The following is a 57,510-nucleotide window of genomic DNA, read 5'->3' on the forward strand; positions in this document are numbered from 1 at the left end:
AGGCCTCCTTTGGTTCCATTGTTAGAACCAGATTCCATTGATTTTTGGGAACCAGATGAAGACCAGCTTTCCCGTCGACGGCATTGCCCTGGATCGCGACAGTCCCGCCAATCTGCACCGGCAGCTCTATGTCCAGTTGCGCGGCCTGATCGAACGGCGCGTGCTGCCGAGCGGGCACGCACTGCCCTCGACACGGGTCATGGCGCGGGATCTGAATGTCGGACGCAACACGGTGATTGCCGCTTGCGACCAGCTGGCGCTGGAGGGTTATCTGGCGATACGTCCGCGCCGACCCTCGGTGGTGATGGATCTGCCGACGCGTTCGGCAGTTGCCGAACAAATGTCGGTCGAGGACGCCAATCCGCTATCGCGGCGCGGCCAGACCATGCTTGCCCAACCCTATCATCATGGCCGGCCGGGTATGCTTGCCTTCCATCCCGGCATGCCGGACCCGGACAATTTTCCGTTCAACACCTGGTCGAAACTGCTCAGCCGCCGCGCGAAGTTCGCCCATATCGATCTTTTCGGCACCTATCACGTCAAGGGCTATCCGCCGCTCTGCGAGGCCATAGCGCGCTATCTCACCGCCTCGCGCGGGGTGAAGTGCACCGCCGAGCAGATCGTCGTGACCAATGGCGCGCAGTCGGCGTTCGATCTCCTGGCCCGGCTGCTGATCGATGACGGCGACACGGTGTGGATGGAGGAGCCGGGCTATTACGGCGCCGGCTCGGCCTTCGTCTCGGCCGGCGCGAAACTGGCACCGCTGCGCGTCAGCAACGCGGGCTGGGATCTCGATCCGCCCGATGTCGTGCCCCGCATGATCTTCGTGACGCCCTCCTGCCATCACCCGCTCGGCATAACCATGCCGATGGAACAGCGGCTCAACCTGCTGCACATGGCCGAGACCTGGCGTTCGTGGATCATCGAGGACGACTATGACGGCGAATACCGGTTCCAGGGCCAGCCTATTCCGGCACTGCAGGGCATCGGCGCGTCGAACCGTGTGGTCTATGTCGGCACTTTCGCCAAGATCCTTTTCCCGGCCATGCGGCTGGGCTTCATGGTGGCGCCCAAGGCGATCGACCATACGATCGTGTCGGCGCTGAGCGTGAGCGGCCAGTTCGCCCCCTTGCTGACCCAGGCCGCGCTGGCGGACTTCATGAACGAGGGGCATTTCACCCGCCATCTCAGGCGCATGCGGCGGCTCTACGCGGAGAGACGGCAGTTCTTCCTGGAAAGCGCTCAACGGCACCTCGGGGAATGGCTGGATTTCCATGCGACCGAATCCGGCATCCAGGTCGTCGGCATTTTCCGCGACAGATGCAGCGACAGGACAGTTGCCGAGGCGGCGCTCCAGCAAGGCATCAACGTGTCGGCCCTGTCGATCCAGTACCGCTACGGCACGCAGCAGAACGGCCTTGTCATGGGCTTCGCGGCCGCCGATGCGCAGACGACCGAAAGGACGATGCAGAAGTTTCGCACCGTGATGCAAAGCCATTTTTCGCGAATGAATGATCCCGGGTAAGCAACTGGGATTATTCGTTTAAGCCTGGCTCGTGCTGGTGGGTGGTGCTAGCCCAGATCGGCCATCCGTGCCCGACAGCGCACCTCGTCGATCGGCCTGCCAAGCGCGGCGAAGTGTGTGGCTGCTTTCTTGAACGCCGCCACGGCCCGGGTTTTGTTACGCTCGGCGCGGCGCTGCACGCCGCGCGCTTCCCACACGGCAAGGAACCCGGGCTTCGACGAAGGCGGGCGCCGATGGGTTATCACCAGCGCCCGTCTCCGCTTCAGGCCATCTGCAACTGCCTGCGCGGCAGCGGCGGGAAGGCGATCGCTATGCCGGCGGCGCCCAGGCCGATAAGGGCCGAGCCGATGAACAGCCAGTGGTAGCTGGCATAGGCATCGAACACCATGCCGCCCGCGAGCGGACCGAGCGCCATGCCGAGGCTGGACAGCATGGTGGCGGCGCCGAACACGGTACCGAGGATGCGCTGGCCGAAATATTCGCGCGCCAGCACCGCGTAGAGCGGCATGACGCCGCCATAGGTGGCGCCGAAGATGACGGCCAGCACATAGAACTGGTCGAGCTGGCTGACCGAGAGATAGCCGGCAATGACGATCGCCTGGATCACCAGACCCGCGATCAGCACCGGCTTGACGCCGAGCCGGTCGGCCAGCACGCCGTAGAGAAGCCGGCCGCCCAAGCCGGCGAGGCCCTCGACGCTGTAGATCGTCACCGCTGCCATGGGGGCGACGCCGCACAGCATGGCGTAGCTGACCATATGGAAGATCGGCCCGGAATGGGCGGCACAACAGGCGAAAACGGTCAGCCCGAGCACGATGAATTGCGGCGAGCGCAGCGCTTGGCCCACGCTCATGCCAGCCCCTTCGGCGACAGGCGCGGAACCGACATCCGCCACAGCGGGCTTTGGCGGCTGGCGCACCAGAAGCACCGCCGGCAGCAGCAGCACCCAGGCCATGATGCCGATGTCGAACATGGCGGTGCGCCATTCATAGGCCGAGATCAGCCAGCGGGCGAAAGGCGAGATCGTCATCGGGGCGACGCCCATGCCGGCCGAGACCAGTGAAACCGCAAGGCCGCGGTTGGTGTCGAACCAGGCCGTGGTCAGCGCGATCATCGGCGCGAAGAAGGCGCTGGCGGCAAGCCCGACGAGGACACCATAGCTGATCTGGAAGGTCAGCAGCGAGCCGGCGCGGCTCGCCACCACAAGTGCCAGGCCGAGCAGCACGGCACCGATCGCCACGACGATGCGGGCGCCGAAGCGGTCGGACAGCGCGCCCCAGGCGAAGCCGCCAAGGCCCATGACCAGGAAGTTGAGCGTCATGGCGCTCGAAATGCCGGCGCGCGACCACTGCGTGTCGATCGCCATCGGTTCGAGGAAAATCGCCAGCGAAAACATCGTCCCGATGGCGACACAGGACATCAGCGCACCAGCGGCGACGATGACCCAACGATAGGAAAGGTTCATGCAAATCTCCCATGCCAGAGGGCAGCGCCCAGCGCTGCTTGCGTCCGAAGGACGATGGCACCGAAACCGATCCTACAATCCGGTTGCATTTTTTATCCAGTCTGAAACGCTGCTCCAGGCATCCTGGCCGCTCTGTGGCACCAGTCAGATCGGCAGTTCCGACGTGTACTTGATCGTCCAGCTCGGCACGTCGGTCTTGACGTTCTGGACGCCCTTGATGCGGCTCAGATGCTCCGACTGGAAGCGGCGATAGTCGTTGACGTCGGCCGCCACCACGCGCACCAGGGCATCGCAGTCGCCGAGCATCAGGTAGCATTCCATGACCTGGGGCAGCTTGGCCACTTCGCTGGCGAAATGCTGGACCGTGTCCTCGTCCTGCGTCTTCAGCCAGATGCGGGTGAAGAAGGTGAGGCCCTTGCCGATGCTGGCCGGGTTGAGCACGGCGACATAGCGGTCGATGACGCCGGCCTCCTCCAGAAGCTTGACGCGCCGCAGGCAAGGCGAGGGCGACAGGCCGACCTCGTTGGCCAAATCGTTGTTGGCCATGCGGCCGTTGCGTTGCAGTGCCCGCAGGATGCGCTTGTCGATGTCGTCGAGCGTCATGGCTCTGGATTCCATTTTATCGGATATTTGTGACAATCAGTGCCAAAAATGGAGAGAATGCAACAATCTTCGCAACCAAATTGCCGAGAAGTGTGGGTATGTTTGCCGCCGGTATCATGAGAGTTCAAAACCGAGGGAAGCGCTGGCCGCGAGGCCGGCCGACGGCAGAGCATGAGCATTTCACAGGCAGTCGAAGCGGCGGGCTACGGCTCGCGATCCGAGTTCCGCCGGGGCGTGGCGTCCTGCGCGCCGGTGCTGTTGGGCACCATCCCCTATGCGCTGGTGCTTGGCGCCCAGGCGGCCCAGAAAGGGTTGAGCACGCTCGAACTGTCCATGATGACGGGGCTGAACTTCGCCGGCGGCTCGGAATTCGCGGCGACAGCCCTTGCGCCATTCCTGCGCGATCTGCCGCGGCGCAAGGCGTTTCCAGCACTTTTCTTCCTGTGCGACGAAAGCTGGGCGCTGGGCCTGGCCGACGCCAAACAGCGTGCCGCGGCTGATATCACGCCGGTCTTCAGCCCGCGCTACTATATGGGCGCGGCACTGGTGATGTACCTGACCTGGGCTTCCTTCACCACGCTCGGCGCCTTGCTCGGCCCGATGCTCGGTCATGTCGAGACCTATGGTTTCGACATGGCGTTTCCGGCTGTTTTCCTGGTGCTGATGCGCGGCATGTGGAAAAGCGTGGCGGCGGCACGGCCCTGGCTGGTCAGCCTGGTCGTCGCGGCCCTTGTCCATCTCTTCATTCCCGGCGCCTGGTATGTCGCGGCGGGCGCGGTGTCGGGGCCGCTTGCTGGCTGGCTGATGGCAGGTGACGCGTGATCGACATGGCAACCCTTGTCACCATCGTGCTGATGGCCGGCGTCACCTATCTCACGCGGATCGGCGGCTATGTGATGCTGCGCAACCGCGTGCTCAGCGCGCGGGCGACCGCGACGATGGAGGCGGCGCCCGGTTGCGTGCTGATCTCGGTCATCGCGCCGGCCTTCGTGTCGCGCAATCCCGCCGACCTTCTGGCGCTGGCCATCACCTTCATCGCGGCGACGCGGCTTTCCATGCTCCCGACCGTGCTGATCGGCGTCGCTGCGGCGGGGCTGCTGAGGCATTTCATGGGCTAAAATGAAAAAGGCAGGCGCGAACGCCTGCCTTTCGAGTTCCGATGATCGAGGCGCCCTACGCGGCAGCGGCGGCCTGCTGGCTGGCGACCACGGCGTCGACCTTGGCGGTCGCCTTGGCGAGCGCCGCGGTGACCGCGTCGGGGCCCATGCCGACGCCTTCGATGCGGATGACGTCGACGTCGGTCATGCCGAGGAAGCCGAGCACGCCGCGCAGATAGGGAATGGCGTGATCGAACTGCACGGCCGCACCCTCGGAATAGATGCCGCCCGAAGCCAGCACGATATAGACCTTCTTACCGGTGACGAGCCCCTTGGGGCCGTTCTCGCCATAGGCAAAGCTGCGGCCGGAGCGGGCGATGTGGTCGACCCAGGACTTCAGCGTCGAGGAGATGTTGAAGTTGATGAAGCCGGTGGCGAGGATCACCGTGTCGGCGGCGAACAGCTCGTCGAGCACGACGTCGGAGACACCGACGACTTCAGCCTGGCGCGGGGTGCGCGCTTCAGCCGGCGTGTAGATGCCGGTCGAATAGTCGGCATCGATATGCGGCAGCGGATTGGCCACGAGGTCGCGCACGACAAGCGTGTTCGACGGATCGGCGGCGAGGAGCTTTTCGGCGAATTCGATGGCGATGCGGGTCGAGTGCGAGGCAGCGCCGCGCGGGCTTGAGGTAACGAGAAGAATGGACATGGCGGGTCTCTCCAGTGGAATGAATTGTCCCGCTAGATATGGGATATCTATCCATCAGATAAACTGGTATATTTTATATACGATCCATCCACAAAATAGATACAACGATGCAGCCCAATCCAACACTCGACCAGCTTCAGATATTCGTTGCCGTCGCCGATAGCGGGAGTTTCTCGGCCGCCGGCCGCAAGCTCAACCGGGCGCAATCCGTCATCAGTTATGGCATCGCCAATCTCGAGGCACAGCTGGGGCTGAAGCTGTTCGAACGCGAGGGCACGCGCGAGCCGCAACTGACCGAGATCGGCCGGGCGATGCTGGAGGATGCAAGGCGCATGATCGGCGTGCTGCAGCGTATGCGTTCGCGCGTCGATGGCCATCATCATGGGCTGGAGGCCGAAGTGGCGCTGTCGGTCGATGCGACGTTGCCTTCGCCCGTGCTGGTGCGGGTGCTGAAGGCGTTCGAGGCACAGTTTCCGACCGTGATGCTGCGCCTGCATATAGGCTCGCTTGGATTGATCCCCGACCATGTCGTCAATGGACAGGCGGATCTCGGCATTGGCGGCCTGCTGGGCAAGGTCGACGTCCATCTCGTGCGCATCGGCTTCATGTCGATGATGCCGGCGGCGGCACCCAGCCATCCCCTGGCGCTGCTGCCGAAGCCGGTGAAGATCGAGGATGTGCGCGAGCACACGCAACTTGTCGTCACCGATCAGTCCGAACGCACCAAGGGGCGCGACTACGGCGTCTTTGCCTACCGCACCTGGCGGCTTTCGGACATGCGCACCAAGCATACGCTGATGCGCGAGGGGCTGGGCTGGGGTGGGCTGCCGCGCTGGCTGATCGCCGACGACCTGGCCACCGGCCGCCTGGTGGAACTTGATCTCGAACCCTACGAGGAAATCAGTTCGCCATTGTTTGCCATGCACCGCAACGATCGCAGCCCGAAGCCGGCCGCCGCCTGGCTGATCGAACGGTTCAAAAGCGAACTCGGCTGCTTCAACGAGTTCGAGCCGGGCGAGGTGCCTGACGAGGAAGCGCCGGAGACAATCCATCAATCAGCGCCATGAGCACGGCGCGGTAATCCTGCGCCGAAGCGCCGGCCTCGATGGCCAGCGCGGCGCGGTCGAAGGCGGAGGCGAGCAGCGCGGTTAGTGCATCCACCGGCAATCTCGTCATCGTGTTGGCCCGCATCGCCGCGACCAGGCCCTCGCGCAGCGAGCGGTTGCCGTGGCGGTTGTCGATCGCATCCATGGCGGCGCGGCCAAGCACGGCGGGGCCATCAAGCAGCAGCAGCCGCGTGCGGCCGGGCGCGCGCATGGCGTCGAGATAGGCGTCGGATCCAGCGATGAGCGCATCGCGGGCTTCGAGCGAGGATGGCGACGCGCGCTCGATCTCCTGCGCCACCGCCTGTGCCTCCTGATCGACCACGGCGGCGAACAGCGCCTGTTTATCGGCGAAGTGATGGTAGAGCGCGCCGCGCGTCACGCCGGCCGCGGTGACGATCTCCGGCGTGCCGGTCTCGGCATAGGATTTTTCCGTGAACAGTTTTCGCGCCGCCGCGATCAAATCGGCGCGCGTCGCCTCGGTGCGGTCGCGATTGGAACGGCGCGTGGATTCCTGTTGCATACATGCAGCCTGTATGTTAATTCGATTTACATGCAGACTGTATGTTATGTCCACGGAGAAGGAAAGATGAAGACCACGAGCTGTTATCCGGTGCTGATGACCGGCGACGTCGCCGGGACGGCGGCCTTCTATGTCGAGCATTTCGGCTTCCGGCCGCTGTTCGAAAGCGACTGGTATGTGCACCTGCAATCGGTGGACAGCAAACGCGTCAATCTCGGCATCGTCCAGGGCGACCACGAGACGATCCCGCAAGAGGGGCGGGGGCGCACCTGCGGCCTGCTGATCAATTTCGAGGTACGCGACCCCGATGCGGTCTATGAGCGGATCCTCGCCGCCGGCCTGTCGATCCTGCGAACGCTGCGCGACGAGCCCTTCGGCCAGCGCCATTTCATCGCCAGGGACCCCAACGGCGTGCTGATCGATGTCATCAAGCCGATCCCGCCCAGCGAGGCGTTCCTGGCGCAGTACGCGCAGGGCGCGGCGGGGGTTTGAGCCTCAGCCCGCCCTTGCCACAGGCGTTACCGCCACCTGGCTGACGCCGGTGCGGCGTACCACCGTGCACAGCGTCTCGCGGCCGATGCGCTCGGCGTCGAGCATGCGCACGAGGTCGTCGACGCCGGTGACCGGGCGGCCGTCGATCGCGGCGATGATGTCGCCTTCCTTCAGCCCTGCCTTGGCCGCCGGGCCGTTCTTTTCGACGCTGCGCAGCCGCACGGCCGTGCTGGTCGACACTTGCGACAACAGCGCCGCGCGGCGCGGCAGATTGGTGGTGTCGGCGGAGACGCCGATGAAGGCGCGCCGCACGCGGCCGAAGCGGATGATCTCCGAAATGACGAAATTGGCGGTGTTGGAGGCGACCGCGAAGGCAATGCCTTGCGCGCCGTGGATCATGGCGGTGTTGACGCCGATGACCTCGCCGGCCGACGACACCAGCGGGCCGCCGGAATTGCCGGGATTGAGCGCGGCATCGGTCTGGATGACGTCGTCGATCAGCCGGCCGGTCGAAGCGCGCATCGAGCGGCCGAGCGCCGAGACGACACCCGAGGTGACCGTCCATTCGAAGCCGAGCGGATTGCCGATGGCGATGGCGATCTGGCCGCGACGCAGCCGCTTGGAATCGCCGAGCGGCGCGACGTCAGTGAAGCTGCCATCGGCGCGCACCAGCGCGATATCGGTGTCGGGATCGCGGCCGAGCACGCGACCCTCGCGTGAGGCGCCGTCGGGCATCGACACGCGCACCGTCCTGGCGTCGCCGACGACATGGAAATTGGTGACGACCAGCCCGTCCGGCGCGATGACGAAGCCGGAACCATGGCCGCCCTGGCCGCCAATGCGCTCGATGCGGCAGACGGCCGGGCCGATGCGGTCGACCGCGTCCGCGACCGTCATGGAATAGGCGTCGAGCAGCGTGTCATCGGTTTGGAAATTGGCGATGGCGAGGGCCATGGATGGGCTCCGTGTTTTCAGGCTTGATCGTGACTATATGTGCGGAGCGGCTGGAACGGCCGCGACCTGACCAGATGGCCAGTCAAACCGCCAACTAGCCGTCAGGCGAGTACCTCCAGGGGCGCCGTCGGGCGATATCTGGGACATGACGAACCCCAGGAGACATCCATGAGCGATTTCAATTTGAATGCATTTTCGCAAGCCGTTGCCGACCTCGCCGCCAAGGCGGCGCCAGCAATGGCGAGCTTCGCCACCCACCACCATCGCACGGCAAGCGCCTTCCACTGGAGCGACGGCTATTTCGTCACCGCCGAGGAGGCTGTCGAGGCCGGCGAGGAGATCGAGCTGACGCTGGCCTCTGGCGGGACGGTGAAGGCCGAACTGGTCGGCCGCGACCCGTCGACGGGCGTTGCCCTGTTGAAGCCCGCGGATGCGGCCGGCGTGCCTATCCTTGCCAGGGCCGATGCCGTTCGGCCGGGCAACATTGCCATCGCCATCGGCAACAGCCAGGGCTCGGCGCTGGCGGTGTCGGGCTCGGTCGGTGAAGTCGGGCCGGCCTGGCGCTCGATGCGCGGCGGCACGATCGACAGGCGCATCCATCTGGCTGTCGGCGCCGGCGGCCGCTTCGAGGGCGGCCCGGTGCTGGACGCCAAGGGCGCGCTGATCGGCATGCTGTTGTTCGGGCCGCGCGGGCGTGCGCTGGTCATGCCCTATGAGACGATCGAGCGGGCAGTGGCGACATTGCGTGAAAAGGGCCATGTCGCGCGCGGCTATCTCGGCGCGGGCCTCCATCCGGTGCGCGACCGCGACGCCCATGGCGCGATGGTGATGAGCCTCGACGACGCCGGTCCGGCCAAGGCCGCCGGCCTGTCGCTGGGCGACATCGTCGTGGCGTGGAACGGCGAGGCCGTGCACGGCCCGCGCGACCTGATCCGTCGGCTCGGCCCTGACAGCGCCGGTGCTTCCGTGACGCTTGGCGTGGTGCGTGGCGGTGAACAGCGCGACGTGACATTGACCATCGGCGAAAAGCCGCTGAGCTGAGAGGATTGATGGAAACGCTCGCCGGCGACCGGATCGTGAGCAACAGGGCCGCTTCGCGGCAACTGGTGGTGCTGATTGCGCTTGGCGATGCCGCGCGCGCGGAGCGCCTGGCCGCCACGCTTGCCGCCAGCGACGACCTGCTGCCGGTGGCGGCCGGCGGCGGCAGGGCCGATGTCGCCATCATCGATGACAGGAGCGGAGATGCCGTGCCGGCCTCCACACCGCGCGTATTGCTGTCAGGACGCACCGGCGGCGGGCGGCCCGCCGGTGAGGTGTTTGCGGTCATTCCGGCGGGCGCCGACGATCTGCTGATCGCCGCGGCGGCGCGGCTGGCGGCGGCCGGCTATCGCGTCACGGGCGAGGGCAGAAGCGGACACCATGAGGATTTCCATACGGGCGAAAGCGAGCCGTTCGAGGATGACGTCCTGGACGAGCATGCCACCCGGCCAGCGCTGTCGCCGCGCGAGGCCGAAGTGCTGGCGCTGCTCGCCGAAGGCGCGCCCAACAAGGTGATCGCGCGGCGGCTCAACATTTCCGTGCACACGGCGAAATTCCACGTCGCGGCGATCCTGATCAAGCTGGGGGCGGCCAACCGCACCGATGCCATTGCGATTGCGATGCGGCAGGGGCTGGTGCTGGTTTAGCTGCAGATCAAACCGCCGCCTCGATATCTGTCAGGCGGAAATCATTGCTTTTGAACAGTAGCGGCATGGCCTCGAGCCGGGCTACGGCATAAGCGATGCAATCGCCGAAATTGAGCGCGGCCGGATGCCGACCCTTCCCGTAGCGCAGGAAGGCCTGACGGGCCACGGCTGCATGGTCGGCCGTGAACGAGATTGTCTCGATCGAGGCAACGCGAAGGAAAGCATCGAGAAGATCGGCAATCTCGTCCTGCCAACCTCCAACAAGCACCATCGTTGTCTCCAACAGGGTTGGAGAGGCAATAAGCCTTCTCTGGGCACTGGTGATAGCCTGGACAAATTGGTCGTGACCTGGTTCGGCGCGCAGAACAGCGACAAGCGCGGATGAATCGATAATCATCGCGTCGGGATTCCGAGCTCATCGTAACCGAGAATCTCGTCCTCAGTCATAGCGTTTTCGCGTTTTGGGATCTGGCCGGCGCTGTCAGAGATCGCCATCAAGCGCCGGAAAAGATCATCGCCCTTGTCGCGTGGCACCAGCCGCTCGCGCGCCACCTCACGCTCGAGGCTCTGGCGGATCGCTTCCGTCACCGAGATCCGACGGCGGCGGGCAAGCTCGCGCGCCAGTTGCTCGACTTCCATGTTCTTGATCGATAGAGCCATTATATATTCCACCTCTCTGTATAGAAGATATAGGGACCGATCGCGAAAGTCCAACAGGCCGGCAGCGAACGAAGCCTCCCCAACGTCACCATCCGACGGCACCCCAGGCCCTTGTATCCGGCAGCGGCACGGGCAAGGATCGCGCGGACGAAGAGATATCAGGGAAGCGGAGGATAAATGTCGCTCAAGGGAAAGACGCTGTTCATCTCCGGCGGGTCGCGCGGCATCGGGCTGGCGATCGCGCTGCGGGCGGCGCGCGACGGCGCCAATGTGACGATCGCCGCCAAGACCGCCGAACCGCATCCCAAGCTGCCGGGCACGATCTACAGCGCGGCGCAGGAGATCGAGCACGCCGGCGGCAAGGCGCTGCCTGTGCTGTGCGACATCCGCGAGGAGGCGCAGGTGGCCGAGGCTGTTGCAAAGACGGTGGAGAAATTCGGCGGCATCGATATCTGCGTCAACAATGCCAGCGCCATCCAGCTCACCGGCACGCTGGAGACCGACATGAAGCGCTACGACCTGATGCATCAGATCAACACGCGCGGCACCTTCCTGGTCTCCAAAATGTGCATTCCACACCTGAAGTTAGCCGATAATCCTCACATCCTGAATCTGGCGCCGCCGCTCGACATGAAGGCCAAGTGGTTCAAGAACCATGTCGCCTACACCATGGCCAAGTTCGGCATGTCGATGTGCACGCTGGGGATGAGCGCGGAGTTCGCCAAGGACGGCATCGCGGTCAATTCGCTGTGGCCGATCTCGACCATCGACACGGCGGCGGTGCGCAACCTGCTCGGCGGTGCGACGGTCGCGGCGATGAGCCGTTCGCCCGACATCATGGCCGACGCCGCGCACGCCATCTTCATGCGGCCGTCGCGCGAGGCATCCGGCAATTTCTACATCGACGAAGAAGTGCTGCGCGCCGAGGGCGTCGGCGACTTTTCGATCTATGCGCCCGGCGCGGCCGGACCGCTGGCAGGCGATTTTTTCGTGCCCGACGAGGTGTTCGCCCGCACGGACAGCAAGATCAAGAGCATCTACTAGCTCGTCAACGCAGGACACATCACTTCGAGATTGGCTCCAACAGTTTCGTCATTCTGGGGCGAAGCAAGGAGCGAAGCGACGCGGCGCAGGCCCCAGAATCCATGCCGGGACTCTGGCGTGTCGCCACGGTGCAGAATTCTGCGCCGCCGCACTCTACGGCCGAGAGCACGGAATGGATCCTAGGGTCTTCGCGACGCCGCTACGCGGCTGCTCCGCCCTAGGATGACGAAGTCGGGGCCACCTTGGCCAGTCTGTGACGAGGGTCAGCCTGCCTTGCCCTTCTTGCCTTTGCTCAGACCCATAAGCCGATCGATATAGGCCAGCATCAGCGCCGAGACGACGAAGGCGAGGTGGATGATGGTCAGACCAGGCCGTCGCTCTTTGCAAGATGGATCCAAAGCAAAAAACCCCGCCGGAGAGGGCCGGCGGGGCTCAATACGTCCCGCTGGAGTCGGGACGGGGCAGGGAACGCCCAGCCCTGAATCTGGGGTCAGCAAGCCTGTGATTCAATGAGCGGCTTCCGATGCCGGTACAAATCTTCTTGAGCCCGGGGGCTGGACCCGAGCCTTTCCCATCCCCGATCGAGCCGGGGATGGGTGCTTTTCGCATTGAGTCCGCAAGCCAGGTCATGGTTTTGAAATCATGACCTAATTGTTGCTGGCGACCGGTGCCACCAGCGAGGTGATGCGGCGGATGGCGACACGCCGGTTCTCGCGGTTGGGCGCCGAGGTGTTGACCTTCAGATACTGCTCGCCATAGCCTTGCGTCGTCAGGTTCTCCGGCGGGATGCCAAAGGCATTGGTCAGCGCTTCGGCAACCGCTTCGGCGCGGCGGTCCGACAGAGCAAGGTTCGCTTCCGGCGTGCCGACGGCGTCGGTGTGGCCCTCGATCAGGAAGGTCTCGGCCGGGTTCTTCTTCAGCAGTTTCTCCATGGCGCTAGCGACGCCCTCGAGCTTTTGCACCTCGGTGTCGGAGATCGAGGAGGAGCCGAATTCGAAGTTCAGCGTGTCGAGGTCGACGCGGCGTGCAATGTCGCGCACGCGGGCCGAACGCTTGACCTCGTCGATCGAATAGAGACGCTGGACCCTCTCCACCGGCGGCTGGTCGAGGAAGGTGTAGTAGTCGTCGGGACTCTCGACATCCTCCGAATCCAGGATGTAATCGCGGCGCGGGATGGTCAGCCGCATCGGCGGCAGGTCGTCGCCGGGATCGCGCCAGTCGCCCTCATCCTGATAGTCCCGCTCGTCGACATAGCTCAGCACATATTCGCGCCCATCCGGCGTGATGCGCGAACGCTGGATGACATCGCCGTAACGGTTGCGGATGGTGACGATCTGGACGCCATTGTCGCGCTGGACCGTCTCGCGTGTACGGCCCTGCGACAGATCCTCGTAATAGACGTCCTTGGCGCCGCGGTTCATCCGCGAGCCCTCATTGCTCTGCACGATCGTCTGGCCGCCGAGCTGGATGATGACGCGGTCGCCGATCTCCTTGAGCACGTCGACGCCCTTGGGACGACGGCGGTCGCGGATGTTCTCGTCGGGGGCCCGGTCGAGGCGCTTGCCCTTCTCTTCCGTTACCGGGACGAGCGTTTCAGGCTTGATCGCTTGCTGGGCTGACTTGTCGTCGGTTGGAGGCGGGCCCTGGTCGACAGGAGCGACCGCCGGCTTCTGGCCCTGGTCGCCGCCTTGCTGGGCGTTCTGGCCACCATTCTGCTGTTCGCCATTCTGCTGGCCGTTCTGGTCGCCATGCTTGCGGCCGCCGCCCTTGCGCTGGGCATCCTTCTGGCTGTCGAGGATGGGCGCAGCGTTCTTGTCGGCGGGCGCTTCGCCCTGCACGGGGTTTTCGCCCTGGGCAGGCGCGGCCGCGTTGCCATTGGCGGGCTGTTCACCGGTTGCCGGCTTCACGCCATTGGCCGGTTGCTCGCCCGTCGCGGGCTGCTTGCCGGTCTGCGGCTGTTCGCCTGTCGCCGGCTGCTCGCCATTCGCGGGCTGTTCGCCCGCCGGCTTCCTGCCGTGCTTCTTTGTCTTGTCCTGGGGCTGCTCGCCCTGGACCGGCTGTTCGCCGGCAGGCGCGGGTTCAACCTTCGGCGTCACTGCTTCGCCGGCCGGAGCTTCTTTCGGCGCAGGGGCGGCTTCCGGCGTCACTGCAGGGGCAGCAGGCGCCTCCTTCTGCTGATCCTGCTTGTGTTTCCTGCCGGGCTTGATTGGCTGGTTGTCGTTGGCGGGCTGTGTCTCACCAGCCGGAGCCTGTTCGGCCGGCGCCTGCTCGGTCTGCTGTTGGTCGCGCTTCTTCTTGCGCGGCTGCTGATCTTCGGCGGGTGCCGCCTGTTCGGCCGGTGCCTGTTCGGTCTGCTGCTGCTGGTCGCGCTTCTTCCTGCGCGGCTGCTGCTCTTCGGCGGGGGCCGCCTGTTCAGCCGGCGCCTGTTCGGTCTGCTGCTGCTGGTCGCGCTTCTTCCTGCGCGGCTGCTGCTCTTCGACGGGTGCCGCCTGTTCGGCCGGCGCCTGCTCGGTCTGCTGCTGCTGGTCGCGCTTCTTCCTGCGCGGCTGCTGCTCTTCGACGGGTGCCGCCTGTTCGGCCGGCGCCTGCTCGGCCTGTTGCTGCTGATCGCGCTTCTTCCTGCGCGGCTGTTGCTCTTCGGCGGGTGCCGCCTGCTCGGCCGGCGCCTGCTCGGTCTGCTGCTGCTGTTCGTGCTTCTTCTTGCGGGGCTGCTGCTCCTCGGCGGGTGGAGCAGGCTGTTCGGCGGCCGGGGCTGCCTGCTCGGCCGGCGCCTGTCGGGCCTGCTGATCGCGCTTCTTCTTGCGCGGCTGCTCCTGGTCGGCCGGCTGCGCCTCGTCGGTCGGTGCGTCCTGTGCCAGGATCAGCGGCGTTCCACCACCTTGCATGGGGCCGAACGAGGCACTTCCCTGAAGCGGGAACGCGCCCAACGGCGCGGATGCCATCAACAGGCCAAGTGCGGTGCCTGCCAGAATCCATGGTTGGCGTTTCATCGAAAACTCTCCTTGTGGGGTCCCATCCTTGCCGAAACCGATCTTAGCCCGATTGGTTCCGGTTTGGCGGGGATAGACACCGTACAGGGCGATTGGCCGGCCTTTTGAAGGCAACTTCATGTCATTCGGGCGGGTTGCGGCCGCATTTCAACCGTCGTCGCGCTTGACCTCGGCGGCGGCTGGGGCCACATCCCCAAAATGAAAACGCCGTTCTGGAAAACAAAGACGCTGGAGCAGATGAGCCCGGCCGAGTGGGAATCGCTGTGCGATGGCTGCGGTAAATGCTGCCTGTCGAAGCTCGAGGACGAGGATACCGGCGAGATCTACTGGACCAGTGTCGGCTGCCGGCTGTTCGACGCGCAGACCTGCCGCTGTTCAGACTACGCCAACCGGCTGGCGCGCGTCCCCGATTGCGTCGGGCTGACGCCGCAGAATGTGCGTACCATCAGCTGGCTGCCAAGCACCTGCGCCTACCGGCTGGTGGCCGAGGGTCGCGACCTCTATTGGTGGCACCGGCTGGTGTCGGGCAGTGCGGAGACCGTGCATGAGGCCGGCATCTCGATGCGCGGCCGGGTCAAGGCGAGCGAAACCGATCTAGCCGAGCCCGAAGATTATTTTGACTATATGCTCGACGACGAGCCTTGAGGTCCGCCTCAATACGGCTCCCGACAAGGAACACGAGCAGGAATTTTTGGGCGCGCATTGTCCGAAACCTGGCGACGATTTCCTTTTCCCGCCACATGAACCGCAGATGAACGCCGGGTTCGTAAACAGTTCAGCCAGGCTGGCGCATTCTCCCATCATCGCTTTCAAGAGGACGGGCACAAGCCCGCAACAAGGAGAGAAGACCATGTTCAACACGGTGAAAACGGCAGCCCTCTCGGCCCTGGTCGGCCTCGGCGCGCTGACGGCCATTCCTGCCCATGCCGACAGCCTCTATCTCGGCTTCGGCAACAACCAGGATCCGCGCTTCGGCGTCTACACCGGCGACGACGGCTATCGGCATCGCCGCGATGAGCGCCGCGACGACTGGCGGGGTGACGATTGGCGCCGCGACGGCTGGCGCCGCGGCTGTTCGCCGGATCGCGCCCTCGACAAGGCGGAGCGCATGGGCCTCTACCGAGCCCGCATCGTCGACGTCAACCGCCGCGTGGTCAAGGTCATGGGCCGCCAGGACGGCGACCGCGTCGTCATCGTGTTCGCCAACCAACGCGGTTGCCCGGTTATCTATCGCTGAGGCTGCAAATCGGAGCGGCATCCTCTTCTTCGAAGATGAGCCTGGAGACATGACCCCTAGGGGGGGCAGTCTGGAGACACGACCTTCTGCGAAGGTCGGTCTGGAGGCATCATCTTCTTCGAAGATGAGCCTGGACTAGCGGAGCCCCTGTCCCATCGGGCGGGCGCGGCTCGAAAAAGCCCCGCGGGAACGATCCCGCGGGGTTTTTCATGCGCGCCGGCGGACAATCCATGGCTGGGCGAAGAGCCCCGCCATGGATTGTCGAAGCTGGTTAGTTCAGTTCGAAGGTGACGGTCACCTGGACGTTATAGGCGTTCTCGCCGGCCTGCACCGGCGTCGCGCCTGCCGCGGCGTCGAAAGCCTTGGCGTTGATCGGCATCGGTGCCGGCCTGATGTTCTGATCCGTGATCTCGAGCACCTTGCCGAGGCTGACGCCGGCCGCCGCGGCAAGCGTCTTGGCCTTGGCCATGGCGTCGGCCACCGCTTTCTTGCGCGCTTCGGTGACGGTGGCCGCCGGATCGTCATTGGTGAAGGCGATGCCGCCGCCCTGGTTGACGCCGAGCGAAACAGCCTTGTCGAGGATCTCGCCTGTCTTGTCGATGTCGCGCACGCGCACCGAAAGCGTGTTGGTCACCTGGTAGGCGACGAACTCGGCTTCCTGGCTCCCGTCGGGTTTGTTGGTGTAGTTGTAGCGCGGGTTGATCTGGATGCCCGCCGTCTGCAGGTCGCGATCCTTGATGCCCGCCGCCTTCATCGCAGCGATCACGGCGGCCATGGCGTCGTTGTTGGCATCGAGGGCGGCACGCGCCGTCTTGGCTTCGCGCATCACGCTGAGCGACAGCAAAGCCAGGTCGGGAGGAATGGTCGCTTCGCCTTCACCCGAAACAATGATGCGGGCGGGCGTCGGCGAATCGGCGGCTCCAGCCATCGCCGGAAAAGCGATTGCAGCGGCGAGCGCGAGGGGCAAAAGATGTCTGGTCATGAAAATCTCCTTGGTCTGCGATCCAGTCGCACAGGTCGCGTAGAGCGCGATTATGGGGTGATTTGGGCGATCCGCGAAAGCCCGTCGGGAAAGCCTTGTGCCGGAAAGCGAAAAACACTAATCCATCCCGCGTGGGGCCTGTAGCTCAATGGTTAGAGCCGGCGGCTCATAACCGCTTGGTTGGGGGTTCGAGTCCCTCCGGGCCCACCATTGGCTTTCGCTGCCGTTGATTTAATTGGGTTTTCTGTACTTTTTTGTCCCACTCTCTTCCACCCCCTCCAAAAGTAGGACATTTTCGTTCTCGTTTCGATCGAATACCAGAAGCGTCCGGGCAGACTGCGCCACTATCCGGCGGCGTGCCTTGCGGATGTAATGATCGGGCTGCTGATACGTCGTCCAGCCGTAAATCGCCTTCAGCTGTTCATGCGTGGCACCGTTTTCTGCGGCAACGGTGGCGCCTGCCTTGCGGACCCCGTGGGCGCTGCAGCCCGGGAGCCCCGCTTCATCGCACCATTGGCGCATCTTGTTACCAAGGCCGTTTTCCGAGAAAGGCCGACCATACTCGGTGACGAGGAATGTCAGGTTGCCGGCCGGGGCGACGGAAAGTTCATCCTCGAGTTCTGGGAGCAGAGGCAGTTCGACGACAATCGCTTCCTTGCGCACCTTGCTCTTGTCGGTCTTGCCAGGCTTGATCCTGATCCACTTCTCCCAAATCCCGGTATCCTTGTTGCGAACCTGGGTAATGTGTTGTCTGCCGAAGATTGCTGCATCGGACAGTCGCAAACCTGTGAACATGAAAATCGCCAGCGCCATACGAGCCATGGTGCCGCGCGCATGCCGTTTCTCATACTGGACGATCTCCGACACTTCCCATGAGTGGAAACCTTCGCCATTGCCCGAAGTCAGGCGCTTTATTCCGTTTGCCGGATTGACCTCGACCATCTCGGCATCCTTGGCCCAAGCGAACATCGCGCTAATGGCTTTTGTAATATTGTTGGCTGCCCCCGGGGCGTCTGACCGGGTATCACGGAGCTCCTTGACGTGAGCCCGCTTCATGGCCGCGTATGGTAATGAACCCTTCGTCGAGAAGTCCGGATTGACTGGCCCGCTCAGCGGGTGAGGCAGTTTGCAAACGCCTTCGAGTATTGTTCGTCGTCGAAGCATCGTGCCTTCGCCGACCTCTGCGCCACCGCGCCGGAAATATTCTTGGCAAAGCCACATCAGACTGCCCCCAGGGGCCACTGGCCTCACTACAGGCCTGACCACATTCTGAGCCGAAGCATAAGGAACGCCATCTCGCGCGCAGCGCACTTCTTCGTGGAACTCGGCTGAACCTGGCTTTTCTCGCAGACGGATCTTTCTTCTTCCCGGTGCGCGGAAGTACAGCCGGATATTGCCGTGCCGATCCCTGTCTTCGACAACGCCTTTCAGATTGAATTTCACCATGGTGCTCGCCACGTCCATCATCTGCGATCCCAAGGATTATCGCTGGAGGACACGCCGTCAAGTTTGCTGTTGCGGTGTGGTAGCCGCCCGAATGCCTCTGCCAGTTCCTCCACGTCCCAGACATAGCGCTCTTTGCTGGGCATCCGCGGTTGTGGCATACGGCCATCCGCGACCATCTGGTCGAACGTCGTTGGACTGACGCCGATAGCGACCGCTGCCTGTTCTCGATTAATGCCGAACAGCAGGAGCCCGCCAAGTGCGCGTTTCATTGCTTTTCTCGCTGCACATCGCCTCGCGGGCTGAGTTCCGCGACAGTGGAGCATTCACCTAAGACAATCACGCTACCCTTTCCTTGCAATGCCTGGAATGGATCTGTCCGGCCAATGCGGCAAACGGCGGTAGCGGCGTGAAAATAGGATAGCAGACCGCGGCTGCGGGGGTTCGAGTCGGGAGACCGCTACATCGCAACACCCACTATCAAAGAGGCTTTCTTCTGCTATCGGCGGCACGCGGGTTAGCCCAAAACTTTCCAATTTGGGGACAGAGGCTAGCCGATGCCGTCCCAAGGCAGAGGTCACAGGTTCGAATCCCGTCGGGTGCGCTCGACGGGTTCGGGACAACGGAAGCCCACGAAGAGATTGCGGACGACCGAGTGGGCTCCAACGCGCATCGTTTCCACATGTTCATTCCTTCATGAGGATATCGCCAAGATCGGCGAGGCGCTCGATCACGTGGTCCGGTCTGAATGGAAACCGCTCCATGTCAGCCCGCGTGCTCACCCCAGTAAGAACAAGGGCCGTCTTCAGACCCGATTCCAATCCGGCGACAACGTCCGTATCCATCCTGTCGCCGACCATGATCGTATCGGCCGCACCAACTCCCAGGCGTTCCAGCGCGCTTCGCATCATGAACGGGTTAGGCTTGCCAACGAAATAGGGGTGACGGCCGGTGGCCTTTTCTATCAATGCTGCAACGGCACCGCAGGCAGGATGGAAGCCACGCTCGGTCGGCCCAGTGGCATCCGGATTTGTGGCGAGGAACCAGGCACCCTTTGCCACGAGCTCGGCGCCGAAGGCGATGTGCTCGTAGTGGTATGATTTTGTGTCGCCAACAACTAAGAACTCGGGAGCAAATTCGGTTATCCGGCAGCCTGCAGACCGCAAAGCCTCGACCAGCCCATGGTCGCCGATGGCATAGGCGGACGCCCCAGGCTTTTGCAACGCCATGAACCGGGCAGTCGCGAGCGCCGACGTATAGATGTGCTCGGGCTGTACGGGGAAGCCAACCGCCCGCAAACGCTCGGCATGATCTTCCGGCGTGAAGCGGGAGTTGTTGGTAAAGATCTGAAACGGCTTGCAGGTGGCGACCAGCCCGGCAACATAATCGACCGAGCCTGCAATCGCCTGGCCGCCCCGGACCAGAACCCCATCCATGTCGAGCAGATGCGCTATGATCATCAGATTGCCACCGCTAATATTCTTGGGTCGGCGTGTGGCATAAGTCGCTTCTGGATCACGTGGGTCGTTCCCTTTTCCGATGGTTGCGCTGGCAATGTACGCACCAAGAGCAATTGGGGAACGGCATCAGATCGCCGGGGCAGCAATTAGGACATTGCGGCCTGCGAAAGGGTCAATTGCATACCGCTGTCAGATGACGCGGCCATCAATTGTTGTCCGTTTCGGAAGGGTTCGGGTTCATCGACACTAAAGTCGGCGTGGTCGTAAATGGTAGCGCTAGAGTGAGAGCGCTACCCACTTTCTCTCACTCATTGAACCATCGGTTCCGGCTCGCTGCTACGGGTGATAATGAGGAAGTCGACAGCGTTTCCGCGCATGGTCGAGGCCGTCGCCCAACAGCGCAGCGGCATTCCGGAATGGCAGCGGAACTGAATCGCGCGCCGATGCTTGAATCGCGTTCGAGTAACTCAGGGGTGACGTGATGCAAGACCAGCGTTTCGATATGCCCGTTTCGGTCGCGTTGGGCCGGTCCGGTAACACTGTTTACAAGGTTGAGCGAGTGGCGCAGGCGGCCGATATCCTTCTCAATCGTTGGCCGTTCGCGACAGGGAAAAGCCATGTGGCGGCTCGAAAAGCGTGTCTGGCCGCCCTGGAGGGGATCAAAGAAGCTAGTGTGGCAAGGGCAGCATTCGTGAAGGCCGCGACCGATGCCGACATCTTGCGCGAGAACGACCATGGCCGTGGCTAAGAAGGATCAGGAGCGCGTCGGATATGCTTGGCTCTATGGGGCACAAGCGCGCAAGGACGGAAGGGAGCGCGTCGTGCCCGAGTTCTGGAGGGAATACGCAGACTCTTGGCTGCAGGGCTTCGATGGCCAGTCGATCCAGGATGCCGGCAAGGCGGAGCCGGTCGGCGATCAGATGGAAGCGGAGGTTGACGAAGCTGGGGTCAGCAAACTGTAACTGGCAGTCTACAGCAGCTTGCCGGCGCGTATCATGGCGCGCGCAATCGCGAGTTGGGCTTCGGTCTTTGCATTTTCTTTCTGGGTCATGTTGTCGGCGGCAATCAACCGCTTAAGCGCCCGCAATGTCTCCCCTCGGGTCCAGCCCACTTCCAGCATGCAATCGATGATCGCCTGAAAGCCGGGCTCCATGGCCTCCTCGCAATCCAGCGAGCGGTCTGCATAGTCATGGTCGAATTGGTCTCTGGGTGGATTGATCATTTTCACTCCATATCCGCCACGTCGCCGTCGGTGAAAAGTACCGTTGGCGGTCCATATTCGCCAAGCGCCGGATCGGCGTCGCGACTCCATGCTATGACGCCTATATGCTTCCCCGCTAGCGCCTTGGCGATGCGAACGGCGCGGTCCTCGCTTTGCTGGTCGGTCGGGCCGTATGCTGTGAACAGTTCGCCATCCTCGCCGCGGTCGAACGCACGACAACGATCAGCTTCGGCTTTCTCTGATCTGGCGCATCGTCGGACACTCAGTGCGTCCTGCCGGAGCGCAGATGCATCTCGATCTTATTGATTGCCTTGGTGAGGACATCGACTGCCTGCAGATTGACGGCGAAGTCGAAGTTACCTTGCGCGGTTTCAAATATCAGAACGCCGACCTTGTCTCATCGTCGCTCATCACGCCCATTCCAATGCCGGTCGGCATATAGGGTGGCTTTTCTGACATGGTCTCTCTCCTCAGATGCGGTTTGGCCCCGTCACACGTTCGGCCATCTGGCCGTACGACCTGGAGTGGCCAAGCACTACCGATGGACGATGGCGGCCGTGTAACCGGCTCACCACTAATCGAAATGCATCGACTGGCCGCGCATCATTGCCAGGGTCAGTGCGATTGCAGGATTTGCAGGCGGACTCTCCATAAGCAAGGAGCCGTCGAAATCGCGCCACGCCGCCATCCGCAATTCGTCACCGTCATCGGCGGCTGCAGGGTCGAAAACGTGGGCATCGTAGGGATCGCGGTCAATTTCAATCGTCCAGTCCTTGAGCGCCTTGCGAGCCATTTCTTCAACCTGGGCAAGGTCACTGGTGAAGAAGGGAATACGGTCGCCATCTTCTGAAAGGGGCTCGACCCGATCCAGCGTTGGCCGCTCGGGAACCCAACCAAGAACGAAGGCAATATCGAAGTCGATCTGGCGGTCCGGGCCAGCTGTAACCTCCAGCCGTTTGACGACGTCGGGATAGAGGTTCTTGCGCTCCGGCCAGGTGTCTGGAATGGCCTCGGCTTGCAACCGCGTCCGGGGCACGTTGATCAGTTCCATGATCTGGCGGCGCGGAACTTTGTCCTCCGGCCAGCCCGCACAACATGCTATCGTCGCGGCCTCGTCGGCTTCCATCCAGACTGAAGCAGCATGGTCCTCGTCCTCGGTTGGCTGGTCGTCTTCTGGAAAGCCTTTGATATCCCACCCTTCCAACGCGAACAAACCTTCCGCGCCTTGCAAAGCCGTAATGCCGGCTCGCGCGAAGACTGCCTCGGCTGCCGCGACTCCTCGGGCCAGTTCTTCGGGCGTTGCGCCTTCAATGTTCAAGCGAAGTTCCATGGTTCGCCTCCTGTGCCAATCGTGTCGACAGTGAACAAAATAAGAACATTGGGGTCAATAGGCTCTTGGCAACAGAGGAATGGGGTCTGTTTTTTCAACGCGATAGCCAACGAGGCAATGGATCGGCACTCCATTCCGATTTCCAAGGCAAATGCCTCCATCGCCCATCATGATGCGGACCGCCGCGGACGGGGACAGTCGGTCCCGCGTCCCGTCCTGCGGCCGGCGCTATGCTGACGCTCCTACGGCTGTCCTGTTAACCGACCGCGGCGGGGGGCGAATTTCCTCCGTCCCGCGCGCGCCAATGTCCGCATTGGCGGACACGCGCAGGACTGCGGTTTATGCGCCGTTTTTCCTTTGGGCGCCGCCAGTTGCCGGCGCGACGCCCAGCTGGGCATCGTGGCTTTCGACCGCATCGTCCTCTTTGCAGGCGTCCCATCGGTGCCACCGGGCGGGCGGTCGCGACAAACATTTCTTCCGCAGCGCCACCTCACCATCCCATTGACTCTTCATCAGGAAGGGAACAAATGAGGAACATACCATCAGCATTTCGCGTTCAGGGGACAGATGAGTGCATCGGCGCCAAACGCTGCCATTTCCGATCTTCGAAATCGCATTGCGCGTCTCGAAGGCGGCAATCCACGCGAAAAAGCGGTGCTCCCTTTCGGCATTTCCTCTATCGACGACCACCTGCCTAGCGGCGGTGTGGCACTTGGCGCTCTGCATGAAATTGCTGGCGGCGGCAATGGAGCAATCGATGGCGCTGCGGCGTCGCTTTTTGCTGCAGGGATTGCTGCCAGGACGCAAGGCAAGGTGCTGTGGTGCGTGACGCGCCAGGATCTGTTTGCACCGGCAATCGCCCAAGTCGGGCTCCATCCCGATCGGGTGATCTACGTCGAGGCCGGTGACGACAAATCCCTGCTCGCCTGCTTCGAGGAAGGCCTGCGGCACGTCGGGCTTGGGGCTGTGGTTGCCGAGGTTGCCCGTCTGTCGATGACGGCCTCGCGACGCTTGCAGCTTGCATCGGAAGGCTCGGGCGCCATGGGCATCGCCATCCGTCGCTGGCGCCGCCAGACCGAAGCCGCCGATTTCGGGCAGCCGACGGCGTCTGTCACGCGCTGGCGGGTTTCTGTCTTGCCATCGCGGCCGCTTCCGGTGCCGGGCGTCGGCCGGGCACGATGGCAACTTGAATTGATCCGATCACGTGGAGGGGAAACGCTCGATATCGAAGTGGAGGCTTGTGATGCAAAGGGTCGTCTCGCTCTTCCTTCCAAGCTGGTCGACCGACCGGCTCAGAAGGAAATTGGGCGACGTCTCGCCGTCGCTGGATAGGCCTCTGGTGCTGGTCGGGCGCCATGGCAATCGTCGCCTGGTGACAGCAACAGATCGCGCGGCAATGGAAGCGGGCTTGCGCGTCGGAATGCCTGCGACAAAGGCGCAGGCCCTCGTTCAGGGGCTGGCGGTTATGGACGCGGAGCCCGATGCCGATGCGGAGGCATTAGAGCGGCTGGCCCTGTGGGCATTGCGGCGTTACGCGCCGATCGTCGCTATGGATCATCCGGACGGATTGGTCATGGACACCAGGGGCGCCGATCACCTTCATGGCGGTGAGCAGTTGATGCTGGCCGATATGGTCGAACGGCTCAGCCAGGTCGGCTTTTCGGCGCGGGCAGCGGTAGCCGATAGCTGGGGCGCCGCTCATGCCGTTGCGCGATACGTCAAGCAGGCCGTCAGTGTGGTGGCCGTCAACGCAGCCTATGATGCGATCGTCCCTCTTCCCATCGCGGCACTGCGATTGCCCGATGCGATCGTTGGCGGTCTGCGGGTCCTGGGCTTCGACAGGGTTGGCGAACTCCTGAAGCAGCCTCGCGCGCCACTGACGCTGCGCTTTGGGCCGGAACTGGGCCGGCGCCTTGACCAAGCTGCTGGGCGCCTTGCCGAGCCGATCGAGCCCGTGCGGCCCGCCGACGTGGTCGAGGTGAAACGTGCCTTTGGCGAGCCCATTGGTGCCGCCGAGACAATCGTCCGCTACATCGGCAAGCTTGTTCAAGCGCTGTGTGTTGAACTGGAGACCATGGGCCTCGGCGCCCGACGGCTCGACCTGCTGCTCTACCGCGTTGACAATCGCATCGAAGCCGTTCGCGTCGGCACGGCCCTGCCTGTCCGCGATGTGAAGCGGCTGACGCGGCTGCTCTGCGACAAGATCGAGAAGATCGATCCGGGTTTCGGCATCGAGCTGATGCGCCTGTCCGCGCCGTTGGCGGAACCGCTGACGCCCAGGCAGACCATTTCGTCGCTCATTGAGCAACGGGATGCTGACATTTCGAACCTGATCGACGTCCTCGGCAATCGTGTCGGAGAGGAAAAGCTCTATCGGTTTACCCCGGTGGCAAGCGACGTGCCCGAGCGATCGTTTAGGCGCGTCGCGCCGGCCTCGGCGGAGACTGGCCAGGCATGGCCAGACCATTGGCCGCGTCCGGCCCGTTTGTTGGCGGTGCCGGAACTGATCGAGGCGATCGCGCTGCTGCCGGACCATCCGCCGGCCAGCTTCACCTGGAGAGGCATCCGTCGACGGGTCAAGCGCGCCGATGGTCCCGAGCGAGTGTTCGGCGAGTGGTGGAAACGCGACGCCGAGCTTGCCGCCGTGCGTGACTATTTCCAGGTCGAGGACGACGCCGGTGAACGGTTCTGGATCTATCGCGCCGGCGACGGCGAGGATGCCGCGACGGGTTCGCATCGCTGGTTTCTGCACGGCGTCTTCGGATGACCGGACGTTACGTCGAGCTGCAATGCACCTCGCATTTCTCCTTCCTGCGCGGCGCCAGCTCCTGCGAAGAATTGTTTGCGCAGGCCGCCCTCATGGACATGCCCGCACTTGCCATCTGCGATCGCAACAGCCTGGCCGGCATCGTCCGGGCACACGAAGCGGCGAAGGCGACCGGTGTCAGGCTGATCGTCGGCTGCCGCCTTGATCTCGCGGAAGAGATCTCGATCCTGGTCTATCCGACCGATCGCGCGACCTACTCCCGGCTGTGCCGGTTGCTGTCGCTGGGCAAGAGGCGAGGCGGCAAGGCGAAATGCGTGCTCCATTGGGCAGATCTTGTCGCCTATGGCGAGGGCCTCATTGCAGTGCTCGTTCCCGACCAGGCCGACGACTCATGCTCGATGTGGCTGCGGCGGCTGCGCGAGGCATTTGGCGACCGAGCCTATATGGCCCTGACGCTGCGCCGCCGTCCCAATGACGCACTACGGCTGCACGATCTGTCCAACCTTGCTGGACAGGCCGGCGTACCAACCGTCGTCACCAACGATGTCCTTTTCCACGAGCCGTCACGCCGCATCCTGCAGGATGTCGTCACTTGTATTCGGCACAATGTGACGATCGACAATGCCGGGTTTCGTCGCGAGCGGCATGCCGACCGCTACCTGAAATCGCCCGGGGAAATGGCACGGCTTTTTGGTCGCAACCCCGAGGCGCTTACGCGGACGCTTGAAATCGCCGAGCGCTGCCGGTTCTCATTGGGCGAGCTTGCCTATCAATATCCCGAGGAGCGCATGCTGCCGGGTCTGACACCGCAGCAGGCCTTGGAGAAACTGACATGGGAAGGCGCGAAGGAGCGGTTTCCTGAAGGCCTGCCGGATAAGGTTGTTCGCACGCTCAGGCATGAGCTGCAGCTCATCGAGAAGCTGCAATACGCGCCGTATTTTCTGACGGTCAATTCGATCGTGCGCTTTGCCCGCAGCCAGGACATCCTGTGTCAGGGCAGGGGGTCGGCGGCCAACAGCGCAGTCTGCTACGTGCTCGGCATCACCTCGATCGACCCCGACCGCAACGATCTCCTGTTCGAACGCTTCGTCTCGGAAGAGCGCCGCGAACCGCCCGACATTGATGTCGATTTCGAACATGAGCGGCGGGAAATCGTCATGCAATGGGTGTTCGAAACCTACGGTCGTGAGCACGCGGCGCTGTGCTCCACCGTCATCCGTTATCGCTCGAAAGGCGCCTTGCGCGACGTCGGCAAGGCGCTTGGCCTGCCCGAAGACCTGATCAAGATGCTGTCATCGCAGGTCTGGGGCTGGTCGGACGAAGGTGTCCAGCCGAAACATGCCGAAGAGTTGAACCTCAATCTCGGCGACCGCCGCTTGCGCCTGGCGCTCGACCTCGCCAGGCAATTGATCGGCGCCCCGCGCCACCTGTCACAGCACCCCGGTGGTTTCGTCCTGACCCGCGATAGGTTGGACGACCTGGTGCCGATCGAGCCGGCGGCGATGAAGGATCGGCAGGTCATCGAATGGGACAAGGACGATATCGACGCATTGAAGTTCATGAAGGTCGATGTGCTGGCGCTTGGCATGCTGTCCCGCATGAAGCGCGGCTTCGATCTCCTGTCGCAACACAAGGGCATCACTCTCGATCTCGCCACGATCCCGGCCGAGGATCCGCGCACCTACGCGATGATCCGCAAGGCCGATACGCTGGGCACCTTCCAGATCGAAAGCCGTGCCCAGATGTCGATGCTGCCGCGCATCAAGCCGCGGACCTTCTATGATCTGGTCATCGAAGTCGCGATCGTGCGGCCCGGGCCAATCCAGGGTGACATGGTGCATCCCTATCTGCGCCGGCGCGAATGCAAGGAAGAGGTCGTCTATCCCAAACCCGAACTCGAGAAGGTGCTCGGAAAGACGCTGGGCGTGCCGCTGTTCCAAGAGCAGGCGATGCGCGTGGCGATCGAATGCGCCGGCTTCACGCCAGGAGAGGCTGACCAGCTTCGCCGCGCCATGGCGACCTTCAAGCACACCGGAGGCGTTTCGAGCTTCGGCGCCAAGCTGATCGGCGGAATGGTGACGAACGGCTACGAGCGCGAGTTCGCCGAAAAGACCTTCAAGCAGCTGGAAGGCTTCGGCAGCTATGGCTTTCCCGAAAGCCATGCGGCGAGCTTCGCGCTGATCGCCTACGCATCCTCTTGGATGAAGTGTCATCACCCCGACGTTTTCTGCGCCGCGCTCCTCAATGCCCAGCCGATGGGGTTTTATGCGCCGGCGCAGATCGTTCGCGATGCGCGCGACCATGGCGTCGAGGTGCGTCCGGTCTGCGTCAACGCCTCACGCTGGGATTGCACGCTCGAGCCCACCGAGGACGAGGACCGGTTCGCCGTTCGCCTGGGCCTGCGCATGGTTCGCGGCCTTGCCAACGCCGACGCCGCGGCAATCGTCACCACCCGCGCCGACCTGCCCTTCGCGTCGGTCGATGACCTCTGGCATCGCGCTGGTGTTCCCGCTGCCTCGCTCGTTGAACTCGCCTAGGCTGACGCGTTCCAACCGTCCCTGTCGCTGGCGAGGCGTGGGGCACTGTGGGCAATCAAGGCGCTGCGTGACGAGCCGCTGCCGCTGTTTGCCGCCGCCTCCGCCCGTGAACATCGGACGGTGCCGGAGATCCACGAGCCCCTTGTCGCGCTACGCGCCATGACATCAGGCGGTGAGGTCGTCGAAGACTACGGGCACGTCGGGCTGACGCTGCGCGATCATCCTGTTTCCTTCCTGCGCGCCGACCTGCGGCGCAAGCGTATCGTTTCTTGCCGCGAGGCCATGCAGGCGCGCGACGGCCAATGGCTGGAAGCAGCGGGCCTTGTGCTGGTCCGGCAGCGGCCAGGCTCGGCCAAGGGCGTCATGTTCATCACGCTCGAAGACGAGACCGGCATCGCCAACCTGGTGGTTTGGGTGAAGGTCTTCGAAAAATACCGTCGGGTGGTGCTCGGCGCCGGTATGATCGGCGTTTATGGGCGCATTCAGCGGGAAGGCGAGGTGGTGCATCTCGTTGCCCATCGGTTGAGCGATCTCTCAGTGGAGCTGGCCAGCGTTGGTGATCGCGATGCTGCCTTCCCGCTGCCGCATGGGCGCGGCGACGAGTTCCACCACGGCAGTCCGACGCCCGACCCGCGCGGGCTACCGAAGGGGCCGAGGCCGCGGGATATCATCGATCCCTATCCGCACATCGACCAGATCAAGGTGAAGACACGGGATTTCAAATAGTTCTGGGCGGAAAATCGGTGGGAGCGGGGTGCCGCACCATGGAAAAGATCATGCTGGAGTACGACCCTGGGCATGATCGTATTCCCTGCCGTGCGACAACATCATGGCACGTCGGCTAAAGTCTATCGAATACGGAGCCCATCCTAGGGCTGAACAGCCGGTCATAGGTCCTCAGCAAGTACCCATCCGTCATGCCGGCGACATAGTCGCAGATGTGACGCAAGGGATCGGAAGCCTCCTTACATCGTTCAAAGACGTCGGCTGGCAGAAATTTCTCCGGGTCTGAACGCATCACCTCAAAGACAGCGATGACCATCATCTGGCCTTTGAACTCGAGGTGTTGGACGCTTGGGCTGTAGATAACCTCCTCCCGTACGAGGTTCTTGATCGCCACCACAAATGCCATCACCGGCGCCGGGAGCACGGCCTGATATTTTATCCGCGGTTCGGCGAACTCCGCTTTCTCGTGAATATCGACGGAAGGGATCACCATATTTAGAACGCGATTGATCTGATGTTTCCTCTCGTTCCCATCGCCAAAGAGCCGGTCAGCAAACCCTGCATAGACGTCATTGCCGTATTGGCCCGGGTACTCCGAATTGAGGTAATCCAATAGCGCGGCGCACTGCTGAGGCCTTACGTGCTTCTCGAAATTAGCCCGGGAAATAAGGTGCATCGCCAGTACATCTTCGAGATCGTGAATGCCGAAGCTGATGTCATCTGCCAGATCCATGAGACTGCATGCGAACGATTTATGCCGAGCTTCATGATGCTTCCCCGGCGCCTCGTTGAACGCTTGGAACTCATCTCGATCGGATGGTGCGAGCGGCTCGAGAAGCCAGTCGACGACGGCCTGTTCGCAATCAAGGTAGCATTTCGGTGGTTTTGACGCCTTTCGATCGAGGATCGGCGTACCACTAGTATTTTCCAGGAGCTTCGGCCTCTTGCTTGGGTTTGCGGCTTCTTTGAACGCCACAGGGTATTTGAGTACGCCGAGCATCGTTTCGCGCGTCAGGTTGGAGCCGGCCGCTTTCGACATCTTCTCAAGCTTCGAGAGGATACGAAGCGTTTGCCCGTTGCCCTCAAAGCCGCCGTCATCGCGCATGCAGTAGTTTAGCGCGACCTCGCCGCCATGACCGAACGGCGGGTGTCCGAGATCGTGAGTGCAGGCGATCGCCTGCATCATGCTTCGCTCGGGCAGATAATGAATTGCTTCGTGGCTGGGCAGGTTGTGCCGGAGTTGGATCGTCAGTCCGACTGCTATCTGCGCAACCTCGAGCGAGTGCGTGAGACGTGTTCTGTAAAAGTCGCTGTCGCCCAAGTTCAAGATCTGGGTTTTGCCTTGGAGGCGCCGAAATGAAGCTGAGTGGATGACGCGCGCATAATCGACATCGCCTGGCGTGCGCGCGTCGAATGATCGTTGTTGCCATGCCTCGCGGCGATCTGCCCACACCATCGCCGCTCCCCACAGACAACAAAACTAAGATGACCCGTTTAGCTGGCCTTTTGCCTCGAACCAAGTTCCTAGACCGGGTAGACCAAGATCAAGACATTAAAGGTCGTGTCAAAGGCTTCTGCAAGGCGCTCGCGCGCGTGACCGTTGCGATCGGTGACCGACACGGGTGTCGCCGTCTCATCTTGCATCTGCTCGAAAGCACTTAAAAGGTTCATTTGTCCGTTTCCGTGCATCTTCTTTAGAACTGGCAGGCTTGCATCCATCCCGACGATGTTGGGACCCGAGCATTCAACCGTGTATTCCAAGGCCACGAACTTGCGAGGCGCCCAAGCGGTAATCTTAGCTTCTAGATGAGCTGTTGACATTTGCATAAGGTTGCATGATGTTGCGGCATGATGCAGAATGATCGACCTGATTTTCTATCGCTTGCAGACGCCGCCGATTATGTCGGTGTCTCAAAGGATACTCTTCGACGTTGGGATGCCGCCGAGAAGCTGAAACCCGTAAGGCGGCCGGGCAGCGGCTACCGCTTTTATCGACGCGCTGACCTCGAACCATTTCGTCTCGAATATAAGCGGGCCGAGCAAGCGATTTCGAATGATGACCATCTGTTTCAAACTCTGACGGCCGACATCGAGGCAAACGTCTTGGTACGCGAGCCGCAGCAGGGGGCACATAAGGCAGTTCGCACCCACTTCGCGGCATCGAACGACTCCGTGATCCTTCAGATACCGGTTGGTTGCGGAAAGACGGGTGTCATCGCCACGTTGCCCTTTGGCATTGCGCAGGGACGGACACTCGTCATCACCCCGAATCTGACGATCAGGAAAGGCGTCGCAGAAGCGCTGGACATCACGAATCCCAAAAACTTCTGGCGGCGCACCGCCGTGCTGCACGATTTCTCAGCTGGTCCATTCCGTGCTGTTTTGGACGGTGTCGATGCCAACCTTCACGATTGCAATGACAGCCAATTTGTCATCACAAATATTCATCAGCTCGCCAGTTCGGCGGACAGGTGGTTGCCGCAGTTCCCACCGAATTATTTCGATATGATCATGGTGGACGAGGGCCACCATAATGTCGCGCCGAGCTGGGCCAAGGTCTTCGAGAAATTTCCGAATGCCAAGGTCATCAGCCTCACTGCGACGCCGTTCCGCGGCGATGGCACACGTCCGCTCGGCAAGGTAATCTATCGCTATCCCTATACCAGAGCGATGGTGAAGGGATACATTAAGCAGATTCATTCGCGCAACGTCGCACCCTCCGAACTGTATTTCACATACAGGGACGATACCCGTCGTCACACCCTCGAAGAGGTGATGACATTGCGGGAAAACGCCTGGTTCCGCCGGGGCGTCGCGCTGGCGCCGGAATGCAACGCCCACATCGTTGACGCGAGCATTAAGTACCTCCGGGAACTACGCGAGCGCACCGGCTTCAGGCACCAGATTATAGCGGTCGCCTGCTCCGTCGATCACGCTCGCCAAGTGCGCTCCTTGTACGAAGAGCGCGGGCTGAAAGCGCAGGAAATTTATGGCGAGATGACTGACGAGCTAAAGGACCGGGTCATCGAAAACCTCCGCAGCGGGAAGCTCGATTGCATCGTGCAGGTGCAGATGCTGGGGGAGGGCTTCGACCATCCTCCGCTTAGCGTCGCCGCGATCTTCCGACCCTTCGCCAGTCTCTCTCCCTACATCCAATTCGTCGGCCGCGTGATGCGTGTCGTGCATGAGGCGAAGCCCGAACACCAGGATAACAACGCTTATGTCGTCTCTCACATCGGGTTGAACACCGATGCCCATTGGGACGATTTCCGTGAGATCGACTTCGATGACCAGGCCCTCATCAGAAAATGGCTGCAGGGTCAGGACGACGAGCCGGAAAGGGACGGCAGCGGAGAGCCGCGTCGCTTCGACGTTGGGATGTTAGTCGACAGCGAGATCATTGGATCGTTCATCAACCGCTCGTTTCTCGACCCCGAAGACGACCGCGTTCTTGAAGAAATGCTCAACCACGAAATTGGGGGAGGGATTCGGCTCCGCGACCTCATCAAGAAAGAAGTGCTGCGCGAAACCTTGCGGAATAAACAACAAGACCGCGCCGATTTGGCCGAGGTCGCGAGCCTGCCAGTGCAGCCGCAAAGCCGGCGCGTTCAAGCCCGCAAGCGGCTTTCGCAGCGCACGAATTCTGTCGTTGCCCGCATCCTGAAGGACCTTGGATATGCGATCGCCGGCCGTGAAGTCGGTAAGGCGATCAAGGCGGTCGCTGGCCGCGACAATCGGGCAGCAGTCGCCAGCCTCTTGCACACCGCTGTTAACGAGCATCTTGGCATCGGCTCGGGTAGCCGGAAGGAGCCGGGCGCCGGCGACAATGAGGATGCACTGGCGGCTCTGGACGTGCTCGGCGATCAGGTTCGGGACGCCATTAGAAAGGAGATCGGATCGTAATGCCCAAGGTCAGAGATATCCTTATTCACGTATCTGTCGAAGAGGCACAACGACAAAGAAAATGTCGGCGTAACACCAGTCACACAATTGCAAAGGGTGAGATGTGCCTTGTCGTCAAAACAAATCCAACAAACGATGATTATAGCTATAGCTTGGTCCCGGCTAAAGAAATGCTAGACACAGCATGGACGAAGCTAAAGGCCATTTACGCAAGTCTGGGGATTGCTCCGCCATCATAAAGTGACCAACTCACCGGTGGAGGAAAAATTGAACGGTGCAAACAGACAATGATACGCGCCCTTTTTGTCAAGAACTGCAGGCCACGATAAGCGGCCGAGTATAGCCTGCGCGAAGAGCGTGCCCTTGTGCCGCCGCGCATTAATATCCGCTTTCGAGAAACGGTTGGGTAGACTTGAACGGCCGAAACGAGGCGCAAAGCAGTCATGCGGGCATCACTTCGTAGGATGCTGAGGCTCAGAACCGGACTGCTGAACGGTTTTGCCGCCATAACCTTGGGTCGACGGGTGCCGGCGTTGGCGCAAAGTCAGTCGCTCCCTTCCCGAACGGTCTCGACCGCCAACGACCCGGCCGGCAGGCACGTCAGCAGATCAGCCTCCGGTTTTGTGAGATGAATCCATGCCGCCCAGTCTTGCGGACGCAGCACGACAATCTGGCGATTGTGGATGGGTGCTACGTCAGGCCCGGGTTCTGTGGTCAGCATTGCGAATGTCGGTGGTTTGTTGCCTTCGCCCTCGCGCCACAGTCCGGCGATCGCCATGAACGACGCGCCGTTGAGCGTGAAGCGATGCTTAGCCTTTGGAGACTTCTTGCCGGTGAATTCGAAAAAAGCCGATGCTGGAATAAGGCAGCGCTTGCTGTTGGAGAAATTTCGCCCTTCCGAGCGGAAGTTGAAGACCGGCCCGCCTTTAGGCCCGGAAGGCGGAAAGGCAAAGGCCATGCGCGCGAGTTCGATCGTTTCGCCGCCGGCGCGCATGATCGGTGCTGGATCACTGATGCGGATGTCATCGGCCTGCGGCAGATCCAGTTCAGTTTGATGGGTGGGAATGTCGAGCGCCAGCGATTGCATCATCCGGCAATATTCGGCCCAGGCGATATGCTGCTCGTAATCATTGCACATGGCTGCCCCACGCGTTTGGTCAGTTGCGTAATAAAGCAGATAGCGCGGATTGGCCGCCGCGCCACCGCCCGAGATTCTTCTGCTATGCTCCGAAACTCCGGCGCGACCGCTCGAGCACCTGGCGCAGTTCGCTCGTGACATTGCGAAGATGTCTATTAGGACAAGGTCGCACCGCCGCGACGATCACGCAGGAAGGCAGCACGCTAGTCTAGCTCAAATCCTGGGTATGATTTAAATGAGACCCAGGATTTGTCACGGAGCGACAATGTGACATATCCTGGGTATGATCGAAACGAGACCCAGGATATGTCACGTCATGGACCGGACTCAAACAACCCAACGCCAACAACTGGCTGCCCTCCTGGACACCCAGCCAATCATGCGCGCATATGAACTCCGCAAGGCCGGGATTGCGCCCGAGACGATCTCGCGCGCTGTCCACAATGGCCAACTCATCCGCATCTCCCGCGGCCTCTATCAACGCGCCGACAGTGAAGTCGAAACCGAGCAGGCGCTCGCAGAAGCTGCAAAGAGGGTCCCCAAAGGCGTCATTGCCATGGTTTCGGCGCTCGCCTTTCACGGGCTGACCGACCAGATGCCTCGCAAGATATGGGTCGCAATCAGCGCGAGGGACTGGGCACCGGTTCCTTCATATCCGCCGATCCGCATCGTCGAACTTCGTGACAAATACATGGACCAGGGAATCGAGCATCATCGAATTTCGGGAGTCGACGTTCCGATCTTCTCGGTCCCGAAGACGCTCGCCGATATCTTCCGCAACCGCAAGCTGGTCGACCGCTCGGTTGCAGTGGAGGGGCTGCGAGCTGCCCTCGACCAGCGCAAGGCCACACCTGGTACAATCGCGGAGGCGGCAATCGCAGGCGACTCCTGGAAGATCATGCGCCCCTATCTCGAGGCTCTGACCTCGAATGGCTAAAGGTACTACAAATCAGGCTGCCTCGATCAAGCAGCGGTTGCTGAACCTCGCGCGCAAGGAAGGCCGGATCTATGAGGTCGTGCTGGTGCGCTACGCGCTGGAACGGCTGCTCTACCGCCTGTCTGTCTCCGACCAGCACGATCGATTCATTCTGAAGGGAGGGATGCTCGTTACCCTATGGATCGACGGTGGCAATCGCGAGACGCGAGACGCTGACTTTCTTGGGCATGGCGATGCCAACCCGGAAAAGCTCAGGGCTACATTTGCCGAAATCATGGCAATCGCTGCCGACGATGGGCTTGTATTCGATACCCAAGGCCTGACTGCAACTACGATCCGCGACGAGATGGAATATGGCGGGGTTCGCCTACGCACAACAGCCTTCTTGGAGCGGTCCAGGATCCCAGTTACGATCGACATAGGGTTTGGCGACGCTCTAGCTGCAGAGGCGCAACCGCTCGCCTATCCATCGTTGCTTGGCATGGAGACGCCGCAGATTCGGACCTATCCCCCGGCAACTGTTGTCGCTGAGAAATTTCAGGCCATGGTCGCGCTGGGCATCGCCAACGGTCGCATGAAAGATTACTACGATCTGTGGGCGATTCCCAAGGCAGTCCCTCTCGCAGATACGGATCTGGATGCTGCTATCCGAGCGACTTTCGAGCGGCGACATACTGACATTCCTGACGGTAGGCCACCTGGTCTTTCAACGACATTGCTGGACGATGCGACCAAGCAGCGCCAATGGCATGCCTACGCACAATCAATCGACCACGAGGGCCTGTCGCTGGGGGAGGTTGTGGATGCCGTCTGGGCACTGGTGGGACCATCGTGCGCGCGCATCAGATCGTCTGACAATTAAATCGTGGCCCGTAATCCCGACGTATCTGCTGTAAATGGCACCTGTCGGCAGCTCGCCAATCCGATTGACGCTGTGTTTCGACCGACAGCCTACAATACTCGTTGAACCGGGATGCAAGCCAGAAACGGAAGCCGGTGCGGCTGGTACCTTGGACAAGGGATGAACAAGATGGAGGACGATGCCGGGGGCAATGCTCGATTGCTCGAGATCGATCTCGGCGAGGAGTTCGAAATGGATCTGGCGACGCTTGATCCACGTGCCTACGATCGGATTTCCGTTTACGTGCCGCTCCCTTCATTCGGATCAACCCAGTCCTATCGCGACATCTGCGGAGATCTTCTTGACGCGTGTGGGCAATCGAACGGATGGCTGCACATGCGAAGTGTGTCAGGACCGAAAACCCACCCGGAGACTACCGCTGCATCAGGGCCGTCCTCACTGGACCAAGATCGGGACTATTCGGCGCCATCGCCGACTGTGCGCTTCTACTCGGGGAACTCGAGGATTTCACAGAGGATGCAGAACTGGAGGAACTGCAGAACCTTCGCGAACAGGTCAATGACTATGAGGACAACCTGGAGGCTCTGGTTCCCCGAGCGCCGGAGATTATCGACTGGTATTTCGCCAACCTTCACGTCGCGAACAGCGAGTTACGATCCGAAGCGCCGGAGGCATGGAGCCGTCAGATGGAGCGCTTCCCAGAGCGTCGCCTCGGGTTCCATCGCAGCGGCTTCAGCGGCATACTAGGAGGGAGCTGCTATGCTTCGCGGACCGGGTGGCTTGTGCCGGTTGCGATAGGCCCCGACCGATTCTTCGTGGGAACGGATCAGAAGTACCGTCTGAATGACTTCCTGCCCGCCGACTTCGTCACCATCAACGGCGAGTCGTTCGTGCATCACAGGGGTCTCCTGGTCCGCTTCCCATCAGGTCTGTATTTCGAATCCCAGGTCTGCGCGGGGCTCGTGACCCAGGACGACGAGTATGCCGAACGCTGGTCATCAGACCCTTTCAGCGCGCTCCGTTCACCGATAGCAGAGGAAGCCGCTCCCGAAGGCATCTCGACTTTGGACGCGCCAGAAGGCACGTCAACGCTAGCGCAAGGCTGCTACCTTCACGAGACTGGAACGCTTGCGTTCGTCAATGATGGCTACTTCCTCCACTTCCTCTACGACATCCGGCCGGCGCAGCTGCAAACGGCCAAGGCCCTCCGCGAGGCTTCGGCCCAAATGACCGAAGAGCTGTCCACCGCGACCGGCGCGCCGTTCTTTCAGTGCGACTGGACGAGCTTGGACGACGAGGCCTTCGAAGAGCTTTGCTACCAGCTGATCTTCGACAACCCGAAGTTCAATTCCGATACCATTCGGAAACTCGGCAAATCGAGGTCGAGGGATGGCGGCCGCGATATCATCATCCATGAGGCGACAATAGGCCCTTGGGTGGAACCGAAGAAATGGATCTTCCAGTGCAAGCTTGTTACCAACGGTTCGTCCCTCGGAGCCACACGCCTGACGGACGTCGGCGATATGCTCGACCAATACGGCGCCCAAGGGTTCGGCGTGATCACCTCAGCTCAGATGGACGCCACACTCTACGACAAGGTCGACGCGATCTGCTCCAAACGCCGAGTCGACCAATACCACTTGTCGGTTCTGGAGCTCGAACGGGCGCTAGGGCGCAATCGCCGTGTCAGGCAGAAATTCTTCCCGGGATCATGATCGACCCCCTCAGCGGCCAACATGGAGACACGACCCGTTCGCAATAGACGACCAGAAAGCGGCAGCTTTTCAGCGTGGTCTTGATGATCACGCATCTCACATCCGGAATAGTTTCCTCTAATCCGCCGGATTTTTCTCGACCATCGACCCTACAGCGCTCGCCCATTCCAGCGGTGAGCACGCGGTGGCCAGCTTCTTTTCGTTGTCAATCGACCAAAGTTGAAGGCTGACGGAAGGCGAATAACCAAAGTAGCGATTGCCGCTGTCTGCCTCTTTTTCAGGGTCTGGCTCATCGAAGTCGACTTTCGATGATCTTGCCGAAATATCGAGGAAATGGGGACTGATCAGAGCATCGATCTGCTTCAGGCGCTGCCGGATCCAAGTCGCCATCGCGCTCATTCTGCCGACATCCTCAGGCGTCGCATTCTCGAGATGGGTCAGCACCGCGTTCAACTTGTCCCGATGGGTCAGTTGTTCATGGATCGCATCCACAAATTCCATACGGCGCTTCTCGCGGCTATTGAACGCTTCCTCGCGTTGCCGCTGGGCTTCGGCGTCTCGTTGACGACGCTCTCGTTCCTCGCCTTGTCTCCTGCGTTCGCTGATGAACGCCGCGTGTCCAGCGAAGCCTGCCAATATGTCCGGCAGCATGCTTTCCAAAGTTTGCGTCTTTCCGTCGGAATATTTGCGGCGAAGGCCTGAATACGGGTTGGCGTGAATGACGATAGCGAGCCGCCCGGATGGAGACTCGTCGTACTTGGGCCAAGCATCGTTGGTGTTGCCCCAACGCGTTCTTTCATCCCGCCGTTTCAATTCTGCCGGCGTCGGTTGATGCAGGGTCTTTTCGGGCTGCTCCTCCAAGCCGAACGCAACTGATTCATTCTCGACAACGAGCACCAACCCGGTCTCGGTTGCCTTGGGCAAATGGCCTTGCGTTTCTGCAAGAGCGAACAACTGACTTAGGATGCGAATTCCCCTTTCAATGGAGGCCACTGCAATTTTGAGAGGGACAACGCCCCTGGACCGAACGATCGCGAAGCCCTGATCGTCCGGACGCGCCTTTGAGATCGCGCGCCTTGTGACAGCGAGAGACGGGAGCTCAACGAAGCTGGGCGTAGACTCCGGCGTAGGGGCCACCATCGGATCAGTCGCAGCGTGCTTGTTGAGCCTATCTCGGGCTTTTTCTGTGGCTTCGCGGACCGACGGCGACAGGTGCTGCTCGGAACTTCCTGCGATCCTCACCAACGCCAAGTTTGGTTTGGCCGATGGGGGCAGCGCTTGCTTGTTGACGCGCTTGCCGTATTTCAGTTTTGCCCAGTATCCGCGTTCTGGTGTTGGAATGTGGTGGCGATCGCAGGTCTTCTTCAATGCCGTACCCGTAACGCCGTAATCCGCAGCAACCTTGGTCATCGGCTTGGACCAGACCTGCTCGTAAAGCTTCTCGCGAGAAACCGTCCTCACCCTCTCGACCTCTTCTTCCGCCCACGCGTCCACGGCCCGACTCCAGTGATCAATCGATCCAAATATGGAGGTAGGCGTATTGATCCTGTCAGTTTTGACGGTACTTCATCAAATTCTCGCTGGATCATCAACGATCGACTGTGGGAAAAAGCGTCGGCATGGGCAAAGCTCAACGGCGCCTTAAAAAACGGGTCGGCTGAAGCAGGCGGCGAAACGCGCGCCTAAATCGCTACGACCAGTGAAGGTCGCTATCGGTGGTTGCGTGACCGTGATTTGGACTTGCGGTTTTTGCCGACAGCCGATCCGGCTCACGGCCCTCCGACTAGCACGCCTTGCTATTCCTTTCTGCGACCGACTGATTTGACGACTTCTCTCGTCCTCCGCATGAGAACATCTTGCGAGACATGGACCAAGATCGTGATCTCGGCAGGCCCTGAAGAGGCCCACGTATGCCGCGGACTGCTGATCTCCGCGGCAGCATGGCTGCGACCGTTCTCGACTCGCAGCGAGCGTCACCCGCAATGTGAGATCGCACAAAGGCTCTTGCGCCAAGTGGCTGACAGAGCGATTCTGCGCCTGACGATAGTAGAGCGCTTTGCAAGGCCCTGCGCAGAAACAGATCAAGTGAGGATTTAGATACCAGGGGATGACCAAGGCGCATCTTACGCAATTGTGGCAATGGCTGTCTGTTGTCTGCGTCCTCTTTTTGGTGGCGAGCGTGGTTTCCCTACAGGGAGGTTCAGAGTTTTTGGGAAGCCTCTTTGCCGACAAAGTTGGCGTAGACGACAACATGCCGGCCACCGGTTATTTTGGGGCAATTGTTGGCGGAGGCTTGTTTGTGCTGTCATCAAGCGTCTTCCTCTTGCACGCACGGCGCCATGGCGACCACTGGCACGCTCGCATACCAGTGGTTTGGCTTGACGGACTTGATACGGCCACACGGGAAGGAAAGATCTTTCAGATTTGCGTTCTCGTGATTTTCGTTCTTGTTCCGGTCGCTGGAGTTATGTGCTGCATGGCCGAGGCTGAATCGGGCGACATCTGTGAACAGGACACCCGGTACTTTTACGAGGGCTCCGAGACCATGCTGCTGTGGGCTCCGGTGGCCAAGGAAGGAAATCAGATGAGGCTTCGCCAAGCTGGAACTGGTGCAGAGCCTTGTTTGTCCGGCGTCGAGCTGTTTCCCCGTTCTCTAACTCCGCTAACTTTCTACGGCTTGCCGCTCGCGGCTGGCGTCATTGCAACGATGGCCCTCATCTCTTTGTTCTCCCGTCGAAAAACTGGCCAGTCAGAGGGTTTTCCGGAGGTAACGTAGCGTCGGTCCTTGTCGAAGTTCACTTAAGAAGAGCAGACGTGATCTCGGTGTCGAAGGTCAAGGCGAGCTTCGTCGTGACGACGAGATTGTCGGGAGCAATATGGACACCTGTCAGCTGGATCGTGGGAGTTCCAGCGGTGATTTTCAGGCCGGGCACATTGGCCTTCGCGATGCCGGTTGTGATTTGCGATGCAGCCTCGTCGATCGGCTTGGTGAGATCGAATTTAGAGCCTTCTTTGAGCGCCGAAAGAATCTCCGTTTCGAAAAGACTTTGGACGATCATCCAGAACTTGTTGTCGATGACAGTCGCAAAGTGAATGCCTTCCACTGTGATGGCTTTGCCGCCCTGAACCAGCGTCGGCTTACCAGACAGATAGACCCAGCCAGTTGTGTCGAACCACTGGCCTGGCAACTTGGCATCGATCTTCAGCCCAACAGCGAGTGATCCATTGCTGGGATAGAGGTCCACGTCGTCAATCCGGATCTCGATCGTGTTGGACGCGATGTTCTGCTTGAAGGTTTTCCCTTTCAGGGCAGCCGCCAATTCGGCTTTGAGAAAGTCGTATGGAGCGATTGCCTGAAGGTTCACATCGAGCCCGCCATGATCGGCAGACGCGGAATTCAAAGGAGGAATGGCTGTGCCGGTCGTCGCGATCTCAGATGGCGAAAGGACTGTCGTCGCGCCGACGCGAACGACCATTCTTATCGCGTCGTCCTCTGCTATGAGCCCAGAAAAGCCCGCTGTCTTGGGCTCGATATTTAGAAAGAGGGGAGTCTGCTTGAGTCGGTCGATCTTGATCGAGAACGGGTGCCACTGCTTCGAAACGCCTGACCGGACAGCGTCACAGGGAAGAAGGCTCTGAGCCGCGTTCTGTATGTCGTCGCGGTGCTTGTCGAACTCGCCGTTCAGAACATCCGCAAGCCCAAGATTTACCGGACCGGCGCACACTTCAGGGTGACCGAGAGCACCGAGATCAATCCCAACGCAATTCCTCCCGACGAGTTCGACGGATGCACTATCTACCCATTTTCCGACGGGGGCAGCCTTGACGATCGGACACCATCCACTGTCTAGACCGACATTCATATTGATCTGCGGCGAAACCCGAGCGTCGAAGCTCTTCCCAGATAGAGAGAGCACTCTTGCGAGGTCGCCGCCAAGACCGGCCTTGCCCGTTATGTGGACACTCTGGCCTACTTGGATATCGGCGCCGGATTTTGCGATCCGAAGAGACCCATCCTTGTTCACGCTCGCGTCCCAGTGATAATCGGCACATTGATTCCTTGTGCCGATACTAGGACCAACGATGTCTGGCACGTTTATGCACACCCTCTCAATTCCAGCGCCTCGAAAGTCCAGGTATGGCTTGTCAAAACACTCCTGGTGCGATCCCACGTGGCCTGGATTAACGAACGGTATGTTCATGCACGCAACGTGGCCATCCCCGTTCAGCGGGACCGAGTTTGGGACTTTCGCTTCCCCGGCCTGAACGAGTGCACTGTAAGGAATCGACGCCACCAGCGTGATGACGCTATCTGAGATAGTGGGAGGAGGAACGGCCTCGCCACCATGAGGCGGCGCTTGGAAGAGTTGATCGCCGTTACAGGCTGCCAGCGAGATACAAACCGATGGCGCCAGCAATAGGAGACGAGTTTTCGCGATCGTCATAATGTTTCCCCATGTCTTAATTCTATTCACGAATTACTGTGAGAAGAGGGTGCAGCGCGTTCCGCATAAGTTACTGATCGCGCTGGTATCGTTACTCGTAACAATACTATTCATTGCCCCGGCAACCTTTGGGAAGTTTTCGTGGAGGAATTGCCCCGCGCGAGACCACGAGCCTCCGGCTCGCGTGCCAAAGGCACGGCATCATCCGTTGCCGTCAATTCTTGCCGAAGGTTCCTGATGCCTTTTCCCACATCTCCCATGAGGGCGGAGATTCGCCCGCGCCCGAAGAAAATCATCACGACGACGATGACGAGCAACCAGTGCCATATGCTTAGCGCACCCATTTTCTTATCCTTCCTTTGTCCGATCGAGACCGGATCGGTCGAATGGTTAGGTTGACGATGTACCGCCGACCGGATCGACCGCCCGGCGGCTATGGGATGCCGGCAACGATGTCCTCGGCGAAATATTCGAGGTTGTTGGCTGTGCGCCTTGCTTTTTGGGGCTCCGTTCTTGCCAATTGCTCGGCGTCGGCGATGGTATAGTCAGGCTTGCCGTCGCCCGTGACGTCGGTATCGACGATTGTGGCGCTGGTGGCTTGATGAGACGCCTCGTGGACGATGGTCCCGCCTCGGGAATCGGCGCCCTTGTCCGATAGGTCGAAGAAACCTGACTCCAGGAAAATCTCGGAGAAGCCCCCCTTGGGAACAAAGGCCAAGGTACCCGGGTCGTCGTCTGGCATTGTCTTGTTCGGACACCAATAGCTCTGGAACACCATAAAGCCGAGGACCTCTTCGGAGACTTGCTTGAGTACGGGATCGTCGTCGCCTTCATTCCCCCCGAACCAGCGCTTGAACTTCGCGCCACTAGCGGAATTGGTGGTCGGCAGACTGTTGATGGTGTCCGACAGCATCGAGCGCGCTTCCACTACCGCGGCCGATGCAATGGCATTTTGTCCCGCATCACATGCAACGCGGTACGCGTCAAATGCGTCGGAGCGGGCGGTTGTTGCCGCCATGCACAGCAATCCTGCGACGCCGGCCAGTCTCAGTGAATTCCTCATGTGATTTCCTCCGCTGTCGTGCGCGTTTCGCTTCGGGCAATTTCGATACTTGCTACTTTGAGGTCGCATCTTCGGGCTGCATTTTTGGCGGCGCGCTCGCGCTTTCCATCGGGAGGTCGAAAGCTATGCGTGCCGAGAAGCGTGGACCGGAATCGACCAGGGTATTTGGCTCGAACATCGTTTCGGGAGATATCGGCTCGGCCGGGTAAGTCGCCGGCATCCGCTGCTCGATTTCCTCAAGGTAGGCATAGAACCGGCCTGGGCCTAATTGCGCCAGCCGCTCGGCGTCGATCGAACACTGCAAATTCCAGCGGCCTACGCCGTCTGCGATGTGCGGGTTGTTGTCGAACGCATGGAACTCCGCTGCGTTGACCGGCGTGCGCCTCCACCGATTTCCGTTGTCCTTACCTTCATGGACCACGCTCATTCGCATCTGAGGCTTGTCGAGTGCGTCGTAGATCGGGTGCCCTGCTTTCTCGTAGCGCTTGTGGTGCTTGACCCTTTCGGACGCCTGACCGAAAACGCTGGCGAACACCATGAGACCGCCCTTCTCTCCGCGGATCGGCGTAACCTCGGCGGTGCGACCGGGCAGGATCTGGCTCCATGCGACCACCGGCTCCGAGACCTGGAGATCCGGTTCGGTATGCTCTTGGTAGCGAACCAGGCCGAACCGAACGAACGGGTCGGTCGATCTCGAGGGCGTGATCTCGATGTCGACGAACCATTCCTCCCGGTCTGCGTCGAAGCACGGCTCGTAGGTGATGAGACTGACGTCCATCATGTCGAGCTTGAGCTTGGTGCTGTCCTGGTCGGCGGCCGTCGTGCTGTCTTCGTCGTCCGCCCTGGCGATTGGCATCTTCACGTTACGGACAATGCGCGGGTCGTGCGGAGAGTTGTTCAGACGCTGCAGTATATCCGGGGGAATAGGGGGATCCTGCGGCCTGTGAATGAGATGGGCGACATCGGCGAAATTGTACGGGCCGATCAGCGGCTCGGTGCTGGGAGCGCTGTCCCAGCGGATCGGATCGCCGCCCCAGCGCGTGATGAAGGCGCCGCCGGGTCCGACAAATTCGTCGGACAGCTCATCCAGCGCAACGCTGCGCTTGTAGTAATCGCCGAGTTTGCGCGACAGCGATGCCTCCAGCTCGTCGAAATGGTTTGGTGGCCAAGCCACGACGCCCAGCCGTTCGCCTTCGCCAGATGAAAACCAGCCGCGCGACAGATAGATGCGGGTCACCGCACTGCGCTTGAGCGTGTGGACGACCAGCCCCTGTTTGTCGACCGTCAACCGCTCGGTCCGGAACACCGGCATGGGCGAACGGACGACACACTTCGCAGGGCGCTCGCTGGCAGGAAGCCAGATTTCGTGCGGCAAACTTTCCCTGATCTGCTGCTTACGGTTGAGCGGCTGCCTCCGCCCCAGTTCCTGCTGTGTAGGTTCCTTCGGGCCGCGCCAGCGGTCGACGGTTTCCCAATCGGCCGCGAAACGCGAGAACGCCACCGCCTTGACGACGAGGCGACGTGCCTTCGCGTCCGGGAAGGTGTGCACCTGGTCGGACTTGAACATTAGACGCCGCACCTGTCCGCTGCCCGCTGGCTTGCGGGGTGTTGCCTCTTCCTTGTTCAGGACGACCAGGCCGCGCCGCGCGGCTTCGTGCACCATGGCCAGGCTGATGGTCGAGTTCCCCTCCCATTGCGGCCACAATGGCGTCGCCCCCTCAGCCGGCAATGCTTCACAACGCAGCAGGGTGACCTCAGACCTCTGCAGGGAGACACGGTTTCGGTCGTCGATATCCGCGAAGCCGTAGACGTCGAGCACCGAAGAAAAGCGGCGTTTGCCCGCCTCGTCGAGCAGGCTCGGCCAACGGCCCGCGCGGCGTGCCTTGAGGCTGCGCCGCCGGCTGATGTCATCCATGACGGAGCTGCGCGGCGCCACCGTTTCCGCGACGATTTCGAACCCGTCGGCGTCCGTAAGGTCGATGGAGATCGCGCCCGTCAGCAGGTAGTCCTTTGAACCGACTGCTGTTGCCGGCCGGAACACATCTCGCGCCAGCGCCAGCGCCTCGATATGCCGCTTGGCCCCTTCAGTCGTCTGCGCGGCAATGGCCGCCGGCCGAACGGCGTCGGCTGCACCGAACAGGTTCCTCGCCAGATACTTGTCCGAAGCACCTTCGCCAATCCACTGCACCGCGGCGATTGCCTGGTCGAACCCGCCGGGCAGTGGCGATACGGCCCATCGCGGCGCCGATGCCGGGCGGCTCGCCGCACAGGCGACACGCACCGGCGCCACGGCCGAGAGCTCGTCGATCGGCCGCACGCACGTCGCGTGTTGCAACAGAAGCTTCGCGATATCCAGCAGCAGATCGTCGCTCGCGCCGCTGTGGCCGCCGATGGAGCAGTGACAATCGGCTGCGTCTCCAACCTGTGCGGCGAGGCATTTTTGCAGCGTTTCGGCAGCCTGATCGCCGAACATCGCGGCGAGCTTTGCCGGCGCTGCCGGAGACCCCATCGGATTGACGAGCGCTCCGAGCACCTCTGTCAGCGAAAACCATTTCGCCAGGTGCTCCGGGCTCGGCAGACAGAAGGCCACCAGGTCATAGTCTTCCGAAGGGGCGAGTTTCATCTCGACCACCTTCACACGAGCGCCGGTCTTGCCGAACTCGCCCGATGGCGACAACTGCTGATCGGGAGATTTGGCGAATGCCAGCACCTCGCTCGCTGCCTTGGGCCTTGGCCGGCGGTTCACCGACGACATCACGATGGCCAGCGGCCGGGCATTCGGCCACTTGCTGAGCCCGCCATCGTAGACGGGGATTGTCAGAGAGCCATCGAGATACGCCCCGGTGGTGCGGTGTTTGAGACGCAGCACATAATACTCGGCGGCGGGGTCCGGCAGAAACGCTTGCCGCTCGCCGACATCATGGCCCGCGATGAACACGGTCTCGCCCTGTTCGTCGGGCGCGTCGTAGACGATTTCGCGGAACTGTTCAGCCGGAATCATGCCGAAGCCATATGGCTTGCGGGTGACGGCGATCGGAAAGCCGGCCGGCCGGCGGGCGCGGGAAGCATTCTTGTCGTTCATGTTCGGCGCCTGGCGATCGCGACGTACGTCGCGCAGTCCGCCCTTGAGGCGCTCGCGAAAGTCGCTCGTATCGAACACGCCGTGACGCGTCGCCTCGTCCTGCGAGATGATCGGCGGCACGATGATGCGCATGGTGGACGATGGGTTAGCCCGCCTGCTCGCCGGCACGTAGGGCGCCCCAGCCATGAACTCGCCGCCATCTGCCGGCTCGGAATTGTTGAGGCGAAGCGCCGCACGATCGGCCTGCTCGAAGCCCATCGGCGCGTTGCTGCGCAGTGCAATGTGGTTCGGCAGCAGCACGTCCGGGCGGCCGATCGCTTCCTGGCGCAGGAAACGCCGCAGTGATGCCGGCGTCGGCTCTTCAGTCAGTTTTGCGGGAAAGGCGAGCAGGCTCTCCAGGTCTTGCGGGGTGTTCGCCACGTATTGCCGCTTCAAATGCGCGCCATCCTCACGCAACGGGATGGCGCGGCCGCCGAGGAAGGTCGAGCGCATGGCGAAACGGTAGCCAACGCCATAGCGAAGCGGCGGTGGCCGTGATGCCGGCTCGTTCTTGGCATCGGGAAGACCGAGCGTTCGGCGGAAGGGAAGCGCGGCTTTCCCGGCAGCATCGTCGGGCACCGGACGCTCGGGCGCGCAAAGTACTGCCATCGGCGTGCCGTCCCATTGCGCAACAGCCTCCTCGACAACCGCGTCGGTGTCCGCGCCGCCGCTGCCGCGCGGAACCAGCCGCGAGGCGAAGACCATGCTGGCGGCGTCGATCTCGCGGCGCTCAGCGGAGCCGGGTGCTCCGATCAATCTGTCGAGCGCGGCCTTGACAGCCGGCTTGGGCTCACGCTTCACGCGGAAGTCATAACTTACTGTACGGCTCATCAGGCTGCGCCAGCGATCCACCTTGTTCATTCGGACCGCGACGTCGAGCCGGCGGCCGATGGTCAGATCTTCGGCAAAGAGCAGGGCCCGCGCACGCTGCTCGCCTTCTTCCGGTTTTGTGCTCTTCTGCGCAGCCGTGCGGGCAGCGGTGCGGATTGCTTCGTCGGCGCGCAACCGATCCATGACGACGAAACCCGCTGTCTGGAAGGCGTTGGCAATCGCCTCCGCCTTGTTGATGACGTCGTCCTTGCCGGTCGGTTCGACGGCTCGGCGCATGTCGAGCGACACGAGGCCGTAGCGGGGGTTACCTTTGGCGGCGCCGGAGCCGGTCAACGATACGCCGTCGAACTGGTCGAGGTTGGTTATCAGATCCATGATCCGGGCCTCCCAGCCCTTTTCGCCCTGGATCATCCCCGGAACATCGATCTCGTCCTTCGGCGCAGGCCAGAAATGATCGTCGGCCACCTTTGCGGTGGTCCAGACGCGCGGCGTCGAGCGGCCTGCCTCGTCCGCTTCGGCGGCGAGGAACATATACGGGTCCATCTCCATCGGCTCGAGTTCCAAGTCGATCGCCAGACAGAACAGGCGCGCGAAACCGGCGTCGCCCTGCAGGGCATAGAAGGTTTGCGCAATGCGCTCGAGGCGCTTCTGCTCTTCCAGCGGCGTCTGGGGGGCCTGAGCCCAGCTTCCGTAGAGCTGCGTCTTCGCGGCCGTCCCAGGGCTGTCAGATTCCGGCTGGCCGGGATTCTGAACAGGAAGCTCCGCCGGAGAAACAGGTTTGCAAAGCCGGCTCAAAAGCTTGTGGGTCGTCTTGTCGAAGGTCTGCTTTGCTTGCTTGCGGTCGTCGTTGGTTGCTTTGACGACGCTGTCCAATTCCAGCTTCTTTTTTTCACGCAGCTCGGCCAGGGCTTGCTCCTTGCTCAGTTCCTTGAGGTCGGTTGCCGGAGCCGCCGCTATGCCTTCAATCGGCAGGTCGTCCAGATCCGGCAGCGGCTCGCGGATGCGGTCCGCGACGCGCTTGGCCCGGTCAATCTCGAGTTGAAATGCCAGGTCGCTCTGGCGTGCCGGAATGATGGTCTTGATCGTTACCGTTTCGCCAGGCTTGACGGCGGAAGCGCGCATCTGACCGCGCCCGCCCGGCTGCAACTCGGCGGGGTCGGCCTCGTCCGTCAGGGCGGCGTTGAAGCTTGCGCCCTCAAGCGAATGGCTGATGAGTTTCCTCAGATCCGTCCATGGGTCGGCGCCTCCGGCCGTTTCGAAGGCCTCCCTCCAAACCGCGTTGATCTCGTCCCACGCCTTGGAGGTTTTGGGATCGCCGAGCGTCTTGATCGCCGCGATTGCCATCAACGTCGAAGACTGTGCAATGTCGGGTTCGGCCGCCGTCCAACATTCGCCGTCGAAGCTTTGTGCGGCCCTCGGAGCGACCGCGATCTCGACCGCGAACTTTGCCGCAGTCTTGGAGCTGCCGGGCAAGCCGATCCCGCCGGCGATCAGCATGGCCATTTTCTTCGGCCATTCCGACAACTCAAAACTGCCTGGCGCGCCGGCAGTTGCTGGTTCCGGCGTGACGATCAAGGTCAGCTGTCGGGCTCCGCTCTTGGTATATCCGTTGGCGACAACCCGCATGAAAGGGCGAACTGGTTCGCTCATGATGCTTGCTCCAGAAGTGCGATGTCGAAGTAGTCGAAGTATTTCGACGTGTCTTTGCCCTGGCACACCGTGGTGACCTTGACGCCCGTGACGAAGCCGTATTCGTCCGGCGTGATGGTCGCGCCGGTGGCGCCGGTGATGATCGAGCGGTCGATGCCATCGGCCGAGATGCCGGCAAATCGCGTCGGGCTCTCCAGCGCGCCGGACTGGCTTGAACCACCGCCGCCGCCACTGCCCATCGCAGGTTGGCTGCTGGCAGCGCGCACGCTGTAGTCGTAGTCGACGATGCCCATTGAGAAGGCGAAGCTGAAGATCGCTTCACCTTCCATGGCGCCGCCCTCGGCCATGCCAAGCTTGACATAGAGGGACGCGTAGAAATTGAAGATCCAGATGCTGGCGGCGCCACCGGCAAAGAACGTGCCCGAGAGTTCGGTGACGCGATGGCCGCTGGCGAGCTCCTGCGTGCGGATATAGAAGCCGCTCATGATGCGCCCGTAGGCAACCAACGGGCCGAACGAGAAGTCGGCGCTGCCGCCGAATTCGAACGACGCCTCGAAGCCCACGATCTTCTTGGCACTGGCGGTAATGGCGAAATAACCGGCGCCGCCAAACGGCGGTACGCTGATGGTGAAGGGCGCAAGCCGGCGCGCCAGCGAAGCGCGGAACAGGGCTTCGCTGTCGGTAAACGGCAGCAGCGCCGCGACATTCAGCGAGACGTTGGAGAACGAGATGCCGCCAAGCTGGATGGTCCCCAGGTTGATGCCGTAGCCTGCTTCGATGCCCGGTAGGCCGTCCAGTGGCTGCAGATAGAAGCCGCTGCCGCTTGGGCTGAGAAATGACTGCAACTGCTGGGCGAATTCGAGTTCCTTGCCGATCTCGAACGTATTGTAGTTGACGTCGAAGGATGGCTTGCCGCCGTCTTCGATGAGGAACGACGCGCCGTGGAATTTCAGCGCGACGGCTTCGAAGATGCCCCCGAGCAGGTTGACCTCGAACGCACCAAGCTTGCCATCGGCACGGAACTTGACCGGGTCCTTGCCAAGCAGATCGATATTGACCCTGACGGCGACATCGAAGCGGCTGCCATTCATAAGGCTGAAGATCTTGCCTTGGCTCTGGCCGGCGCCGTAGCTGCCGGTCGCCAGGTTGAGATCGTAGGCGAGCGTTGTGCGCAGCGGCACGAGATTGGCGAGCGTGTCTTCGATCTCGTCACGCAGCGCCGCGACATCGATCATGCTCAATATGTCGCCACTGGTCGCCTTGACGACGAGATCCTTCAGATTCCTGATGATTAGAAGTGGCGCAGCCTGGCCGCCCAGCCAACCGTCGAGAAAGGCGCCGAGCTGCTTGCGAACCTCCGTCTGCCCGAAATCGGTGGCGTTGGCCGCATCGCTGATCCAGTCCGCTTCCTGCTGAAGCCGGTCGCAGCCTTCTCCATCGCAGGCGAAACCCTCGAGCTTGGGCACAGTCAGGGCCTGGACGACAAGCCCGGTTGCCAAACCTTCCGCCAGCGACGGGTCTTTCAGCACCTTGTTGCGGGCCTCGAGAATGGCGGCGTAACCCGTGGCGAGAGGCTCGAGAGCGGGCTTGATGAGGTTGAACGCTTTGTCGCGAAGCGCCGCCGGTAGCGCCGACGCGCGGTCGAGCAAGCTGCGGTATGCGTTCACAGCAGTGATTTCGGCATTTCGCAGACCGTCGCGGATGGTGTCGAATTCGGTGCTGGCGCCTCCACCCATGAAGAACTGTTGGACACTGGTTCCCTCACCGGTCTTCACCGGCAAAACGAGAAGCTTTTCAATGGTTTCTGGACTTCCGCCAGCGTCGAAGTCCTCGCGAAGGTTCACTGGTAGAGTGCTCGTCAGCTTGGTGAGGGCTGCCACGACGCTATTGCGCTCGGGATTGAGAATCTCGGGCAATGCGGCCACAATCTTGCTCACCTCCGAAATCCCGGCGGTGGCAAGGAGACTGCCCTTGGACAGAAGCTTGAGGGAGAGGCTGACCACAACCGTTAGGCAATCGGCGACTTTTGATTGGGCGGACTGAAGAGCTGCCTCCAGTTTCTTCACCGCGTCGGCGATGTCGGTTGAAGCAATCAACGTTGCCGCGAACCCGCCAGCCAGCGCAGCTTGGTTGTTGGGTTTACTGAGATAGTTGGAGAATGCCGCGGCGATCTCCTTGAGCGCCGCCTCGAGGCCGTCCAGCGCAACCTCGACAACTGCGCGAGCTGCCTCAAGCCGCTGCAGCAGTTTTGCCGGATTGAGAGTGTCGCCTGTGCCGTCGCCGATGGATTGAGCTTTGATGTCGTCCAATGACCGCTGAACCGCCTGAAGTCCGCGGCCGAGGTGAACGGTATGCCGATAGATCGAACCGATCTGGGTCTTGATGATGCTGTCGAGGGTTGTGGTATCCTTCAAAACACCTTGAGCGGCCTCTTGCAGGTTCAGCGGTAAATCGCTCTTGTGGTCGTCAAATTCGCTCTGCGCCTTGGCGAGCTGCGTGTCGATCTCGCCGACAGACGTCCATGCGTCGGCAATTCTTTTCAGGATTGTGCCCTCCGCGGGCAGCACATCCGGAAGGTCAGGCATATCTGCGGTGTCGGCTTCATCGTCCGTCGGCCACTGGGGCGTGCCGACCACTGCGAAGCCCAGGAGTTTGGCGAGCCCGTCGAGCGCGCCCGCTGCCTCGGTGGCTGGCGTTTGGAGTACAGCGGTCAGATCGAGTTCGGCGCCAAACAGCTGACGAGAGACCGTTGCCGAGGCAGCCAGCGCCGCGTCCATGTTCTTTGCATGGACAGCGTTCACGAGACTCTCGACCGCTAGAGCGCCGGTCTGCAGGCGGCGCAGCTCGGCAAGGAGTTGCGAAACGGCAGGAGGCAACTGTGACGGCCTGGCGTCTATCCGCTTTTCGACCTCCTCCAGGCGCGTCCGATAGGCCTGGACCGCGCCAAGCAGCCTCGACTTGTAAGGCGCGTCTGTGTTCTGCTCGATGTAGTCGAGCGCGTCCTCGATGGCGCCCTTGGCCGCACCGATCAACGTCTTGGCGAGCTTCGCCACCGCCATTTCGAGCGTGATGACGCCGGTGCAGAGTTCGATGGTTGTCTGCTTCACCGCATCGTTAAGTTCCTGCTTGGCAGTCGCGACGGCCGCGCGAAGCAGTGTGGCGGCCTCGCGCGCCTGGCCTTCGGCCGCCGCCACCTCGGAGGCCGTGCCGCCGGCCACGCGGACAGCGGCGACGAGATCGGGCACGGGCACGGGCAGCGGAATGAAGTCGTCGAGGTACTCGATAGTGCCGATCATCTGTGCGACGACGTCGGCAATGGCTGCCTTGGCGTCGCCTTTTCCAATCGCTTCAAGCTTGTCAAGCGTTGTCTCGAGCGCCGCCTTGGCGCCGAGAATGTTCGAAATACCGTTGAGCAGTTGGTCGCGGACCGCCTCCTGCAGGCGTTCTGGAGCATTGGCGGCGAGCGTCGCCAGCAGGCGCGCGAACCGCTTGCCTGCTTCGTAGATCGCCGACAGCTTCTTCGGCAGCTTGAGGAGATCATTCTCGGCGAGCGCCGCATCGAGCATCTGTGAGAGGCCGGTCAGCCCTTCATCGATCTCCGGGAAATACCTCTTGATCGAGATCTTCTCTTGCTTTTCGGCGCCCTCAGCAACCTTCGCTTGCTCCTTGGCCAGACGTTCGTCGAGAGCATTCCACTGCTCTGCGATCGTCTTGACGACGGCCTTCAGCGGCAACAGCACATTGATGCGCACCAGCGAGAGTGCATCAGCCGCGGCGTCCTGCAGCGCCGAGCCGAACTCCATCGTCTCCTTGAGCAGCGGCAGGTTCGCGCCTGAAAGGTTGAACCATTTCATCAAATCTCTGAGCTTGATGATGCCAAGCAGCTTGGCGTCCGACGAGAAGAAGCTCTCGAAGACCTTGAGCTGCTCGGCGTCGTTGGCTTCGTTGTCGCTGTTCGCAACCGCCATTGCGCCGGTAGGCGGGGCAGCGGTGGGCGGCTTGGCCTTGCGGAAATACTCCGCCAGCGAGACGATTTCGGTCTCGATGGTTTTCAAAGGGTCTGGCTTGGCTGCATACGCGGGCTTGTCAGCGCCGAGCGGACCCTTGCTTCGCGACAGTGCGTAGATCATCGAATTCGGTCGTGCGATGCCGCCCGAGCGGTCGCCACTGCCGCCCATGTTCAGCGGTACCGGCGTGACGAGATCCAGAAACACTTCAAGCGGATTGCCGTTGTCTGCTACTTGGCCGGCACCGTCCGAGGCCTTCTTCTCCCCCTGGAAGCCCTCCTCAAGGAAATGTCCGTCATAGCGGACTACGGTTGGGTTGGCGCCGGAACCGGTGAATCGCTCCACCTGCTCGATATGAATGAAGGCCTTTTCGACCATCGGATAGAACGGAGGCTGCTCGGCTCCTTCGAGGACGCCAGTCGTCGCATACAACGAATTGTCGCCGCCCCATTGCGCACCGCCAGGGCTGCGCCGTCCCTGCGCCTGAACCAACACGCTATCGGTTGCGAAGGTCGTGTCGCCGCTTTCCATCTCTTCGGCAAAACGCAGCTTTTGCCCCCGGAGCGGCATGGAGCGGAGGTCCGACGTCAAGGTATTGTAGTAGTCGGCGACCTTCTTGACGCTCGCCGGTGTGGTCGCGGCAACATTGTCCAGGAAGAGCAGCGGCATCGAGGTCGGCTTGCCGTCGAGCGCAAACTGGAACGCGATCCTGCCTTGATCCGTGAGGTCGATTTTCGGCCAGAAAGCGAGCCCAGGGGCGTCACCCAGGTTCAGCTTGCCATTCGGCTCTTCTGCCAATTGACCGGTGGCGCTCACCGGCGTCGTCGGGTCGACGATGTCCGGCGTGCGCCGGGTAAGCATCAGCACGTCACTGGCGCACCACTGGCGCCCGGCATTCGGCTGCCCGACCGCGGGATATTTCTTGTCGGGCTTGCCGATCCTCAAGAACATATGCTGGCGCAGCAACGCCTTGTAGCCCTGCTTCTCCGTCAGCAGGAAGATACGTTCGGTGAGCTTCACCAGTGAAGCGCGATGACCGAGCGGGAACAGATAGCCCTTGTAGACGACCTCGGCGCGGATATCGCGGCCAAGCACGATCTGATGCTGCCAGCGTTCGATCGACATGCCGGTGAAGAACGGGCGGCCATTGGTGTCGAGCGCTGTCGCCGGCGGATTGAAGTGCGTGTCGTGCGTAAAGGACCCGCCGAGCGTCGACAGCGTCAGTTCGGTTGCATTCAGCGGTACCGGCCGATAGATCGCCTCGTCGTTGCGGCCGTCGAGCAGCGCGAATTCTTTCCCCGGCTCGAATTGCCCGGAGCCGTCGATCAGGGCGCCGCCTTCCTCGACATTCTCGCCGATCGCTTTGCGTTTGCCGGTGACAGGCAGCCCGTAGGCCGAGCCAAGCAGCAGCAATTCGTGGCGGTCGTAGGCGTCGAGCGAGGTGCGGAAGAACTTGATGTCGGCTTCCGTCTCGCTGCGGATGCCCAATCGGCGGCATAGCCAGTCGACCAGCCGCAACTTCCTCGGTGCGGGAAAACTCTTCTCCTCCTTGCAGAACGCCTGGTCATCGTGATCGCCCCACTTGCCCTGGTCCTCGGGAAATGCAGCAACATGCGTGGCGAGCGGCGAGTTCACGCCGGAGTTCGACTGCTCCGCGCCGAGGAACCACGGTGCGTAGGCGCCGCGCGGCGGAGCGAAATGACCCGGCAGCGGCGACTCGCCGTCGCCAGGCGAGGGCTGCAGGGCCATTGGCCGGAAGTCCGGCGTGCCGACCACACGCAGACTGGGCAATATGTCGTCGACCAGCAGGCGGGCGGTCCAAAGATCGCTGCTGTGCGATAAGGCCCTTGCCTTGAGTTGCGTCGGCGTCTCGCCATACTCCAGCACCGCCGGCGGACTGGCGAATTCAGGGTTGCCGTGCGGAATGGGAAAGCGCCTGGTGGCCTGCCAGACCGCGTCCTGTGCCGTCGACAGCACGAGCCGCGACGGGATCTCGATCGCGGTCTCGAGCGTGGTCGGATTCTGCGCCAGCGAGGCCCGGATCTCGCTCATGCGCTGGGCACCGGTTACGTCCTCGCCGGCGCTCAAGCCCTGATGGCCGAGCATGCGGTGATCATCCAGGTCGGCCGCCTGTTCGCCGAGCGGCGGCATCATGCCCGAAGGCGCTTCGCGAAACAGTTTTTCAGCGCGCCGCGTGACCGCCGGCTCGTGATGTGACCAGTCGGTGAGCGAGGCGAAGGTGAAGGGGATTGCGCCGAACGCGATGCCTGCGGCGCCTGGCTTGGTCGCCGACGCGGGCGGGAATGCGGGCATCCCGTTGGCGTCATGGCCATCGCCGAGTCCCGGTCGGCAATTGACCCTGAAGGCCAGCCGTGTCGGTCCAGAAAGCCGCGCCTCGACGATGTCTGGAATGCCGTCGCGGCCCGACGCGAACGTTGTGAATTTCGATCGCGCGTCCTTGTCGCGCCTGCCCGCCATCGTCAGCTGTTCGGTCGAAAGCCCGGCCAGATTGATCGGGTGGAAATATTCTGCCTCCATGGCGCTATCGGTCGCTGGATCAGCCGGCTTCATCTTGGAATTGCCGGTGAAGAGATCGCGATAGAAGCCGCGGAACAGCGAGTAGAGCGGCAGGCTCGATTCCAGCTTGCGCTCGAGTTCGAGCCGCAGGTCGTAGTCGGTCGGAAGCGGTTTGGGTTGATTGTCGGGGCCGGATTCTGCCGCCTGAATGGCGGTGATCTGCGCCGCTGCCTGGACGTCTATCAGCTGGTCGATCGCCGCTCTGATTGTGCCGTCGATCGACTGCATCTGCAGTTTCCGAGCGGCTTCGAATGCATCCGGCTGCAGGCCGTCGGGGCCGATATAGACACGCTGCTCTTCGGAGAGTTCTGCGGTCTCGGTGGCGGTCGCGAACTTGCCGCAGAAGTTTGCGAAAGGATTGCCGAGATCCGAGCCAGCCGCTTGTTCGTTCTTCTTCTTTTCGTCCTGGATGAATTTCCTTTGCACCAGCTCAGGTTTCAGTTGAGCTGCGGCAGCCTGCTGGTCCTTGTCGAGACCGAAATCCGGCAGGGGCGGGAGTTCGGGCCGGAAGATCGCTTCCTCCATGACATGCTGGGGGTCGAACTCGACAACCAGGACCGGGCGCGTGTCGACGCGCACCGGTCCTGGAAGCGCCCCCCGCTCCTCTTCGGACATGTCGGCACGCTCTTGGCGCGGCGCGACAACCACCCCGCAGTCCTCACGCGCCGGGAGGATGATCGGCTGCGGCGTGAAGGCCAGGATCATGTCCGAGAAGCGGAACCGGAGCCGCATCTGGTCGTAATCGCGCGCCGCCATCAGCGATGCGCGCGATAGGTCGAGCGTGGCCTGGCGCGCGCCGGCCGTCAGCGTTCCAAGCCAGATGAAACTGGATGAGCCGGCGGTGGGCGATTCAGCGATCGGCCCGGCGAGCGGCAGTCCGTCTGCAAACGACAGGCGCAATTCGGCCCGCTCGAAGCGCAGCCTGCTGTGGCTGACATCCGGCAAAGCCGTGTCGGCCTCGAGCAAATGAAGGTCGACGGCAGCCCGGCGCAGACGCTGCTGATCGCCAGCTTTGGCGCCGCGATCCGCGACGATCCATACCGTCTGGCCCGGTGCGCCAGCGCGGTCGCCGCTGGCGGCGAGTATCACCTTGCCGAAATCGTCCCCGGTCGTCGTAACCGCATCTGAGGCCGAGGCTGAGCCGCCGGCCGGGACATCATCGGCCTTGGCCACCCCCTCTTCATGATCCTTGTATGCGCCGGTTGCTCGAATTCGGCCGATTGCCGTGGTGATCTCCGTCTTCCTCGGAACGGCAACCGACTCCCCGTCGGCATCGACTTTCTCCATATCGACCGCGCCGGCGGCAGAGATAACGGTGCGGACAATCTCATCCTTGCCGGGGAAGACGATGCTGGTTTCTGTCGCGACCAGTTGCTGGAGTTCAAGCGGGCCGGCGACCTGCGCGCCCTTTTCGACGAATTCTGCCGTCGTGGTGCCGACGACGATCCGGGATACAGTCTGGAAGGCGCCTGGCAGCAAGGCCGAGGGGCCGCGGCGGATTTCGAATTGCCATTTCCCGCCGGCAGGCGGATCGGGACGGATGAGACGGAAATTGAGTCCGGCGCTGTTGCCCGCACGCAGGTTCGCGACCGACACAATGGCACCGATCCCGCCAAAATGAGGCCCGGCCGTTGTGCCGTCTGCGGCCTTCTCATGCCAGCCCAGCGAGAAGTCGGTAACGGCGATCTGGCCCGCAAAGGCACCAAGCGGCTTGCCTATCGTACTCACGTGCCACTGGAACTTGCCGGTCAGTCCGATCGCGACGTCGTCCTTGCCGTTGCCTGCATCGATCCGGCCAGCGAACATGCGCAGGAATGTCTTGTTGACGCGCGACGCCCATAGGGTTTCGGTGGCCTCGGCCTTTTCGTTGATGAAATCGTCGAGACATACGGGATGTTCCGTCTCGTATTCGAGCGACTTGCCGTCGCTGTCCAGCCAGACGTCGGTGAGGATTCTAAGCTTCCAGCCGGCAACATTCTCGAAAAACAGTTCGATCTTCCTGTCAACGAGATCGCCATAGCTGATGTTCCTGATGTAGAGTGTGCGTTTCTTCGCGTCCGGCCCGGGTCGCGCAATGTCGAACCAGCTTTTTTCACCGAACATGTCGACTGACATGTCGAGCGTTTTCAGCCCGGGCGCGGGTTCCCGGGTTTCGTGATCGACGCGAAGCACGCGCAGGTTGCTCCCGTCGGCCGAAAGATCAAATGCGAGATCGAGGTTCGAATCGTCGGCTCGATCTGCGGCAAAGGCGGCTGACAGACTCGGAATAGCCGGTGCCGTGGCAAGAAGGCCAAGAAAATGGCGTCTGTTCAGAGGCAGCGGCCGCTGGAGCCCGCCAACCGGAACAGCAGACGACGGCAGATAGAGATGTTTCCACATCTTTTCACCCAAGCAGAGCTTGGCCTCACGGGACTGGGTTCTTGAACGGCTGCGTGTTCAACTCGCCGCCTGACCCCAGAGTCATCTCGCCACAGGCGTTACACCGCCGTTACATGGTCGTGGGGGCAAAAGCGTAGGTCTCGGATTGTGCGCGCGAGTGTGTACTCTTGAACTTCACGCCGAAAGATTCGAAGCCGGCTCAACTCTGCGATGCGCGCCCCCGCGCGGTAGATTGTATTTGATGTTACGGATTAGCACCCTTCCTGACCGGCGGCATCGTGGTTCCGTCAGCACGTCGATCATTTCAACTTGCCGACTTCAAGCATTT

General features: G+C 61.8%; 44 protein-coding genes, 1 tRNA gene and 2 pseudogenes. 22 read left to right on the plus strand and 25 right to left on the minus strand.

What is annotated here, in order from left to right:
• Nucleotides 1-55 precede the first annotated feature (55 nt).
• Nucleotides 56-1,525, plus strand: coding sequence for a PLP-dependent aminotransferase family protein (locus tag CK226_RS20525; RefSeq protein WP_095792881.1), 1,470 nt, complete (start codon nt 56-58; stop codon nt 1,523-1,525).
• Nucleotides 1,526-1,572: 47 nt separating this feature from the next.
• Here the strand turns inward: CK226_RS20525 and CK226_RS20530 are convergent, their stop codons facing one another.
• The 3 genes from CK226_RS20530 to CK226_RS20540 form a co-directional block, all read right to left on the minus strand.
• Nucleotides 1,573-1,770, minus strand: a complete 198-nt coding sequence (locus tag CK226_RS20530; RefSeq protein ID WP_095792882.1) for a hypothetical protein — start codon at nt 1,768-1,770, stop codon at nt 1,573-1,575.
• A gap of 17 nt (nt 1,771-1,787) precedes the next feature.
• Nucleotides 1,788-2,990 carry an MFS transporter gene (locus CK226_RS20535; RefSeq protein WP_095792883.1) on the minus strand — a complete coding sequence of 401 codons (1,203 nt, stop codon included), beginning with the start codon at nt 2,988-2,990 and terminating at the stop codon, nt 1,788-1,790.
• 144 nt (nt 2,991-3,134) lie between these two features.
• Complete coding sequence (locus tag CK226_RS20540) at nt 3,135-3,593, minus strand: Lrp/AsnC family transcriptional regulator (protein WP_095773733.1); 459 nt, start codon at nt 3,591-3,593, stop codon at nt 3,135-3,137.
• Between the two features lie 171 nt (nt 3,594-3,764).
• Here CK226_RS20540 and CK226_RS20545 point away from each other — a divergent pair, with 171 nt between their 5' ends.
• The gene (locus CK226_RS20545) at nt 3,765-4,415 is read left to right on the plus strand and encodes an AzlC family ABC transporter permease (protein ID WP_095792884.1); all 651 of its coding nucleotides are present in this window, start codon (nt 3,765-3,767) and stop codon (nt 4,413-4,415) included.
• Nucleotides 4,416-4,420: 5 nt separating this feature from the next.
• Entirely contained in the window at nt 4,421-4,711 is a 291-nt protein-coding gene (locus CK226_RS20550) for an AzlD family protein (protein ID WP_210202246.1), read from the plus strand.
• 55 nt (nt 4,712-4,766) lie between these two features.
• Here CK226_RS20550 and CK226_RS20555 read toward each other — a convergent pair whose 3' ends face one another.
• Nucleotides 4,767-5,399 (minus strand): FMN-dependent NADH-azoreductase, encoded by a 633-nt coding sequence (locus tag CK226_RS20555; protein ID WP_095792886.1) that lies wholly within the window; start codon nt 5,397-5,399, stop codon nt 4,767-4,769.
• A gap of 107 nt (nt 5,400-5,506) precedes the next feature.
• Here CK226_RS20555 and CK226_RS20560 point away from each other — a divergent pair, with 107 nt between their 5' ends.
• Nucleotides 5,507-6,466, plus strand: a complete 960-nt coding sequence (locus CK226_RS20560) for a LysR family transcriptional regulator (protein ID WP_095792887.1) — start codon at nt 5,507-5,509, stop codon at nt 6,464-6,466.
• On the opposite strand, the gene CK226_RS20565 is transcribed toward CK226_RS20560, so the two are convergent.
• Nucleotides 6,396-7,025: a TetR/AcrR family transcriptional regulator gene (locus tag CK226_RS20565; RefSeq protein ID WP_095773668.1), complete on the minus strand. Its 630-nt coding sequence runs from the start codon at nt 7,023-7,025 to the stop codon at nt 6,396-6,398. The two genes, CK226_RS20560 and CK226_RS20565, sit on opposite strands and share 71 nt — an antisense overlap.
• 66 nt (nt 7,026-7,091) lie before the next feature.
• Here CK226_RS20565 and CK226_RS20570 point away from each other — a divergent pair, with 66 nt between their 5' ends.
• A complete protein-coding gene (locus tag CK226_RS20570; protein WP_095792888.1) occupies nt 7,092-7,517 on the plus strand; it encodes a VOC family protein in 426 nt (141 codons plus the stop codon).
• 3 nt (nt 7,518-7,520) lie between these two features.
• On the opposite strand, the gene CK226_RS20575 is transcribed toward CK226_RS20570, so the two are convergent.
• On the minus strand, nt 7,521-8,471 hold the full coding sequence (locus CK226_RS20575; protein ID WP_095792889.1) for a trypsin-like peptidase domain-containing protein: 951 nt from the start codon (nt 8,469-8,471) through the stop codon (nt 7,521-7,523).
• A 168-nt stretch (nt 8,472-8,639) separates the two neighbouring features.
• Between CK226_RS20575 and CK226_RS20580 the strand changes: the two genes are divergently transcribed.
• On the plus strand, nt 8,640-9,512 hold the full coding sequence (locus CK226_RS20580; protein ID WP_095792890.1) for a S1C family serine protease: 873 nt from the start codon (nt 8,640-8,642) through the stop codon (nt 9,510-9,512).
• Between the two features lie 8 nt (nt 9,513-9,520).
• On the plus strand, nt 9,521-10,156 hold the full coding sequence (locus tag CK226_RS20585; protein WP_095792891.1) for a helix-turn-helix transcriptional regulator: 636 nt from the start codon (nt 9,521-9,523) through the stop codon (nt 10,154-10,156).
• 7 nt (nt 10,157-10,163) lie between these two features.
• Here CK226_RS20585 and CK226_RS20590 read toward each other — a convergent pair whose 3' ends face one another.
• Both CK226_RS20590 and CK226_RS20595 read right to left on the minus strand, forming a co-directional pair.
• Nucleotides 10,164-10,553 carry a type II toxin-antitoxin system VapC family toxin gene (locus CK226_RS20590; protein WP_095792892.1) on the minus strand — a complete coding sequence of 130 codons (390 nt, stop codon included), beginning with the start codon at nt 10,551-10,553 and terminating at the stop codon, nt 10,164-10,166.
• Nucleotides 10,550-10,816 (minus strand): type II toxin-antitoxin system VapB family antitoxin, encoded by a 267-nt coding sequence (locus CK226_RS20595; protein ID WP_095773734.1) that lies wholly within the window; start codon nt 10,814-10,816, stop codon nt 10,550-10,552. Before CK226_RS20595 ends, CK226_RS20590 begins: the two co-directional genes overlap by 4 nt.
• 177 nt (nt 10,817-10,993) lie before the next feature.
• Here CK226_RS20595 and CK226_RS20600 point away from each other — a divergent pair, with 177 nt between their 5' ends.
• On the plus strand, nt 10,994-11,860 hold the full coding sequence (locus tag CK226_RS20600; protein WP_095792893.1) for an NAD(P)-dependent oxidoreductase: 867 nt from the start codon (nt 10,994-10,996) through the stop codon (nt 11,858-11,860).
• A 647-nt stretch (nt 11,861-12,507) separates the two neighbouring features.
• Here the strand turns inward: CK226_RS20600 and CK226_RS20610 are convergent.
• A complete protein-coding gene (locus CK226_RS20610) occupies nt 12,508-14,850 on the minus strand; it encodes an OmpA family protein (RefSeq protein ID WP_095792894.1) in 2,343 nt (780 codons plus the stop codon).
• A gap of 198 nt (nt 14,851-15,048) precedes the next feature.
• On the opposite strand from CK226_RS20610, the gene CK226_RS20615 reads away from it, so the two are divergent.
• Nucleotides 15,049-15,495: a YcgN family cysteine cluster protein gene (locus tag CK226_RS20615; RefSeq protein ID WP_095773677.1), complete on the plus strand. Its 447-nt coding sequence runs from the start codon at nt 15,049-15,051 to the stop codon at nt 15,493-15,495.
• Between the two features lie 205 nt (nt 15,496-15,700).
• On the plus strand, nt 15,701-16,087 hold the full coding sequence (locus CK226_RS20620; RefSeq protein ID WP_095789166.1) for a hypothetical protein: 387 nt from the start codon (nt 15,701-15,703) through the stop codon (nt 16,085-16,087).
• Between the two features lie 271 nt (nt 16,088-16,358).
• On the opposite strand, the gene CK226_RS20625 is transcribed toward CK226_RS20620, so the two are convergent.
• Entirely contained in the window at nt 16,359-17,069 is a 711-nt protein-coding gene (locus CK226_RS20625; protein ID WP_095792895.1) for an SIMPL domain-containing protein, read from the minus strand.
• A gap of 134 nt (nt 17,070-17,203) precedes the next feature.
• Here CK226_RS20625 and CK226_RS20630 point away from each other — a divergent pair.
• Nucleotides 17,204-17,279, plus strand: a tRNA-Ile gene (locus CK226_RS20630).
• Nucleotides 17,280-17,300: 21 nt separating this feature from the next.
• Here CK226_RS20630 and CK226_RS20635 read toward each other — a convergent pair.
• From CK226_RS20635 to CK226_RS20645, 3 genes are all read right to left on the minus strand, one after another.
• The gene (locus CK226_RS20635; RefSeq protein ID WP_245437790.1) at nt 17,301-18,536 is read right to left on the minus strand and encodes a tyrosine-type recombinase/integrase; all 1,236 of its coding nucleotides are present in this window, start codon (nt 18,534-18,536) and stop codon (nt 17,301-17,303) included.
• Nucleotides 18,533-18,784 carry a hypothetical protein gene (locus CK226_RS20640; protein WP_063170774.1) on the minus strand — a complete coding sequence of 84 codons (252 nt, stop codon included), beginning with the start codon at nt 18,782-18,784 and terminating at the stop codon, nt 18,533-18,535. The genes CK226_RS20635 and CK226_RS20640 overlap by 4 nt, the downstream gene beginning before the upstream one ends.
• Nucleotides 18,785-19,198: 414 nt before the next feature.
• A complete protein-coding gene (locus tag CK226_RS20645; RefSeq protein WP_095792896.1) occupies nt 19,199-19,972 on the minus strand; it encodes an HAD-IIA family hydrolase in 774 nt (257 codons plus the stop codon).
• Between the two features lie 481 nt (nt 19,973-20,453).
• Here CK226_RS20645 and CK226_RS20650 point away from each other — a divergent pair, with 481 nt between their 5' ends.
• Both CK226_RS20650 and CK226_RS20655 read left to right on the plus strand, forming a co-directional pair.
• Nucleotides 20,454-20,720, plus strand: a complete 267-nt coding sequence (locus CK226_RS20650; protein WP_027168223.1) for a DUF982 domain-containing protein — start codon at nt 20,454-20,456, stop codon at nt 20,718-20,720.
• Nucleotides 20,707-20,934 carry a hypothetical protein gene (locus CK226_RS20655; protein ID WP_027168224.1) on the plus strand — a complete coding sequence of 76 codons (228 nt, stop codon included), beginning with the start codon at nt 20,707-20,709 and terminating at the stop codon, nt 20,932-20,934. Before CK226_RS20650 ends, CK226_RS20655 begins: the two co-directional genes overlap by 14 nt.
• Before the next feature lie 8 nt (nt 20,935-20,942).
• Here the strand turns inward: CK226_RS20655 and CK226_RS20660 are convergent, their stop codons facing one another.
• Entirely contained in the window at nt 20,943-21,194 is a 252-nt protein-coding gene (locus CK226_RS20660; protein WP_027168225.1) for a hypothetical protein, read from the minus strand.
• 2 nt (nt 21,195-21,196) lie between these two features.
• Nucleotides 21,197-21,456, minus strand: a pseudogene (locus CK226_RS35590) (hypothetical protein).
• A 24-nt stretch (nt 21,457-21,480) separates the two neighbouring features.
• Between CK226_RS35590 and CK226_RS34965 the strand changes: the two are divergent.
• A complete protein-coding gene (locus CK226_RS34965; RefSeq protein WP_179301094.1) occupies nt 21,481-21,636 on the plus strand; it encodes a hypothetical protein in 156 nt (51 codons plus the stop codon).
• A 132-nt stretch (nt 21,637-21,768) separates the two neighbouring features.
• On the opposite strand, the gene CK226_RS20675 is transcribed toward CK226_RS34965, so the two are convergent.
• Nucleotides 21,769-22,524 carry a hypothetical protein gene (locus CK226_RS20675; RefSeq protein ID WP_095792897.1) on the minus strand — a complete coding sequence of 252 codons (756 nt, stop codon included), beginning with the start codon at nt 22,522-22,524 and terminating at the stop codon, nt 21,769-21,771.
• A 567-nt stretch (nt 22,525-23,091) separates the two neighbouring features.
• Between CK226_RS20675 and CK226_RS20680 the strand changes: the two genes are divergently transcribed.
• The 3 genes and pseudogenes from CK226_RS20680 to CK226_RS20690 all read left to right on the plus strand — a co-directional run bounded on the left by CK226_RS20680 (nt 23,092) and on the right by CK226_RS20690 (nt 28,554).
• Nucleotides 23,092-23,856, plus strand: coding sequence for an ImuA family protein (locus CK226_RS20680; RefSeq protein ID WP_095792898.1), 765 nt, complete (start codon nt 23,092-23,094; stop codon nt 23,854-23,856).
• On the plus strand, nt 23,768-25,291 hold the full coding sequence (locus CK226_RS20685) for a DUF6504 family protein (RefSeq protein WP_095792899.1): 1,524 nt from the start codon (nt 23,768-23,770) through the stop codon (nt 25,289-25,291). Before CK226_RS20680 ends, CK226_RS20685 begins: the two co-directional genes overlap by 89 nt.
• Nucleotides 25,288-28,554, plus strand: a pseudogene (locus tag CK226_RS20690) (error-prone DNA polymerase). Before CK226_RS20685 ends, CK226_RS20690 begins: the two are co-directional and overlap by 4 nt.
• A gap of 115 nt (nt 28,555-28,669) precedes the next feature.
• On the opposite strand, the gene CK226_RS20695 reads toward CK226_RS20690, so the two are convergent.
• Together CK226_RS20695 and CK226_RS20700 are read right to left on the minus strand one after the other, a co-directional pair.
• Complete coding sequence (locus CK226_RS20695; protein ID WP_095792900.1) at nt 28,670-30,010, minus strand: anti-phage deoxyguanosine triphosphatase; 1,341 nt, start codon at nt 30,008-30,010, stop codon at nt 28,670-28,672.
• A gap of 68 nt (nt 30,011-30,078) precedes the next feature.
• On the minus strand, nt 30,079-30,315 hold the full coding sequence (locus CK226_RS20700) for a hypothetical protein (RefSeq protein ID WP_210202247.1): 237 nt from the start codon (nt 30,313-30,315) through the stop codon (nt 30,079-30,081).
• Nucleotides 30,316-30,402: 87 nt separating this feature from the next.
• On the opposite strand from CK226_RS20700, the gene CK226_RS20705 reads away from it, so the two are divergent.
• Nucleotides 30,403-32,457: a DEAD/DEAH box helicase family protein gene (locus CK226_RS20705; protein WP_095792902.1), complete on the plus strand. Its 2,055-nt coding sequence runs from the start codon at nt 30,403-30,405 to the stop codon at nt 32,455-32,457.
• A 544-nt stretch (nt 32,458-33,001) separates the two neighbouring features.
• Here the strand turns inward: CK226_RS20705 and CK226_RS20710 are convergent.
• Complete coding sequence (locus tag CK226_RS20710; protein ID WP_027168233.1) at nt 33,002-33,595, minus strand: SOS response-associated peptidase family protein; 594 nt, start codon at nt 33,593-33,595, stop codon at nt 33,002-33,004.
• A 316-nt stretch (nt 33,596-33,911) separates the two neighbouring features.
• Between CK226_RS20710 and CK226_RS20715 the strand changes: the two genes are divergently transcribed.
• From CK226_RS20715 to CK226_RS20725, 3 genes are all read left to right on the plus strand, one after another.
• Nucleotides 33,912-34,532, plus strand: a complete 621-nt coding sequence (locus tag CK226_RS20715; RefSeq protein WP_095792903.1) for an AbiEi antitoxin N-terminal domain-containing protein — start codon at nt 33,912-33,914, stop codon at nt 34,530-34,532.
• Nucleotides 34,525-35,394 carry a nucleotidyl transferase AbiEii/AbiGii toxin family protein gene (locus CK226_RS20720; protein ID WP_095792904.1) on the plus strand — a complete coding sequence of 290 codons (870 nt, stop codon included), beginning with the start codon at nt 34,525-34,527 and terminating at the stop codon, nt 35,392-35,394. Before CK226_RS20715 ends, CK226_RS20720 begins: the two co-directional genes overlap by 8 nt.
• Before the next feature lie 365 nt (nt 35,395-35,759).
• A complete protein-coding gene (locus CK226_RS20725) occupies nt 35,760-37,109 on the plus strand; it encodes a restriction endonuclease (protein ID WP_095792905.1) in 1,350 nt (449 codons plus the stop codon).
• Nucleotides 37,110-37,226: 117 nt separating this feature from the next.
• Here CK226_RS20725 and CK226_RS20730 read toward each other — a convergent pair whose 3' ends face one another.
• The gene (locus tag CK226_RS20730; protein ID WP_095792906.1) at nt 37,227-38,603 is read right to left on the minus strand and encodes a hypothetical protein; all 1,377 of its coding nucleotides are present in this window, start codon (nt 38,601-38,603) and stop codon (nt 37,227-37,229) included.
• A 613-nt stretch (nt 38,604-39,216) separates the two neighbouring features.
• On the opposite strand from CK226_RS20730, the gene CK226_RS20735 reads away from it, so the two are divergent.
• The gene (locus CK226_RS20735; RefSeq protein WP_095792907.1) at nt 39,217-39,885 is read left to right on the plus strand and encodes a hypothetical protein; all 669 of its coding nucleotides are present in this window, start codon (nt 39,217-39,219) and stop codon (nt 39,883-39,885) included.
• A gap of 19 nt (nt 39,886-39,904) precedes the next feature.
• Here the strand turns inward: CK226_RS20735 and CK226_RS20740 are convergent, their stop codons facing one another.
• From CK226_RS20740 to CK226_RS20760, 5 genes are all read right to left on the minus strand, one after another.
• Entirely contained in the window at nt 39,905-41,554 is a 1,650-nt protein-coding gene (locus tag CK226_RS20740) for a DUF4403 family protein (protein ID WP_095792908.1), read from the minus strand.
• 110 nt (nt 41,555-41,664) lie between these two features.
• Nucleotides 41,665-41,898, minus strand: a complete 234-nt coding sequence (locus tag CK226_RS20745; RefSeq protein ID WP_027161935.1) for a twin-arginine translocase TatA/TatE family subunit — start codon at nt 41,896-41,898, stop codon at nt 41,665-41,667.
• Nucleotides 41,899-41,987: 89 nt separating this feature from the next.
• A complete protein-coding gene (locus CK226_RS20750) occupies nt 41,988-42,617 on the minus strand; it encodes a M35 family metallo-endopeptidase (protein ID WP_179301096.1) in 630 nt (209 codons plus the stop codon).
• A 52-nt stretch (nt 42,618-42,669) separates the two neighbouring features.
• Nucleotides 42,670-48,219: a hypothetical protein gene (locus CK226_RS34970; RefSeq protein ID WP_095792910.1), complete on the minus strand. Its 5,550-nt coding sequence runs from the start codon at nt 48,217-48,219 to the stop codon at nt 42,670-42,672.
• Nucleotides 48,216-56,975 carry a hypothetical protein gene (locus CK226_RS20760; protein ID WP_142887640.1) on the minus strand — a complete coding sequence of 2,920 codons (8,760 nt, stop codon included), beginning with the start codon at nt 56,973-56,975 and terminating at the stop codon, nt 48,216-48,218. The genes CK226_RS34970 and CK226_RS20760 overlap by 4 nt, the downstream gene beginning before the upstream one ends.
• Between the last annotated feature and the right edge of the window lie 535 nt (nt 56,976-57,510).

It is taken from the genome of Mesorhizobium sp. WSM4311 (genome assembly GCF_002295115.1).
Taxonomy (GTDB): domain Bacteria; phylum Pseudomonadota; class Alphaproteobacteria; order Rhizobiales; family Rhizobiaceae; genus Mesorhizobium.

Excerpts from the sequence above, each read along its gene's own strand:
- CK226_RS20525 (WP_095792881.1), top strand. The coding sequence starts at position 56 with ATGAAGACCAGCTTTCCCGTCGACGGCATTGCCCTGGATCGCGACAGT.
- CK226_RS20535 (WP_095792883.1), bottom strand. The coding sequence starts at position 2,990 with ATGAACCTTTCCTATCGTTGGGTCATCGTCGCCGCTGGTGCGCTGATG.
- CK226_RS20540 (WP_095773733.1), bottom strand. The coding sequence starts at position 3,593 with ATGACGCTCGACGACATCGACAAGCGCATCCTGCGGGCACTGCAACGC.
- CK226_RS20545 (WP_095792884.1), top strand. The coding sequence starts at position 3,765 with ATGAGCATTTCACAGGCAGTCGAAGCGGCGGGCTACGGCTCGCGATCC.
- CK226_RS20550 (WP_210202246.1), top strand. The coding sequence starts at position 4,421 with ATGGCAACCCTTGTCACCATCGTGCTGATGGCCGGCGTCACCTATCTC.
- CK226_RS20555 (WP_095792886.1), bottom strand. The coding sequence starts at position 5,399 with ATGTCCATTCTTCTCGTTACCTCAAGCCCGCGCGGCGCTGCCTCGCAC.
- CK226_RS20560 (WP_095792887.1), top strand. The coding sequence starts at position 5,507 with ATGCAGCCCAATCCAACACTCGACCAGCTTCAGATATTCGTTGCCGTC.
- CK226_RS20565 (WP_095773668.1), bottom strand. The coding sequence starts at position 7,025 with ATGCAACAGGAATCCACGCGCCGTTCCAATCGCGACCGCACCGAGGCG.
- CK226_RS20570 (WP_095792888.1), top strand. The coding sequence starts at position 7,092 with ATGAAGACCACGAGCTGTTATCCGGTGCTGATGACCGGCGACGTCGCC.
- CK226_RS20575 (WP_095792889.1), bottom strand. The coding sequence starts at position 8,471 with ATGGCCCTCGCCATCGCCAATTTCCAAACCGATGACACGCTGCTCGAC.
- CK226_RS20580 (WP_095792890.1), top strand. The coding sequence starts at position 8,640 with ATGAGCGATTTCAATTTGAATGCATTTTCGCAAGCCGTTGCCGACCTC.
- CK226_RS20585 (WP_095792891.1), top strand. The coding sequence starts at position 9,521 with ATGGAAACGCTCGCCGGCGACCGGATCGTGAGCAACAGGGCCGCTTCG.
- CK226_RS20590 (WP_095792892.1), bottom strand. The coding sequence starts at position 10,553 with ATGATTATCGATTCATCCGCGCTTGTCGCTGTTCTGCGCGCCGAACCA.
- CK226_RS20595 (WP_095773734.1), bottom strand. The coding sequence starts at position 10,816 with ATGGCTCTATCGATCAAGAACATGGAAGTCGAGCAACTGGCGCGCGAG.
- CK226_RS20600 (WP_095792893.1), top strand. The coding sequence starts at position 10,994 with ATGTCGCTCAAGGGAAAGACGCTGTTCATCTCCGGCGGGTCGCGCGGC.
- CK226_RS20610 (WP_095792894.1), bottom strand. The coding sequence starts at position 14,850 with ATGAAACGCCAACCATGGATTCTGGCAGGCACCGCACTTGGCCTGTTG.
- CK226_RS20615 (WP_095773677.1), top strand. The coding sequence starts at position 15,049 with ATGAAAACGCCGTTCTGGAAAACAAAGACGCTGGAGCAGATGAGCCCG.
- CK226_RS20620 (WP_095789166.1), top strand. The coding sequence starts at position 15,701 with ATGTTCAACACGGTGAAAACGGCAGCCCTCTCGGCCCTGGTCGGCCTC.
- CK226_RS20625 (WP_095792895.1), bottom strand. The coding sequence starts at position 17,069 with ATGACCAGACATCTTTTGCCCCTCGCGCTCGCCGCTGCAATCGCTTTT.
- CK226_RS20635 (WP_245437790.1), bottom strand. The coding sequence starts at position 18,536 with ATGATGGACGTGGCGAGCACCATGGTGAAATTCAATCTGAAAGGCGTT.
- CK226_RS20640 (WP_063170774.1), bottom strand. The coding sequence starts at position 18,784 with ATGAAACGCGCACTTGGCGGGCTCCTGCTGTTCGGCATTAATCGAGAA.
- CK226_RS20645 (WP_095792896.1), bottom strand. The coding sequence starts at position 19,972 with ATGATCATAGCGCATCTGCTCGACATGGATGGGGTTCTGGTCCGGGGC.
- CK226_RS20650 (WP_027168223.1), top strand. The coding sequence starts at position 20,454 with ATGCAAGACCAGCGTTTCGATATGCCCGTTTCGGTCGCGTTGGGCCGG.
- CK226_RS20655 (WP_027168224.1), top strand. The coding sequence starts at position 20,707 with ATGGCCGTGGCTAAGAAGGATCAGGAGCGCGTCGGATATGCTTGGCTC.
- CK226_RS20660 (WP_027168225.1), bottom strand. The coding sequence starts at position 21,194 with ATGATCAATCCACCCAGAGACCAATTCGACCATGACTATGCAGACCGC.
- CK226_RS34965 (WP_179301094.1), top strand. The coding sequence starts at position 21,481 with ATGCATCTCGATCTTATTGATTGCCTTGGTGAGGACATCGACTGCCTG.
- CK226_RS20675 (WP_095792897.1), bottom strand. The coding sequence starts at position 22,524 with ATGGAACTTCGCTTGAACATTGAAGGCGCAACGCCCGAAGAACTGGCC.
- CK226_RS20680 (WP_095792898.1), top strand. The coding sequence starts at position 23,092 with ATGAGTGCATCGGCGCCAAACGCTGCCATTTCCGATCTTCGAAATCGC.
- CK226_RS20685 (WP_095792899.1), top strand. The coding sequence starts at position 23,768 with ATGCAAAGGGTCGTCTCGCTCTTCCTTCCAAGCTGGTCGACCGACCGG.
- CK226_RS20695 (WP_095792900.1), bottom strand. The coding sequence starts at position 30,010 with ATGGTGTGGGCAGATCGCCGCGAGGCATGGCAACAACGATCATTCGAC.
- CK226_RS20705 (WP_095792902.1), top strand. The coding sequence starts at position 30,403 with ATGATGCAGAATGATCGACCTGATTTTCTATCGCTTGCAGACGCCGCC.
- CK226_RS20710 (WP_027168233.1), bottom strand. The coding sequence starts at position 33,595 with ATGTGCAATGATTACGAGCAGCATATCGCCTGGGCCGAATATTGCCGG.
- CK226_RS20715 (WP_095792903.1), top strand. The coding sequence starts at position 33,912 with ATGGACCGGACTCAAACAACCCAACGCCAACAACTGGCTGCCCTCCTG.
- CK226_RS20720 (WP_095792904.1), top strand. The coding sequence starts at position 34,525 with ATGGCTAAAGGTACTACAAATCAGGCTGCCTCGATCAAGCAGCGGTTG.
- CK226_RS20725 (WP_095792905.1), top strand. The coding sequence starts at position 35,760 with ATGGCTGCACATGCGAAGTGTGTCAGGACCGAAAACCCACCCGGAGAC.
- CK226_RS20735 (WP_095792907.1), top strand. The coding sequence starts at position 39,217 with ATGACCAAGGCGCATCTTACGCAATTGTGGCAATGGCTGTCTGTTGTC.
- CK226_RS20740 (WP_095792908.1), bottom strand. The coding sequence starts at position 41,554 with ATGACGATCGCGAAAACTCGTCTCCTATTGCTGGCGCCATCGGTTTGT.
- CK226_RS20745 (WP_027161935.1), bottom strand. The coding sequence starts at position 41,898 with ATGGGTGCGCTAAGCATATGGCACTGGTTGCTCGTCATCGTCGTCGTG.
- CK226_RS20750 (WP_179301096.1), bottom strand. The coding sequence starts at position 42,617 with ATGAGGAATTCACTGAGACTGGCCGGCGTCGCAGGATTGCTGTGCATG.
- CK226_RS34970 (WP_095792910.1), bottom strand. The coding sequence starts at position 48,219 with ATGAGCGAACCAGTTCGCCCTTTCATGCGGGTTGTCGCCAACGGATAT.